Origin of the sequence: Nonomuraea corallina (genome assembly GCF_027620315.1) — a bacterium.
GTDB classification, from domain to species: Bacteria; Actinomycetota; Actinomycetes; order Streptosporangiales; family Streptosporangiaceae; genus Nonomuraea; species Nonomuraea corallina.
The window spans coordinates 1-55,962 of sequence record NZ_JAPNNL010000003.1 but is presented as its reverse complement, the minus strand read 5'-3'; the positions used below and the strand labels follow the sequence as shown (position 1 = coordinate 55,962).

Genomic DNA, 55,962 nt, shown 5'->3' with positions numbered 1-55,962 from the left:
GATCAGCTGCTCGCGCGTGAGCTGCTGGTAGTCGTTGAGCATCTGCTCGTAGCGGGGGTCCGGGGAGACCGTCAGCTCGTCCATGTCGACCAGGAGCGGGCTGCCGGCGGCGCTGATGCCCAGGCCCAGCTCGTCGGCCCGCGTGATCAGCCGCGTGCGCAGCTCGCCCAGGTCGCGCGCGAGGTCCTCCAGCCGTACGAAGGGTGCGCTGTTGGACTCGACCATGGAACGCTGCAGCTCGTGGGTGAAGCGATCGGGCGGCAGTCCTTCCAGCAACAGCTCGGCGCGCCCGGCCAGGCGGTGGGTGGAGAGGGAGACCACGTGGAACTCCTCCTCCACCCCCACGCGGATCGCTTCACCTTCGAGATTCACCAGTACCACCTCCGGCCCGTGGGGTTGCGACCCAACCTCTCCCCAGAAATGGGCTCTTCTCACGTGGAACAGGTCACCGGACCCGCCCGAACCCGGAGGTCAGGGCGTGGGCGGGCGCGGTGGGTTTGCCGGTGCGGGGGGCGGGCAGCGGCCGGGGAATGAAGGCGACATTTCGCAAGAGTCGTACAGGGTCGTTCTCCCGACGCCCGAGACGACGGGCCAAGAACCGCACCAGGCGCGCACCCCTCCTCCTCGCGGGGCTGGCCGCCGCCGGAGGCGCCGCGCTGGTGGCGCGGCTGGCCCGCGAGGCGAAGCCGGAGGAGACCACCTGGTACGCCGTCACGGTCCGGGCCGACCCCGCCGAGCTGACCGGCCCTGACCGGCCCGCCGCGCTGGCACTGCTGGCCGAACGGCACGAGCTCCGCATCACCCCCGCGCCGGGCGGGCGAGGCAGCGAGATCGCCGTCCGCGACGCCGGCGGCGACACCAGGGAAGAGGTACGCGCGATCAAGCAGGTGCTGGAGACCGGCGAGGCGCTCGTCGTGGAGGGGCAGCCGGAAGGACACCGGACGCTCCTCGGCCGGGCCGGCGGGCCGGCGTTCCGGCAGCTGACGAGAAGGGGACCGCGATGAAGGCGCTGTGCTGGACGGGCGTGAACGAGGTCTCGGTCGAGGAGGTCCCCGACCCGGCGATCCTCAACCGGCAGGACGCCGTCATCAAGGTCATCGCCAGCTCGGTGTGCGGCTCCGACCTGCACCTGCTGGACGGCTACGTGCCCACGATGGCGGCCGGGGACGTGCTCGGGCACGAGTTCGTCGGCGAGGTCGTCGAGGTCGGCCCCGACGTGCGCGAGCGCAGGGTGGGGGAGCGGGTCACGGTCTGCTCCATCATCGGCTGCGGCGGCTGCCACTACTGCAAGCAGGGCCTGTGGTCGCTGTGCGACAACACCAATCCCAACCCGGGGTTCCTGGAGAAGCTCAACGGGCACGCCACCGCCGGCATCTTCGGCTACTCGCACGCGATGGGCGGCTTCGCCGGCAGCCACGCCGAGTACGTCCGCGTCCCGTACGCCGACGTCAACGCGTTCCCGGTGCCCGACGGCGTGCCGGACGCCGGCGCCGTGTTCGCCTCGGACGCCGTGCCGACCGGCTGGATGGGAGCCGATCTGGGCGAGGTCGGCCCGGGTGACGTGGTGGCCGTCTGGGGCTGCGGCGGCGTCGGCCAGATGGCGGCCCTGGCGTCGCTGCGCATGGGCGCCGAGCGGGTGATCGCCATCGACCGGTTCCCCGAACGCCTGGCCATGGCCGCCGCCGTCGGCGCCGAGACGCTCGACTATGAGCGGGTGGACGTGCTGGACGCGCTCAAGGAGCTGACCGGCGGGCGCGGGCCCGACGTCTGCATCGAGGCGGTCGGCATGGAGAGCCACGGGACCGGCGCCCAGTACGCCTACGACCGCGCCAAGCAGGCCCTGCGGCTGGAGACCGACCGGGGGCTGTCGCTGCGCCAGGCGATCCACGCCTGCCGCAAGGGCGGCACCGTCTCGGTGCTGGGCGTCTTCCTCGGCCTGGTGGACAAGTTCCCGATGGGCGCGGTCATGAACAAGGGGCTGACGCTGCGCGGCGCGCAGCAGCACGGCCACCGCTACATCCCGATGATCCTCGACCTGATGAGCCGGGGCGAGATCGACGCCTCCCCGCTGCTCACCCACCCGCTGAGCCTGGAGGACGGCCCCAAGGGGTACGAGCTGTTCAAACGGAAGGAGGACGGCTGCGTCCGGGCGGTGTTCCACCCCGACGTCCGCCCCGGGACCGAAGCGCCCTGAGGGGGGCGGGCGGGCCGCGTCCCCTCCTTCGGCCGCCGTCCGAGGCGTACGCTCGGAGCCGTCGGGCGCCGGAAGGATGCGAGATGGCCATCGTCGACCTCTCCGATGTGGACGCGGGCATGATCGAGCTGGTCGGCGGCAAGGCCGCCGGGCTCGGCGAGCTGATCCGGGCGGGTGAGCGCGTGCCGGCCGGCTTCTGTCTCACCGTCGAGTCCTCCGTCTCGCGCGACCTCCCGGAGGACGACCTGGCCGCGGCCTACGCCCGGCTCGGCGGCGGGCGCGTGGCCGTCCGGTCCAGCGCCACCGCCGAGGACCTGCCCGACGCCAGCTTCGCCGGCCAGCAGGACACCTATCTCGACGTCGAGGGCGCCGGACCGCTGATGGACGCGGTCCGCGCGTGCTGGGACTCGCTGCACACCGACCGCGCCGTCGCCTACCGCGCCGCGGTGGGCGTCGCCGACGCCGCCATGGCCGTGGTGGTCCAGCGCATGATCGATCCCGTGGTCGCCGGCGTCCTGTTCACCGCCGACCCGGTCACCGGCTGCCGCGCCGAGATGGTCGTCGACGCCGCGCCCGGCCTGGGCACCGCCGTGGTCGAGGGCACCGTCGTCCCGGACCACTACGTCCTCACCCATGAAGGGCCCGTACGTCCCGGCGGCGGATGCCTCAGCCGGGAGCGGCTCACCGAACTGCGCGAGGCGGGGCGGCGGCTGCAGGAGCACTTCGGCGCTCCCCAGGACATCGAGTGGGCGTTCGACGACGGCGGCACGCTCTGGCTGCTGCAGTCCCGTCCGGTCACCACCCTGTTCCCGGCCCCGCCCGACACCGGCGACACGCGCCTCTACCTGGAGTTCGGCCACATCCAGGGCATGCTGCGGCCGATGACGCCGATGGGCGTGTCGCTGCTCAAGATGGCCGGCGGCCTGTGGTTCCGCTCCGTCGGCGCGAAGGTCGACCCGCGCGACCCGATGCCCCGGCTGGTCGCCATCGGCGGGCGGCTCTACTTCGACCTGACCGACTTCCTGCGCAGCAGGAGCCTGCGCACGCGGCTGGGGCCCTCGCTGGAGGTGTACGGGCCGCGCGTGCGGGGCGCGGTGGAGCGGATGCTGGACGATCCGAGGTTCGCGCCGCGGCCCGGCCTGCCGTTCCGCCTCGGCAGCGCCGTCGCGGTGACGCTGCGCCTGGCCCCGGCCGCGGTCGCGGGGATCACCGGTTGCCTGGCCAGGCCGGTCGCCGCCAGGGTCAGGGCCTACCGCGCCCTCGACGAGCTCAGCCGCCGGGCCACGCCGCCGGCCGGGCCGGCCACGTCCGCCCAGCGGCTCCGCTGGGTGATCCAGGACTCCCACCGGGCGGTCATGAGCCCGGACATGCTGGGCATGGTGTGGCCGCTGATCACCGGGGTGATCGTCGGCTCGGCCCCGGCCGGGCTGCTCGCCGGCGTCGCCACGAGGGAGGAGCTGGACGTCGTCCTCGGCGGGATGCCGTACAACGTCACCACCGAGATGGACCTGGCGCTCTGGGAAGTCGCCGGGCGGGCGCGGGCGCACCGGGAGCTGTTCCTGCGCACCCCGCCGGAGGAGCTCGCCGCGCGGTACCGCGTGGGCGACCTCCCGGACGTCGGGATGGCGGGCTTCCTCGACAGGTACGGCATGCGCGCGGCCGGGGAGATCGACGTCGGCGTGCCGCGCTGGGAGGAGGACCCGACCCCGCTGTTCGCCACGATCGCCAACTACCTCCGTGTCGACGACCCCGGGCAGGCGCCCGACCGGCGGTTCCGGCAGGCCGCGGAGAAGGCGGAGCGGATGATCGGCACGCTGTCGCGGCGGGTCCGGCGGGAGAGTCCGGTCCTCGGCCGGCTCGCGGTGTTCCTCATGCGTCGTTCACGGGAGCTGACCGGGCTCCGGGAGCTCGGAAAGTTCGCCTGGCTGCCGGCGCTGCGGTCGGCCCGGCGCGAGCTGCTGCTGATCGGGGCCGACCTGGCCACGCGCGGCCTGCTGGAGCGTCCCGGCGACATCATGTTCCTCGACCTGCGCGAGGCCCTGTCGGCGGTGCTCGACGGCGCGGACCATCGCGATCTGGCCGCGGCGCGCCGCGCCGGGCACGAACGCGAGCTGCGCCGGCACACCGTCCCCGGCGCCCTGCTGTCCGACGGGACCGACGTGGAGGCGCTCGCCCCGCGTGAGCCCGCGGGGCCCGGGGTGCTGACCGGCATGGCGGGGGCGGCCGGCCGGGCCACCGGCAGGGCGCGGGTGATCCGCGACCCGGCCGGCGCGCGCGTCGAGCCGGGCGAGATCCTCGTCGCCCCCACCACGGACCCCGGCTGGACCCCGCTGTTCCTGACGACGGCGGGCCTGGTGACCGAGACCGGGTCGCCCCTGGCCCACGGTCCGACCGTCGCCAGGGAGTACGGCATCCCCGCCGTGATCTGTGTCCGCGACGCCACCCGCGAGATCAGGACCGGCCAGCTGATCACCATCGACGGCGCCGCCGGCACCGTGCGGATCGAGCCCGAGAGCTGACGGGCCCCCTTCTCCCCGCCGGTCGTCGGCCGGGAGCCGCTCGGCTAAGTTGATCTCATGTCCATGCCGGCGATCCCGCTCCCGTCGTGACGGCCCTCGACGAGGCGGCCCTGCTACGGGCCTGCCGGGCGGGCCAGGCCGTCCGGCCGCCGGGCGGGGAGGAGCTCGTCGTCGAGGCCGCGCTCGTCCGCAAGCTGTGCCGGCGCGACCCGGCGGAGATCGACCCCCGCGGCCTGGTGATCGAGAGGGCCAGGATCACCGGGGGGCTCGACCTGACGGGCATGGCCGTCACCTTCCCGCTGCGGTTCGCCGGGTGCGTGTTCGACGAGCCGCTCGACCTGGACGGCGCCGACCTGCACCTGCTGGCGCTCGACGGCTGCACGATCCCCGGCCTCCTGGCCAACGGCCTGCGGGTGCGCCGTGACCTGGACCTGTCCAGGTCACGGATCAGCGGTGATCTGCGGACCCCCGCCAGCACCTCGTCCACCGCGGCCGTCTGGCTCTGCGAGTCCGAGATCGGCGGGCGCCTGCTCTGCCTGGACACGCTGATCGAGTCGGACGGCCGGGCGATCCAGGCCGACCGCGTCATCGTGGGCGGCACGATCCGGCTGCTGCACCGCTTCGAGGCCCGGGGGGCGTTACGGCTGATCGGCGCGCGGATCGCGGGGTCGCTGGACCTCACCGGGGCCTGCCTCACCCGCCCGCAGCAGGACCTGGCGCTGGACCTGGGGGACGCCGAGATCGGCGGAAGTGTGTTCCTCATCGACGACCAGGCCGGCAGACGGCCGCTGGTCCGCGGCCGCATCGACCTCGGCAACACCCGCATCTCCGGACATGTCCTGATCCGTAATGCCACCATCGACCCCACCGGCCCGGTCACCGGCGTCGCCTACAGCAGCGGCCGGAGCACCGGCACCGCCATCAGCGCCCCCGGCCTCACCGTCAGCGGACCCCTTGGGATCGAGGGCGAGTGCCGGATCAGCGGCGGCGTGGACCTGAGCATGGGATCGTTCAGCACCATCCAGATCAGCCGCGAGAGCGCCTTCACCGTCCCCGGCGGCCGCGCGCTCGACCTGAGCAACGCCGAGCTGCGGTCGGGGCTGCTCGTCGAGGCGGGCGCGACCGTCGAGGGCACGCTCCGCCTGGCCGGAGCGCACATCCGGGGCGACCTCACGCTGAGAGGCACCCGCTGGAGCCACCCGGAGGGCAACTCCGCCGTCTCCGCCCAGGGCGCCGTGATCGACGGCATGGTGAACGTGCGCGGGGTGAGGACGACGGGAGGCAGGCTCGGCTTCCGCGCCGCGACGATCGGCGGCGTGGTCAACGCGCGCGGCGCCCGGTTGCGCAACCCCGGAGGCGAGGCGCTCTCACTCGAACAGGCGCTCATCCGGGGCCCCATCCTGCTCGGCGCGGGTTTCGTCGCGGACGGCGAGGTCGTGCTCAACCGGTGCGCCGCGGAGGGCAGGCTCGACTGCGACGGCGGCACCTTCACCGCCGGCATCAGGGCCGTGTCGGCCACCACCCGCGAAGGCATGCGCCTGCGCTGGGCCGACGTGCCGCCGCGGGTCGACCTGACCGGCGCGTCCACCACGGTTCTCGCCGACGACGTGACCCGCTGGCCTTCCGACACGGCGATCTCCGGCTTCGTCTACGACCGCTTCGACGACGCCTGGGACTGGCGGCAGCGCCGCGACTGGCTGCGGTCCATGGACTCCTACGACGCGAGCCCGTACGAGCAGGCGGCCCGCGCGTTCCGCCAGCACGGCCGCCCGGTCGAGGCCGAGCACCTGCTCATGGAGCTGCGCCGGCGGGCTCCCCGGCGGGGCTGGCTCAAGATCCGCGACGCGGTCTATGACGTCACCGTCGGCTACGGCTACCGTCCCAGCCGGGTGCTGTGGATGCTCGGCGCCCTGCTCCTGCTCGTCTACGGCATGCTGCTCACCCCGTCGGTCCAGCAGACGATGCGCGCCACCGACCCGCGCGGCAACGTGTACGCGGCGGACGGCCGGCTGGTCACGGTCGAGGCCGCGACCCCGTCACCGGACGGCACCGTCACCGTGTCCGGAAGGGACCCCCGGCCGGGTCCGTGCGGCGACGGCCAGGTGCGCTGCTTCGACCCGCTCTTCTACACCGTCGACACCGTGGTCCCGCTCCTGTCCCTGGGGCAGCGGGCGACGTGGTACCCCGAGACCCGCACCGGCGGCGGGTCGCTGGTGTCGACGCTGCTCAATGTGGCCGGCCTGCTGGGCTGGCTGCTGTCCACGGTGGTCGTGCTCTCCTTCGCCCGCCTCGCGAGGCCGGCGTGAGCAGAACAGCTGTTCGTCCGTTATAGGTGATTTGCGGGCTTTTGGGAGAAGTCCGACTCGGGGATGAGAAGTGACCACGGACACTGGTCCTGAAGGGAACCCAGGGCCCGGAACCTCGGGCCGCTCCGCGCCGTGACGCGGCTCGACCGCGGACGGCTTCCAGCATTACAGGGGGACCATCGTGAAAAGAACGCTTCTCGCGGCGGGCTTGGCACTGACCGCGACCGTGGCGGGCACCACCGGCGCCTTCGCCGCCTCGCCCGCGCCCTCACCCTCGCCCAGCCAGAGCCTGGTCGGGACCGGGTGCTCCGCGATCGAGAACAAAGTCTCCGATCTCGCCGACCAGCCGGTGGGGACGGCGCTCGGCCAGGTGCCGGAACTCTCCGCGCTGGCGGAGGCGGTGAAGCAGGCAGGTCTGGCGGACAAGCTCAACTCCGCCGAGGGCATCACCGTCTTCGCGCCCACCAACGAGGCGTTCGAAGCGGTCCCGCAGGAGCAGCGGGACCAGCTCATGAGCGACAAGGAGCAGCTCACCAAGATCCTCCAGTATCACGTCGTCGAGGGGAAGAAGGCGCCCGACCAGCTGACCGAGGGCCCGCTCACCACCCTGCAGGGCGGCGATCTGACCGTGGAGAAGTCCGGAGAGTCCTACACGGTCAACGGCGCGACCGTGGCCTGCGGCAACGTGCAGACGCGCAACGCCACCGTCTACGTCATCGACCAGGTCCTGACACCTCAGTGACCCGCGGACCCAGGGGGCGCGACCGTCCGGGTCGCGCCCCCGTACGGGTCATTCGGCGATCTGGTCCTCAGGCGCGGAGCGGGCGAGCCCGGCGAGCGTGGACAGCGCGCGCGCCAGGACGTCCGCCGGCGGCGAGGCCAGGCCGAGGCGGACGGCGTTCGGGGCGCGGCGGCGGCCCACGGCGAACGCCGCCGCCGGGGTGACCGCGATGCCGTGACGCGCGGCGGCGGCCACGAAGGTGTCGGCCCGCCACGGCGGCGGCAGCTCCCACCAGCAGGAGAAGGAGTGGGGATCGCTGTCCAGGGCGAACTCCCCGAGATGCCGGGCCACGAGCTCCTGCCGCGCGGCGGCCTCCCGCCGTTTGGCGCCGGCCACCGCGTCGACGACGCCGTCGCTCAGCCACCGGCCGGCGGCGTCCAGCGCGAAGCGCATCGGCGTCCACCCGCCGGAACGCAGCGCGGTAGAGACGCCCGCGCCGAGCGACGCCGGCGCCACGGCGAACCCGAGCGTCAGGCCGGGGGCCAGCCGCTTGGAGAGGCTGTCGACCAGCACCGTCCGTCCCGGGGCCAGCGCGGCGAGAGGCGGCAGGTCGGGGCGGAGGAACGACCAGATCGCGTCCTCGATCGCGTACAGGTCGAGCCGGGCCAGCAGGTCCGCGAGCTCGGCCCGGCGGGCCACCGGCATGGTCCGCGACAGCGGGTTGTGCAGCGTCGGCTGGAGGTAGAGGGCGTCGAGCGGGGTCCTGCGGGCGGCGGCCTCCACGGCCTCGGGGACCAGCCCGGCCGCGTCCACGGCCAGGGGCACGAGGGTGACGCCGAGCCGGCCCGCGATCGCCTTGACGACGGGATAGGTGAGCTCCTCCACGCCGACCCTCGCGCCGGGTGCGGCCATCGCGGCCATCGCCGCCGCGATCGCCTGCCGGCCGTTGCCCGCGAACAGCACCCGCTCCGGATCCGGCCGCCAGTCGCCGTGGGCGAGCAGCTCGGCGACGGCACCGCGAGCCAGGGGCGTCCCGGCGGCGCCCACCGGCCCCAGGGACGACGCGAGCACGCCGGGGCGCAGCAGCGGGGCGAGGCTCTCCGCCAGCAGACCCGTCTGCTCGGGCACGGAGGCGAAGTTGAGCTCCAGGTCGACCCGGCTGCCGGCCGGTTCGGCGAGCGCCGGGTCGAGGGAGGGAGCGGCGGCCCTGACGAACGTGCCGCGCCCCACCTCGCCGACCGTCAGCCCTCGGCGGACCAGCTCCTTGTAGACGCGGGCGGCGGTGGAGGCGGCGATGGCGCGGCGGCGCGCGAACTCGCGCTGCGTCGGCAGGCGGTCGCCCGGCCGCAGCCTCCCGGCCGCGATCTCCGCCGCCACCTCGTCGGCGACCCGCCGGTAGTCGTCCATGCCGCGCCTCCCTCGTACTCGACGAAGTCAAGCACAGCATTGCTCCGAGTGCAATAGAAACTATTGCACCGATGCGGCGCGCGCGAATACCGTCACCCCATCGAAGGAGGGGCGGGGGTTTCGATGATCGAACAGAGTGCGGTCCTGGGCGTGGTCGCCATCGCGCTGGGCATGGTCCTGTCGCCGGGCCCGAACATGATGTACCTGGTGTCGCGGAGCATCAGCCAGGGCCGCCGGGCCGGGATCATCTCCCTGGCCGGAGTCGCGGCCGGCTTCCTCGTCTACCTGGTGGGCGCCAACCTGGGCCTGGCCGTGCTGTTCGCGGCCGTGCCCGAACTCCTCACCGCGATCCGGATCGCCGGCGCGCTCTACCTGCTCTGGCTCGCCTGGAAGACCGTCAAGCCCGGCGGCGCGTCGGTCTTCGCCGTCCAGGACGTGCCCGCCGACTCCCCGCGCCGCCTGTTCGCGATGGGGCTGATGACCAACCTGCTCAACCCCAAGATCGCCATCCTGTACGTCTCCGTCATCCCGCAGTTCGTCGACCTCGGCCGCGGCGACGTGCTGCTCCAGGGGATCCTCCTCGGCGGCTGCCAGATCGCGGTGGCGGTCTCGGTCAACCTGGCGATCGTGCTGGCCGCCGGGGCCGTCGCGGGCTTCCTCTCCCGCCGCCCCGCCTGGATGCGGACCCAGCGGATCACCATGGGCGGCCTGCTCGGAGCGCTGGCCGTCATGCTCGCCCTCGGCTCGACCGGGAGCGCCGCCGCCTGACCCCGCGTCAGCCGGCGCGCAGGACGCGCAGCCGCCCGGGATCCGCCGGGTCCCGGTCGACCACCTGGACGGGAGCCCACGCCCACTGCCACACGCCGATGCCCGGCTCGCGGGAGAACCGGATCGGCCCGCGCGTGCCCTCGACCTCGACGCGCGGCCAGCCCTCCGCCACGCGCGCCCGGTCCACGCCGCGGGAACGCAGCACCTCGGCGAGAACGGCGACCGTGTCGTACCCCTCGAAGGCGACGAAGGACGGCGCCGCGCTCAGCCGCTCACGCAGGGCAGTCTCGACCCGTGCCCCGAGCGGCCCGAGACGGCCGGGCAGGTAGCGCAGGAACGGGATCGCGGCGCCGTCCACGCCCAGCGAGGTCGCCCACGAGGCGAACTCCGGCTGCCCGGCCGGCGCGCCGATCATGATCCCGGAGAGGCGCGCGTCGCGGCGGACGGCCCTGACGAGCGGCACCGCCGGTTCCGGATGGCCGGCCAGCAGAAGGAGAGCCGTCGCGCGGCCGCCGGCCAGTTCGTCGCACACGGCGGCGGGGCTGAGTGCGCGCAGGTCCAGCTCGGTGACGGAGCCGCCGCGCGGAACGAGGTGGTCCCGCAGGACGCGGGTGCCGGACGCCCAGTAGACGCTCGGCTCGGCCGCCACGGCGATCCGGCCGTGGCCCGCGCCGAGGAGGAAGTCCGCGTAGATCCGCCAGCCGTGGGACTGCGCCGGCGCGATCCGCGCCACCCACCGCGCCGGCCGGTCCGTGAGCGTGTCGAGCACCGCCGACGAGCAGAGGAACGGCAGGCCGAGCGCGTCGGCCCTGGCGGCGACCGCGCGGGCCACGACACTGTGGTACTCCCCGGCCAGGGCCGCCACGCCCAGGCCCGCCAGTTCGTCGACGGCCGCCGCGGCCTTCACCGGATCGGCGGCGGTGTCCCGGACGACGAGGTCGAGCGGCCTTCCGCCGATCCCGCCGGCGTCGTTGACCTCCCGGGCGGCCAGGTCGAGCCCGGCGAGCAGGTGCCGGCCCGCCTCGGTCCAGCCAGGCCGGGTGAGTGGCACGAGGACGCCGATCCGGACGGCTCCTGACGGCGTGTGCATGCCCTGGCGTCTCCCGTACGATCCGATGGCGAATGGCCCGGATCGCAGAGTATCGCCGGCGCGCGGCCACGGCGGTCACGGCGGCGTGGCCGGGTCGCAGGAGAGTCCGGCGACCCGGCGTCACGCGGCAGGGTCGTCAGCAGAGGTCCGCGCCGTCGAAGGTGCGCGGTCCCCGTCCCACCTTCGAGGAGATGGTCCGGCCCCGGTCGACCGTGTGGCAGGAGCCGTCGGTGCCGCGCGCCCACTTGATCTTCAGCCGGAGCCTGCGGTTGCAGTCGTTGCGGGCGTAGCCGGTCTTGGTGACGGTGCCCTTGGTCTGCCAGACGGCCACGCACGAGGGCGCGTTGCCCGCCGGAACGGCGGCCGTGGCCCCCACGGCAGGGCCGGCGGCGGTGAGGATGCCGCCGGCGGCGGCGCAGGCCAGAAGAGTGCTCGTGAGACGGCGCACAGGGTCCCTTTCGGTCGAAGGACTGGAACCCTTCGATTTGTAGCCGAGCCATCACTGAGAGTCAACAAGACAGAACTTGGCGATCGGGTTCGCCAGGTCGCCGACCAGCTGGAGCGCGGCCGACGGGTCGGCCAGGTCGACCATCTGCCGGTTGTCGCGCAGTTGCAGCCGGTTGAGGCAGGACAGCGGGAACGTCTCGGCGAACAGGTCGTAGCGCTCGAACCGGCCGGCCAGGTGCGGGACGGACGCCTGGTAGTCGGCGGCGCACGCGGCCACCGTCCGCCAGAAGGTCTCCTCGCCGAGCACGCCGTCGGCCGCCAGGACGTCGCTCAGGAAGCGGAAGAAGCAGTCGAAGACGTCGGTGAAGATCGACAGGAGCTTCATGTGCTCCGGGATCTCCGCGCGGACGCGGTCCACGCCCGGCGGCAGCGGCGCGTCGGGGTCCATCACCACGATCTCCTCGGCGATGTCCTTGAAGATCACCCGTTCGACCGCGCCGCCGTCGAGGACCAGGATGACGTTCTCGCCGTGCGGCATGAACGCCAGGTCGTAGGCGTAGAAGCTGTGCAGCAGCGGGGTGAGGTAGGCGTCGAGGTAGCGCCGCAGCCACACCTCCGGCGCCAGGCCCGACCGCTCGACCAGCGCGCCCGCGAAGGACCGGCCCTCGTGGTCGACGTGCAGCAGTGAGGCCATGGTGGCCGTCCGCCGCCCCGGCTCCAGGCCGGGCACCGGGCTCTCCCGCCACAGCGCCGCGAGCATCTTGCGGTACGGCGAGTACCTGTCGGTGGCGGCCTCGTACTGCCGGTGCCGGTAGCCGACGGCGGCCCGCTCGCGCAGGATCGTCAGGCGGGTCGCGCGCAGGATCTCGTCCCCGGCGACGAGTCCGGCGAGCCAGTCGTTGATCGCCGGCGTGGCCTCCATGTACGCGGCCGACAGGCCCCGCATGAAGCCCATGTTCAGCACGGACAGCGCGGTCTTCACGTAGTGCCTGGAGGGGACGGTGGTGTTGAAGAAGGTGCGGACCGACTGCTGGGCGAGGTACTCGTCGTCGCCGGGGCCGAGGCAGACCAGGCGGCGCTCGGCGAGCTCGGCGGCGAAGGTGACCGACAGCTTGTTCCACCACTGCCAGGGATGGACCGGGATGAGCACGTGATCGGCCAGGTCGAGCCCCAGCTCGGCCAGGGTGCCGGCGAAGCGGCCGAGCAGTTCGTCGCCCAGCTCACCGCGCATGAGGCGGTCGTGGTCGAGGTCGGCCGAGCAGGTGAAGGTGGCGTGGTCGCGGTGCGCGGCCAGCCAGATGAGCCGCACCGGGCGCGCGGCCTCGGGCGCGTACGCGTGAAAGTCGTGCACCCCGTAGCCGATCCGGCCGTTGTTGGCCACGAAGCACGGGTGGCCCTCGGTCATGCCGGTCTCGATCTCCTGGTAGGAGGCCTTGGCCAGCTCGGCGGCGCCGATCCGCGGCTTGGTGAGCTTGTAGGCGGCGCTGGACAGGGTGGAGCCGATCTCCTCCAGGTAGACGGGGAGGACCTGGTCGCTCAGGCCGAGCGTGCGGCGCAGCTCGACGCAGAGCGCGATCGCGTCCAGCGGCAGCTCGGTCTCCCCTTCGGGGGAGATCCGGTGCCGGGTGATGCCGGCGGCGTCTATCCGCCAGTGGTCGAGCGGCAGCAGGGTGGCGGCGAAGCGGTACTCGACCGTGCCGTCGTCGCCGCGGACGGCGTACCGGCCGTCGCCGAGCGGCTCCGGCGTGAACAGCCGCTCATGGGCGAACTCGGACAGCGCCTTGCGGACCAGATGGCGGTTGGCGCGGGCCCAGTTCTCGGGCGTCAGGTGGGCGACGGCCTCACGGGGGTTCACGCGGTCACTCCTCGGTCTGCTCGGGCCGGTTCTGCACGGTCTGCTCGGGCCGTTCGGGCCGTCCGGGCCGTCCGGGCCGCTCGGGCCGTTCGGGTCGCGGAACGGAACCGGTCGCGGGTGCAGACGCTGAGCAGCGCCTCCTTCTCCGGTTTGGTGACGGGGCCGACGACCTCGAAGCCGACGGCCGCGTTGAGCGCGTGCACCGCCGTGTTGCGGACGTCGGGCTCGACCACGACGCGCCTCGTGGCCGGGTCGCTGAAGAGCAGCTCCATCACGGTGGTGATCACGGCCAGGGTGAAGCCGTGGACCGGGGTGTCCGTGGGCGCGCACAGGAAGTGCATGCCGACGTCCCCCTCCTCGGCGTCGTACAGGCCGGCCAGCTCGACGTGCGCGGGGTCGTACCGTTCGACCAGGAAGGCGGGCCGGCCGTCGACCAGCCCGAGGAACGCGTCGTGGTGCGGGTCCGCCTCGATCCGGCGGTACTCGGCGACGACCCGCGCCAGGTCGGCGTCCGCCATCATCCAGAACGCCGCCTTCGGGTGCGTCACCCAGCCGTGCAGCAGCCCGGCGTCGGTGTCCAGGTCGAGCGGGCGCACCGCCAGCTCCCCGATCCGCTCGTCCGTGCGGGTGAAGACGATCTCACTCATGCGATGACGCCCTCCGGCGCGCCGAACTCCTGGAAGGCGATGGCCTTCTCGATCGGGTAGTACTCGCGGCCGAGCAACTCGCGGACGATCCACGAGTTGCGGTACGGGCCCATGCCGAGGTCGGGCGAGGTGACGCTGTGGGCGTGGGTGGCGCCGTTCTGCAGGAAGACGCCGCGGCCGGTGACGTCGATGCTGTAGTTCCTGGCCACGTCGAAGCGGCCGTGGGCGTCCCAGCGGAGGCGGTCGCGCACGGGTTCCAGGAAGGCGGGCGCCCGGTACCTGTAGCCGGTGGCCAGGATCAGGCCGTGGGTGCGCAGCGCGAAGTCGCGCCCCTGCTCGGCGTGGCGCAGCCCGAGCGTGTACTCGCCCCGGCCCTCGTCGTAGGAGGCGCTGGTCAGCGTGGTGTTGGTGAGCAGCCGGGTGGGGATCGGGCCGGCGACGGTCTTCTGGTAGAGCAGGTCGAAGATGGCGTTGATCAGCTCGGCGTCGATGCCCTTGAACAGCCCTTTCTGCTCCTGCTCCAGCCGGTAGCGGGTGTCCTCGGGCAGCGCGTGGAAGTAGTCCACGTACTCGGGCGAGGTCATCTCCAGCGTCAGCTTGGTGTACTCCAGCGGGAAGAACCTCGGCGACCTGGTCACCCAGGTGAGCCGGTAGCCGCGGGCGTCGATGTCGCCCAGCAGGTCGTGGTAGATCTCGGCCGCGCTCTGGCCGCTGCCCACGAGGGTGATGCTCTCCTTGTCCTGCAGCGCGGCCTTGGCCCCGAGATAGTCGGCGTTGTGGATGAAGTCGCCGCCGAGCCCCTGGCAGGCGTCCGGGACGTACGGCGGGGTGCCGGTGCCGAGGACGAGGTGGCGGGCCCGGTGCTCGGCCGTCTCCCCGGTGCCCGTCCTGACCGCGCGGACCGTGTAGAGCCCGTCGGCCTCGTCGTACTCGACGGAGGTCACCTCATGGCCGAAGCGGACGCCGGGCAGCCGGGCGGCGGCCCAGCGGCAGTACGCGTCGTACTCGCTGCGCAGCTGGTAGAAGATCTCGCGGATGTAGAACGGGTAGAGCCGCCCCGACTCCTTCAGGTAGTTGAGGAAGGACCAGCGCGAGGTGGGGTCGGCCAGCGTGACGAGGTCGGCGATGAACGGCGTCTGCAGGGTGGCCGAGTCGAGCAGCATCCCCGGATGCCAGTCGAAGTCCGGCTTGCGCTCCAGGAACAGGCCGTCGAGCTCCTCGATCGGCTCGGTCAGGCAGGCCAGACCCAGGTTGTACGGTCCGAGCCCGATCGCGATGAAGTCGTGCGTGGACATCCGGTTCCTCCGGTTCCTCCGGTGAAGAGTCAGGCCCGGCCGCAGGTCTCGAGTGAGGCGTGGCCGGACACGTACCGGCTCGCGTGCCCCGCGATGAGCTCGACGACGTGCGCGATGTCGTCCAGCGTCGTCTCCGGGTTGAGCAGGGTGAACTTCAGGTAGTGCCGGCCGTCGACCTTGGTGCCGGCGACGACGGCCGCGCCCGAGGCGGCCAGCGCCTCCCGGGCGTACAGGTTGGCGTCGTCGGCCAGCTCGCGGCCGGGCCCCGCCGGAGGCAGGTAGCGGAAGACGACGGTGCTGAGCTGCGACTTGGCGACCACCTCGAAGCGCGCGTCGGCGGCCAGCAGGTCCCAGGCGCGGGACGTGCGCTCCACCACCTCGTCGAACAGCTCGCCGATCGCGTCCGGGCCCATGACGCGCAGCGTCAGCCACAGCTTGAGCGCGTCGAAGCGGCGGGTGGTCTGGATGCTCTTGTCGACCTGGTTGGGGAGGCCCCGCCCGGCCGTGCGGGCGGGGTTGAGGTAGTCGGCGTGGTAGGTCGCGTGCCGCAGCACGGCGCCGTCGCGTACCAGCAGGGCGCTCGAACTGACCGGCTGGAAGAAGGACTTGTGGAAGTCCACGGTCACCGAGTCGGCGCGCTCGATGCCGTCGAGCAGGTGCCGCCGGGTGCGCGAGACCAGCAGGCCGCACCCGTAGGCGGCGTCCACGTGCAGCCACGTCCCGGCCCGCGCGCACAGGTCGGCGATCTCGGGCAGCGGGTCGATGGTGCCGAAGTCGGTGGTGCCGGCCGTGGCGACGACGGCCATCACGAGCAGGCCCTCGTGGTGGCAGCGGGCCAGCTCGCGGGCCAGGGCCGCGGGCCGCATGCGGCGGTCGGCGCCGGTCTCCACGGTGATGACGGCGTCCGGGCCGAGGCCGAGGAGCTTGGCCGCTTTCTGGACGCTGAAGTGGCCGGCCTCGGAGGCGAGGACGCGCAGCCGGGGCAGCAGGTCGTGCCTGGCCGAGTAGCCGATGGCCTCCTCGCGGGCCAGCAGCAGGGCCTGGAGGTTGGACTGGGTGCCGCCGCTGGTGAAGACGCCGTCCGCCTGGGGGCCGAACCCCGCCCGTCCGGCCGTCCACTCGATCAGACGGCGCTCGATCAGCGTGCCGCCGGCGCTCTGGTCCCAGGTGTCGAGCGAGGAGTTGACGGCCGTCAGGACGGCCTCGCCGAGCAGGGCCGGGATGACGACGGGGCAGTTGAGGTGGGCCAGGTAGCGGGGGTGGTGGAAGTAGACCGCGTCGCGCAGGTAGACGTCCTCCAGCTCGTCGAGGGCGTCGGCGGGGTCGTGCAGGGGGTGTTCCAGGTCGATCGCGGAGATCTCCGGGGCGAGCAGCGAGGGCGAGATCCCGCTGAAGGGCCGGTCGGCGCGGGCGATCCGGGTGGCCACCCGGTCGATCCCGGCGGCCAGCGCCTGCCGGTAGCGGTCCATGGTCGCGTTGTTGAACAGGTGGCGCCTGGCGTCCGCCGGTCCGGCAGCCGGCGGGACCTCGATGGCGTGTCCCCGAAAGGTCATGGTCAGTCCTCAACAGATCGCTGGAGGTAGGTTAGGCTAACCTAACTTAGTGCTGATCATGGCTCCCCGGCGACCCTCACCGCAAGGCTCGGAGGAGGTTTTGCGTCCAAGGGGAACTTCTGCGCCACAGGGACTTAGGTTAACCTCACCTAAGTGGCTTGAGTGGATCGTTATTTAGGTTAGCTTTACCTTACTTGGCGAGGTGTCCGTGGGCATCGAGATCTTCCGGGACTCCTGGGGCATCCCGCACCTGCGCGCGGGCGACGCCCTGGAGCTCGCCCACGCCCAGGGCCTCAACGCCGCCCTGGACCGGGCCTGGCAGATCGAGGTCGAACGGCACCGCTCGACCGGCGCCACCGCCGCCTTCCTCGGTCCCGCCGCCGTCGGCTGGGACCGCTTCGCCCGGCAGGCCCGTCTCGACGACACCGCCCGCCGCTGCCACCACGCCCTCGACGACGACACCGCCGCCTGGGTGGGCGGCTACGTCGACGGGGTCAACGCCGGGCTCGGCGACGGGGCGCGCCGGGCGCCGGAGTTCGCCGCCACCGGACTGACTCCCGGCCGGTGGGAGCCGTGGACCCCGCTGGCCGTGTGGCTGGCGCACCACATCCTGTTCGCCGGGTTCCCCGCCAAGCTGTGGCGTGAGGCCGTCGCCCGGCGGCTCGGCGCCGGCGCGATCGGGCTCTTCGCGGCCGACGGCCCCGGCGCAAGCGGCAGCAACGGCTGGCTCGTGCCCGGCGACCGCACCGCCACCGGGGCCGCCCTGCTCGCCGGCGACCCGCACCGCTTCATCGAGGAACCGGGCCTCTACCAGCAGATCCACCTGTCCTGCCCGGAGTACGACGTCGCAGGGCTGGCCGTGCCCGGCGTCCCCGGCATCGCCCACTTCGGGCACACCGGCGCCGTCGCCTGGGCGATCACCAACGCCATGGCCGACTACCAGGACCTCTACGGCGAACGGCTCCGCCGCCGGGGCGAGACGGTCGAGGCGTACGGACCGGACGGCTGGGAGCCGGCCTCGGCCCACCTGGAGAGCGTCCAGGTGGCGGGCGCGGACCCGGTCGCGGTCGAGGTGATCGAGACCGCCCGCGGGCCCGTCATCCTCACCGGCGACCACGCCTGGGCCGCCTCCTCGGACGGCCTTCCGGACGGCTCGGCGGACGGGGAGGCGGCGGTCAGCCTGCGGTACCCGCCCCGCGTACGGGCCGCGCTGGGCTTCGAGGCGCTGCCCGCGCTGCTGCGGGCCAGGACCGTGGCCGACGTGGACCGGGCGTTCGACCACTGGGCCGAACCCGTCAACGTCGTGCTGGCCGCCGACACGGCCGGTGGGCTGCTGCACCGCGTGGCGGGCGCGGTCCCGATCCGCCACCCGGCGAACGGCACGCGCGTCGTCCCCGCCTGGGAGCGGGAGCACCGGTGGCGGGGGTGGCATGACCCGATGCCCCGTGCGCCGGTCGGCGGCCTCGCCGTGATGGCGAACGAGCGGGGCCTGTCGGAGCCCTTCGGCGTCGAGTTCGCCCCGCCGCACCGGGCCGACCGGATCCGCGAGCTGCTGGAGACCGCCTCCGCGTCCCGGGCCTGGTCGGCCGGGGACATGCGGGCCGTTCACACCGACACCTTCCTGGCCTCCGCCGCACCCCTGCTGACACTGCTGGCCAAGCTCGACGGCCTCACCCCCGAGGCCGCGCACCTGCGCGACCGGCTGCTCGGCTGGGACAGGCGCATGGACAACACCAGCACCGGCGCCGCGGCCTACGCGGCGGTGCGGTCGGCCGTGGCCCGGCGGCTGGCGGCCCACCCGGCGCTCGCCGTCCTGGCCGAGCCCGCGCCGTGCCCCGAGATCTTCAGGCCGTGGCTCGCCCTGCTCCCGAGAGTGGCGTACGCGATGGAGACCCTGCTGACCACCGACCGGCTGCCCGGACTCGACCAGGCCGAGCTGGCGCGGCAGGCCGTCGAGGAGGTGGCGGCGGCCGGAGGGGCGCCGGTGACGTGGGGCGAGACGCACCGGCTCGCGCCCTGGCGGGCCCTGCCGGTGGACGGCGAGGGGCCGGGGGCGGGCGGCGACCACGACTGCGTGCTGGCCACCTCCAGCGTCCCCGGCGTCACCGACCACTTCGCGCGCGGGCCGGCCGCGCGCTACGTGTGGGACCTGGCCAGGCGTGACGACAGCCTGTGGGTGGTCCCGTCCGGCGCCTGCGGCGTGCCGGGCGACGCCCACAGCCGCGACCAGCAGCCGCTGTGGCTGCGCGGAGAGCTCGTACCCGTGATCACCGACTGGAACCGACTCACCGAGGAGCGGCATGTCCACTGAGATCCCCACGCCCCCCGCGCGCCGGGAGGCCGTGCACGAGCAGGTGGTCGACGGCTTCGGCACCGTCCGGGTCGTCCCGCTGGACCCGGCTGCCGACCTCGACGTGATCTACCCCTGGGTCACCCAGGAGCGGGCCAGGTTCTGGGGCATGCTCGACGCCACCCGCGAGCGGGTGCTGGAGCTGTACGCGTTCGTGGACACCCTCGACAGCCACCACGCCTTCCTGCTGTACCGGCAGGACCGGCCGGTGGCGCTCTTCCAGAGCTACGACCCGGAATGCGACCCGGTCGGCGAGTGCTACCAGGTGCGGCCCGGCGACCACGGCCTCCACCTCCTGATCGGCCCGGTCGCCGGTGAGCCGGAGCCCGGCTTCACCGGCGCCCTGCTGACCGTGTTCCTCACGTACCTGCTCGCCGACCCGAGCCGTAAGCGGATCGTGGCCGAACCCGACGCGCGCAACGACAAGGCGATCGCCCGCCTGGTGCGCGCCGGCTTCGAGCCGGGCCCCGAGATCGACCTGCCCGGGAAGCGGGCCCGCCTGGTCTTCCTCAGCAGAGAGACGTTCGAACGACGCCTGCGGTGACCAGGCCGGCGTGACCACCGCCGTCGCGCCTTCCCGCCCCCCCGGCTCGCGAGCGGCCGCGGACCGATGGCCGACCGGGTACGGACCCGGCCGAACCGGTACGTTACCTCTCCAGGGTGGAGACGATCGATGATCGCTCGTGGACGCCCTGGTGGGGTAGAAGGTGCGGCAAGGAAGGAGTGCCGGTGATGCGGGTGCCAGAGGACGCCTTGGAGTCCTGGCCGGACGCAGGGGAGCGCTGGTGGGACCGGTGCGACGCGGGCGTCTACCTCGTGGACGCCCACGGGCGCATCGTCGTGGTCAACGCCCAGGCCGAGCGGATGCTCCGCCGGCCCGCCGACAGCCTGCTGGGCCGGGACGCCCACGACCTGCTGCACCGCGGGGAGCGCGGGGAGCCCCTGCCGCGCAGCCGGTGCGTGATGCGCCAGCCCCTCCTCACCGGCGGCACCGCGCAGGGCGAGCGGGAGTGGCTGGAGCGCGGCGACGGCTCGCTGCTGCGGGTGTCCTGGGTGGTCACCACCTGCCGGGTCGACGGGGACCCGAACGGCGCGCTGATCCTCTTCCACGAGGCCGGCTCCCCGGTGCTTGAGGAGGAAGGCGCGCGGATCGCGACGGGTTCGCTGCCGGAGCTCGATCGGCTGGCCCTGCTCGCGGAGACGACCACGACGCTCACCTCCAGCCTGGACGCCGGCGAGACGCTCCGTCAGCTCGTGCGCCTGGTGGTGCCCCTGCTGGGGGACTGGGCGGTGATCGACCTGCTCACCGAGGAGGGCGGGGTGTCGCGCGCCGCGGTGGTGTGCTACGAGAACGGCGACTGGACGCACCGGGAGGACCTGGAGGGCCCGATGCCGCCGGTGCCGCGGGGGTCCTCGATGCCGCTGTCGCGGGCGCTGCGCGGCGTCACGGCCACACTCGCCGGCCCCCAGAACTACCAGGGCCCCCCGGACGCGGACATCGCGCTGGTCCAGCGGGAGCTGTTCCGGGCGACGGGCATGCACTCGGCGTGCATCGCGCCGATCCGCGGGGTGCGCGAGGCGGTCGGGGCCATGACCCTGGGCCGCTCGGCGCGGCCGGAACCGTTCACCACCGCCGACCTGCTGCTCGTCGAGGACATCGCCCGCCGGGCCGGGCTGGCGCTGGACAACGCCCGCCTGTACGAGCGGCAGCGGCGGGTGGCGGAGACCATGCAGCGCCACCTGCTGCCGCAGCTGCCCCGCGTGCCGGGGGTGGAGATGGGCGCGTGCTACCTGCCCGCGCCGCGCGCCTCCCAGGTCGGCGGCGACTGGTACGACGCCTTCGTGCTGCCCGGCGACGTGATCGGCCTGGTCATCGGCGACGTGGTCGGCCACGACCTGGACGCGGCGTCGGGGATGGCGCAGGTCTGCAACATGCTGCGCGCGTACGCGGGAGAGGGCGAGGAGTCGCCCAGCGTGATCGTGGACCGGCTCGACCGGGCGGTGACCCGCATCGCCGAGGACACCATGGCCACCGTCGTCTACGCCCGTCTGGAACGTCTGGAGAGCGGGCGGTTCCGGCTGCGCTGGACGAACGCCGGCCATCCGCCGCCCCTGCTCGTGCGGAGCGACGGGCGGACCCGGTTCCTGGAGGCGGGCGGCGGGCCCCTGCTCGGCACCGGCCTGCGCCCCCGCCGGGTCGACGCCCGCGTCGACCTGCCGCCCGGGTCCACCGTCGTGATGTACACCGACGGGCTGATCGAGTCCCACCGCCATTCCCTGGACGAGGGGATGGAGCGGCTGAGCCGGCAGGCCCTGGCGCTGGCGCACCGGCCGTTCGGCTCCCTCTGCGAGGCGCTCCTCACGGCGGTCCGCCCCGAGGACAACGACGACGACGTGGCCATGCTCGTGGTGCGCATCCCCTGACATAACCCGGCTTTTCCGCACACTTAATCGTGAAACTCCACAAAGGGATCTTTACCTCTGCTGGTCCGACCAGTAGCCTCAGTGCACTCAGTAGCGCTCTCCATCCCTGGCCGAACCAGATCCATGACCCCCCGCACCCCGTCCCCCACGGGGTGAGCTTCGGGCACGGGCCGCGTCCCTGCCCTGCACCACACTGGAAGAGGGATCCATGAAGCCACGCCTCGTCGCACTGCTGGCCGGAGCACTGGTGCTCACCGTCCCCAACCTCGGAGCCACCGCGCAGGCCGACGCGCAGGCCGACACGCAGACCGCCGCACAGATCGCCAGGGCGGACACCCCCGGGCTTCCCGGCCGCAACAACGCGATCACCGACGTACCGGGCGTCAAGGTGGGTCAGGTCCAGTCGGCCAAGGCCCCCTACCTCACCGGCACCACCGTGATCTACCCCGCGCAGATGGCCGTCACCGGCGTCGACCAGCGCGGCGGCGCGCCCGCCACCAAGGAGACCGACCTGCTCGACCCGCTCAACTCCAACCCCGGAGTGAACGCGGTGATGCTCGGCGGCAGCAGCATGTACGGCCTGGCCGCCACCGACGGCGTCATCCGCTGGCTGGAGGAGCGCGGCGAAGGCGTCAGGGTCGGCTCGGGAGTCGCGCCGATCGTCCCCGCCGCCGACATCTTCGACCTCGGCAGAGGCGGCGACTTCAAGGCCCGCACCGCCCCCGAATGGGGCTACCTGGCCGCCCAGGCGCTCAAGGACGGACCGGTACGGCAGGGCGTCGTCGGCGGAGGCACCGGTGCCCGCGCCGGCGGGCTGAAGGGCGGCGTCGGCACCGCCAGCGTCATCCTCAGCGACGGCACCGTGGTCGGCGCCATCGTCGTGGTGAACTCGGTCGGCTCGGCGGTGGACCCGCGCGACTGCTCGCTGTTCGCCGCCCGCTTCGAGCTGGCCGGCGAGTACCGCGGGCTGCAGACGCCCAAGGCGAAGGAGTGCCCGCGCCCGGCCACGGCGAACGGCCCGTCGATGAACACCACGATCGCGGTGGTGGCCACGAACGCGCCGCTGGAGAAGGCCGCCGCCGCCCGGATGGCCGGCAACGCCCAGGACGGCCTGTCGCGCGCGATCAACCCGATGCACACGCTCGGCGACGGCGACACGATCTTCGCCATGTCGACCGGCGGCGGCACCCCGCTGCGCGTCAACAACCCGGCCGACACCCGCCGGCTCAACGAGATCTTCAACGCCGGCGCCGACACCCTCACCAGGGCCGTCGGGCACGCGATGCTGAACGCCACGACCGTCGGCACCGCCAGCAGCTACTGCGACCGCTACCCGTCGGCGTGCAAGAAGGTGTCCCCGCTGCCCGCCGACAAGCGGGGTGAGGCGCCGGACGTGACCCGGGCCTCGCTGGCCGCCGTGGCGGAGAAGTTCCGCGACGCGCCCGCCCTGGCCGAGTAGCAGCACCTCGCGGGACAGGCCGGTCACGGCCTGTCCCGCGAGGCGCGAGATCGCCGCCGCGCGGGAACGCCACCGGGAACGCGCCCCGCGCCGGTGTCGTCCAGGCCGGTTCCGCCAGTGCCGGTGCCGTCCGTGCCGGTGTCGGCCGGGTCGAGTATTCGCCCGGCTGGAACGCGGCTAGAACCCGTACAGGCCGAACGCCTCCCCGCCCCGGATGCCGCGCAGCGCCTCGGCCGGGTAGCCCACCATGTCCTCCGGCAGCCGGTCCAGCGGGAACCAGCCGATCTCGGAGCACTTGTCCGGCTCGGCGTTGTACGGCTCGCCCGCCCACGTCCCGGCCACGAAGAACAGCCCCACCCGCTCCGGCGCCCGGTGCACCACGTGCGCGAAGGCCAGATCGGCGGGGTCGACGCGGACGCCCACCTCCTCGCGGGCCTCCCGCACCGCCGCCGCCCTGACCGACTCGCCCGCCTCCAGGTGACCGCTCGGCAGATGCCACAGCCCGTCGGCGTACCCGGTGCCGGAGCGTCGCGCCAGCAGCACCTCACCGTCGCGGACCAGCAGCACGTGCACGTCCACGATCGCCCGGAACCGGTCGCGTCCCGCCCGCCGGTCGAGGTCCTGGAGCCACTTGACCGCCACCGCCGCCACCTGCGTCAGCTCCGCCCGCAGCCGGTCGGGGTCCTCCTCGGCGAACGCCTCCAGCACCTCCTCCTCGAGGATGTGCCGCCAGGTCAGCCGGCCCTCCCGCGACGCCCGCTCCGTCTCCCGCCTCGCCCGCACGGCCTCCTCGCCGCCTCGCGGGCCCGTCCCGTCGGCGAGCCCCTCCTGGACGCCCCACCGCCGGTCCTGCGCCACCCGCTCGTCCGCCACCGCCCGCAGCACCCTGTCCAGCGAACCTGGCACCCCGTAGTCACCGTCGACCGCCATGGGTCGCCAGCATAGGGCGACCCCGCCGGGGGACAGGCGGCGCTAGCGGAAGTACGAGGCGCCGTTGAGGTCGATGACGGTGCCGCTGGCCCACTCCGCCTCCGGCGCGGCCAGGTAGAGGACGGCGGCGGCGATCTCGGCCGGGCGGGCCACCCGGCCGAACGGGCTCTGGGCGCGGATCTCGTCGCCCCTGGGCGGTCTCAGGTGCTCGGTCGTCATGTCGGTCTCGACGAAGCCGGGCGCGACCGCCGTCACCGCGATGCCTCGCGGCGCCAGGGCCGCCGCGAGCGACTGGGTGAGCGCGTTCAGGCCCGCCTTGCTCGCGCCGTACGCGGGACTGTCCGGCTCGCCGCGGAAGGCGCCGCGCGAGGAGACGTTGACGACGCGCCCGCCTTCGCGCATGTGGGGCAGCGCGCACCAGATCGTGTTCGCCGCCCCCATCAGGTTGAGGTCCAGCGTCTTGCGCCAGGCCGCCTGCCACTCCTCGTAGGTGACGTCGGTGACCGGGTGGTGGAGGAACACGCCGGCGTTGTTCACCAGCACGTCGATGCCGCCCAGCGCGCCGGCCGCCTCGTCCACGGCGCGGCGCACGGCCTCGGGGTCGGCGAGGTCGGCCTGGACCGCGGCGTGTCCCTCGCCCGACAGCTCGTCCAGCAGGCCCGAGGCGAGGGCGGGCGAGCCGCGGTGATGGATCGCCACCCGGTCGCCCCGTTCCGCGAACGCCGTCGCGACGGCCCGCCCGATGCCCCGTGACGCACCGGTGACCAGGACGCCGCGCCCGCTCATCGACCGGCTCCAGGGGCCCGCGCCCCGTCATCGGCACGGGGGAACCCGCGCCCGCTCCCGCGACGCCCCGGCACGGTCGCCCCCTACCAGCGGTCGTGGATCTGCGGACGGATGAGCTCGTCGTACACGTCCCGCACGGCCCGCAGCGTCTCCTCCGGAAGGGGCGCGAGCGCGGCCGCGGCGGCGTTGGCGGCGGCCTGCGCGGGGTTGCGCGCGCCCGGGATGACGACCGACACGCCGGGCTGGTCGAGGATCCAGCGCAGCGCGAACTGCGCCATCGTCGCCCCCTCGGGCACCAGCGGGGCCAGCCGCCGCACCGCCTCCAGGCCGGTGCGGAAGTCGACGCCGGAGAACGTCTCGCCCACGTCGAAGGACTCGCCGTGGCGGTTGAACGTGCGGTGGTCGTCGGGCGCGAACGTGGTGTTCTCGTCGTAGCGGCCCGACAGCAGGCCGCTGGCCAGCGGCACCCGGGCGATGATGCCGACGCCGGCCTCACGGGCGGCGGGCAGCACCCGCTCCAGCGGCTTGAGCCGGAACGCGTTCAGGATGATCTGCACTGTCGCCACGCCGGGCCGGGCGATCGCGGTCAGCGCCTCCTCGCACGTCTCCACGCTCACCCCGTACGCGGCGATCCGCTGCTCGGAGACCAGCGTGTCGAGCGCGTCGAACACCGCGTCCGACGAGTAGACCGGCGTGGGCGGGCAGTGCAGCTGCACCAGGTCGATGGTGTCGACGCCGAGGTTGCGGCGTGAGCGGTCGTTCCAGGCGCGGAAGTTGTCCATCACGTAGTTGCCGGGCACCTGGTCCATGCGGCGGCCCATCTTGGTCGCCACCGTCAGGCCGGGACGTTCGCGGGCGAACCGGCCGACGATCTGCTCGCTGCGGCCGTCGCCGTAGACGTCGGCGGTGTCGATGAACGTCACCCCTTCGTCCGCCGCCGCCGAGAGCGTCGCGAACGCGTCGTCCTCGCTCACCTGCCCCCAGTCGGCCCCGAGCTGCCAGGCCCCCAGGCCCACCACGCCGACCTGCCGTCCGGTACGTCCCAACACCCGCTGTTCCATGGACAGCAACTCTTCCACATCCGCCTGGCAGGACACGTCGGCAGGGCCGGACGCCCCGGCGTGGCCGCGGGATCGTAAGCGATGGCGGGGGCGGCGATATCCGTATTCGGGACGATGAAGAATCCTACTTGGAGGAGATATATCAGACTTTGTTGCCCGTCCGTAAGGGAGAAGTCTCTACTGTGTTCACAAAAGGTCCCACTATTGCTATGGTGGGGCAAATGCGCCTTCGTGCGTGAGAGGCTCGAAAGGCCGTTTTCGCGAGGGAGCGTGGAGTAATCGTGGATCGAGAGCCACGCGGAGACCACGTATGCTTGATTATCCATGCGCATCGCCCCTACTGCTTCGACCTCAACGAAATACTCGCGCTGCCCAGCGGGTTCCGTTATCGCAGCAGATTCGACTCTCGATGGATCGATCCGAGTCTTCGTGACGACATCGAGGACGCGAAGGGCGACCGGGTCCTGCTCATACTGCGGGATCCTGAGAACAGTCAGTTGATCCCGGTCCGGTGGGGGATCTTCGAGACGGTGCAGCGCATCGGACGCGTTGTCTACTTCGAATATCTGCTGGGCCGGCTCGTCCAGTACTCCGTGGCGCCGAATGTTCGCCAGCAGGAGATAGTTGCGCGGACGGCCGCCTTCGCCGATCAGCACCCTTGGCTGCCCGGTCCGCTGGGCGCGCCTCTGGAAAGCCCTTCCGTCTTCCGCAGCAGCGCGGGCACGGTAATCCCTACGGCGGACGCCGACGACCTCACGGCATGGGGCAATGTGGTTGCCGGCGTGGCGACAGCACCAGCTTACAAGTCTATCGAATTCCTTAAGATCGTGGGTCTTTTCGACCAGAGCGGTTCGCCCGCGCCGGTCGTGGAGGAGTCTCTGGTCGTGCGACCGAACACGGTGTACTCGTTAAAGGTCTTCCAGCAGATTCCGGAGCCGCCGGACGCTCCGGTTTCCTCGCACAGTATCGAAATCAACACCTTCGCCAGCCACGTCGTCGCGCTGCGGTCGGTTCAGCAGTCCGTCGGAAAGTACGACATGCTGACGTTCGTCCTCCGCGTCCTCTCTCTGGAGCCCGGGGAACGAACTGCCATAGAGATCCCGCACGTTCCCGACGCCGCCACCGAGCGGAGTGCGAGAACCTCGATCTATCTACCGCTCAAGGTTCGCTCGTCCAGCCCGCTGCGGCTCGTCGCGACTCTAGCGACACTCGTGGTCAGTCTGGTGTCGATGTTCGTCCCGCAGCTTTATCCGCTGCCCTCGGAGCTGGTCCGCAATATCGCAGTGGTGATTTTCGTCCTCACGCTCACAGGGCCATCCAAAACGCTGGCAACCATTTGGCCCTCCTGGCCGTGGGGTGTTGGGAAATGAAGATCATCGGTGTCAACAAAGGCAGCACACTGTCGGGTAAGGCGCTCCGGTTGGGTGGTACGGCGGTTTTCGACGACGGCTCGCTGGTGGCCCTGGGAGAGGAGCGCGCGTCCGGGAAGAAGTACGCGGGAGGCTACAGCGCCTCCCTGACGGCTCTCGTCGAGCAGGGCTGCGTGGATCTCGACGCCGTCGACCACATCGCCGTGAGTACGTGCTGTGAGTCCAGATCCGCCGCGCTGACGGGCCATCCCCTCGAAGGCGATGAACGGGTGCGAGCGGTGGGACATCACTACTCCCACGCCTGCCTGGCCTATTTCGGGTCCGGGCTGGACAGCGCATTGGTCGTCGTGGCCGACGGCGGCGGCAACACTCTGAGCGAAGGGGAGGCGCCGACCGGACGCTGGTGGGAGCAGCCTCGGGAACAGATCTCCTACTATGTCGGGTCCGGCGGACGCCTCGAACTGCTGGGCCGGGACTTCGAGGCGCCTTTTGCCGTCGGCCCGGGGGAGATGTACCGCGCGTTCACCTATTTCCTGGGGTGGCACTCCTCCGCATACGCGTCGCGGACCATGGCGCTCGCCGGGCACGGCCGTCGCGGGGCGCTCAAGGGTGGGTTGTTCGAGTTGGACGGTGCGGGCGGCCTTGTCTCGCCGCTGGTCAACGATCCGGCCGAGCCGATCGGGATGATCGACCGACTGGGGCGGGCTCTTGGCCTGGATTTCGGTGAACCACGCGTGCCCGGCCAGGCGATCCTCCGCATTCATCGTGATGTCGCCGCGTTCGTACAAAATGCCATAGAGGATGCATTTGTACGTAAGCTCGCCTGGCTTCGCAAAAGGGTGAATATCGATCGTCTCTGCCTGGCCGGCGGGATCGCGCACAATGTGGTGCTGAACGGCAGGCTTATCGACCTCTTCCCGAGTGGAGTTCACGTCCCAAGCGCGCCGGGAGACGAAGGTCAATGTCTCGGAAACGTCTATGCAACGCTCGCCGATATTGGTCTAAGCTCTTCCCTGCCTCTCCTGGCGAAAAGTTCCACCGTGTGCATAGGACCGCCTGTGAAGATTGATTCGACGTCGGTGGCCGGCAGTCTCAAAGATGCAGGCCTTTCCTCATACGTGGTCTTCGAGACATCCGACTTCTCCCGGCTGATGGGCGGATTTCTCGCCTCGGGTGGAGTTGTCTGTGTGTACCAGGCGAGATCCGAATTCGGCCCGCGCGCGCTCGGGTCACGAAGTATTCTCGCCGATCCACGACGGGCTGATGTGACTTCCGAGTTGAATGCCTTGAAACGACGTGATTGGTTCATGCCCTTCGCCCCCACCGTTCTCCGAGGCAGGATGGATCAGTGGTTCGCACCCGCGCATGACAGCCCTTTCATGTCCTTCGCGCTTCGTGCAACCCCGGAGGCCGTGAGGGAGCTGCCTGCCGTGGTGAACGCCGATGGCACCTCCCGCGTCCAGACGGTCGACGAGGACGACGGCGAGGCCATCACTCGCATCCTCAGCAGCTTCGCCGAGCAGACCGGCATCCCTGTGCTGCTCAACACCAGCTTCAACGCGGGTGGCGAGCCGATCGTCGAAACCCTCCCTCAGGCGCTGGAGGCTTTCCGGGACATGCCGATCAACGTTCTTGGGATCGGTCGGTTCATCGTGGTCAAGTCGTTGTCGCCTATGCTTGCCGACCTCCCGCTGGAAGGCTCCCTGCGCGCTCTTGACCTGCGGGTGTCGGCGGCGGGTGAGGAAATGGTCTTCGAGGCGGATCATTTGCCCGTGTCCTCGGTGATCAGACGTCTGCAGCTCATGACGGACTCCGTTGTCTTCGTCAGAACTGAGCTCCCGCTCTACGGCCCCTATCTCACGTGGCTGCGGGAGGGCAGGAAGGTCACGACGATCCGTTTCAGGAAGGGTGCCGTCGAGATCCCCATCAGCGATGTCCTGCCGTTGTTCGAAACTTACGACTACAGTCCAGGCGATCGCACCACGCCGGCGGAGCACGTCCGGGTGAGCGGCATCCGCTACCAGCGTTTCGGCGACCTCACGCGCGTCGACGCTGAGCGCGACGGCTTCAAGAGCCTTGATCACATGCGCCATGACTTGGGCGAGATCTATCCGGCGCTCACGGACGATTCATGGGTCTCCATCTACGACATCTCGCTGGCCGACCCACGGGAGAAGGGGTAGTGTCCGGACCCGCTCGCGCGGTCAGGCTGACTCCCGGATGACCAGCTCCGTCGGCAGCACCACCGGGGCGGGCTTCTCGGCGCCGTCGAGCAGGGCGAGCAGCAGGTCGATGGTCGCTTCGGCCATCTCCGCCAGCGGCTGCCTGATCGTGGTCAGCGGCGGGAGGGTGGAGGTGGCCACCGACGAGTCGTCGAAGCCGCCCACCGCCACGTCGTCCGGCACCCGCCGCCCCGCCGCGCGCAGGGCCGTCAGGGCGCCCGCGGCCATCAGGTCGGAGGCGACGAACACCGCGTCCAGGTCGGGGGCGCGCTCCAGCAGCTCGGTCATCGACCGCTCGCCGCTGGCCTGGGTCCAGTCGCCGTGCGCGATGAGCTTCCTGGACGCCTTGCGGCCCAGGACGTCGGCGAAGCCCTCCAGGCGCTGGATGCCGCCCGGCGTGTCCATCGGGCCGGTGATCATGGCGATCCGCTTGCGGCCCCGGCTCACCAGGTATTCGGTCATCTGCCGGGCGCCCAGGCGGTCGTCCGCGGCCGCGTACGGGATGACGTTCTCGCGCCCGATGACCGCGCCGCACGAGACGGCGGGGGCTGCGGCGGCGACGGCGTCGGCCAGCGGGTCGCCGGCGTGGGTGGTCACCAGGAGCACGCCGTCGGCGTGTCCGCCGCGCAGGTAGCGGATCACCCGGTCGCGGTCGCCCTCGTTGCCGGCCAGCATCATCACCAGCGAGATGTCGCGCTCGGCCAGGCGGCGGATCGCCACCCGGATGAGCGTGCTGTAGTTGGGGTCCTCGAAGAGCATCTGGTCGGGCTCCGACAGCACCATCGCCACCGAGCCGGTGCGCTGGGTGACGAGGCTGCGGGCCGCGCGGTTGACGACGTAGCCGGTCTCGGCGATGGCCCGCTCGATCGCCGCCCGCGCGGCCGGGCTGACGTAGCGGTCGCCGTTGAGCAGCCGGGACACCGTGCCGCGGGACACGCCCGCGGCGGCGGCGACGTCGTGGATGGTAGGGCGCTTCATTTCACCGCTCCGGAGGACAGGTCTGTCCTCCAGTATCGCTGCATGGTGAGGAAGAGCGCGATCAGGGGGATGATCGACAGCAGCGCCCCGGTGAGGATCAGGTTGTACAGCGACGGCTGGTTGGACCCGGCCATCAGCAGCGTGTAGAGCCCGACCGTGAGCGGGAACTTGCCGTCGTCGCCCAGCATGATGAACGGCAGCAGGAAGTTGTTCCAGATGGCGACGAACTGGAACAGGAAGATGGTGACCAGGCCGGGCGCCATCAGCGGCACCGCCACTCGCGACATCAGCCGCCACTCGCTCGCGCCGTCGATCCGGCCCGCCTCCAGCAGCGAGTCCGGGATGGCGGCTCCGGCGTAGACGCGGGCGAGGTAGATGCCGTACGGGTGCAGGATCTGCGGCAGCAGCACCGCCCAGTACGTGTCCGCCAGCCCGATCTTCGAGAACAGCAGGTACTGGGGGATGGCCAGCACCACGGCCGGCACCAGGACGCCGCCGATCAGCGCATTGAAGATCACCGTCCGGCCCGGGAAGCGGAACTTGGCCAGGGCGTACCCCGACACGGCCGACACGGCGGTCGACAGCAGGGCGCCGCCTCCCGCGTACAGCAGGGTGTTGAGCAGCCACAGCCAGAACACGCCGTCGCGGTAGGCGAACAGCTCGGCCACGTTGCCGAAGAAGCCGGTGCCCGGCGCCAGGGTCGGCGTGGTGAACAGCTCGCCGGGCGACTTGGTGGCCGCGATCACCACCCAGCTCACGGGGAACAGGCAGTACACCGCGCCGAGCAGCAGCAGCGCGGTCGGCGCCAGGCCCAGGGACCGGCGGGTCGCGGTCGCCGCCATCAGCCCTCCCCGAAGGCGCGGTCGCGGACCACGCGCAGGAATCCGAACGACAGGACGAGTGAGATCGCCGCGATGACGATCGAGGTGGCCGCCGCCGAGTACAGGTCTCCGGTGACGAACGCGTCCCGGTAGACCTTCATCAGCGGGCTCCACGTGGAGCTGATCGTGTTCGTGAACGGCCGTAGCGTGGTCGGCTCGGTGAACACCTGGATCGTCGCGATGATCGAGAAGACGGTGGTCAGGATGAGCGCCGGCAGCAGCAGCGGGATCTTGATCAGCAGCGCGATCCGCGTCTCGGAGGCGCCGTCGAGCCGCGCCGCCTCGTAGTAGTCGCGCGGCACCGCGCGCAGCGCCGTGTAGAGCACCAGCATGTTGAAGCCGGTCCCGCCCCACACCGCCACGTTCGCCATCGAGTACGTGATCGTGGTGGCGCCGAGCAGGTCCACGTCCAGCACCGCCCGGATGGGGCTCAGCGACGGCAGGTAGAGGAAGCCCCACAGCAGGGAGGCGGCCACGCCCGGCACCGCGTACGGCAGGAAGATCGCGATCCGGGTGAAGCGGGCCAGCCGCACCCGGGCCGAGTCCAGGGCCAGCGCGAACAGCAGCGCCAGCCCCAGCATCACGACCAGCACGAGCGTCCCGTACCCGAGCACCCGCAGCCACCCGGCCCACAGCTCGCCGTCGGTGACGGCGGCGGCGAGGTTGCCGAACCCGGCGGACACCTCGCGCCGCGACCCGCTGCCGAGCCCTAACCCGGACACCTGGGTCCGGCGCGTGGCCAGGTAGCCGGTGTAGCCGATCGGCACGGCCAGGAACAGCGTGAACAGCACGACGGCCGGGGTGAGGAACAGGTACGGGGCGAGCGAGGGGCGGCGCGCGGCGCGCCGCCTCTTCACGGGGCGCGTCATGACGCGAGCGAGAACCCGGACTTGCGCATGTCGGCGACCGTGGCCTCGTGCATGCCCCGGACGGCGTCGGCGAACGGGCTGCCGTCCTGCAGCGCCTTGTCGAAGCCGTCCCTGAAGGCGTTGTACGTGACGCCGACGTTCGGCCCGAAGGTGAAGCCGCGCGCTCCGGCGGCGTACTGCGCGGCCTGCTGCCAGAAGTCCGGCTGGTTGCCGAAGTAGGCGGGCGCCTCGCCGAGCGCCGACTGGGCCTTGGTGGCCGCCGGGTAGATCGCGGCCTGCTTCACCAGCGCGTCGAGCGCCTCGGGGTCGGTGTTGAGCCAGGTGACGAACCGGGCGGCGGCGGCCCGGTGCGGCGACTTGGCGGCGACGGCCACGGACGAGCCGCCCCAGAACCCGGTGGCGTTCTCGCCGGCGGTCCACTGCGGCAGCGGGGCGATCGCCCACTTGCCCTTCGCCTTGGGCGCGTTGCTCTCCAGCGTGCCCGGCGCCCACACCGCCGACGGCCAGGTGAGCAGTTTGCCGTCGTTGAGCGCCTTGTTCCACTCGGGGGTGAAGTAGGGCATGTCGTCGATGGCGCCCTCCTTGACCAGGCCGCCCCAGTAGTCGGCGACCTTGACCGTGGCGGCGTCGGCGACGTCCACCTTCCAGGCGTCGCCGCTGATCGACCACCACCGGGCGCCCGCCTGCTGGGCCAGGCCGGCGAACGCGCCCGGGTCCTTGCTGGAGAACGTGCCCAGGTGGACGCCGGAGTCCCGCTCGCGCACGGCGCGGGCCGCCTCGGCGTACTCGTCCCAGGTCTTCGGCACCTCGATGCCGTACTTGTCGAACAGGTCCTGGCGGTAGAAGAGCATCATCGGGCCGCTGTCCTGCGGGACCGCGTACACGCCCTCGGTGCCGAGCGTGACCAGCCCCCACACGCCGTCGCCGAACTCGCCCTTGACGGCCCCGGTCTCGGCCTTGAGGTCGGCCACCGCGTCGGCCGCCACGAACGACGGCAGGTGCTGGTACTCGGCCTGCACCAGGTCCGGCGGGTTGCCGGCCTTGGCCGCGGTGAGGAACTTGGCGGCCGCGTCGTCGCCGCCCGCCTGCTTGCTGACCGTCACCTGGATGTCGGGATTGGCCTTGTTCCAGATATCGACGATCTTGTCCATGTTGGGGGCCCATGTCCAGTACGTGAGCTTGACCGGGCCCTGCGGGGCCTGCGACTCCGCCGCCTCCGGAGCGCCGGCGGGCTCGCCGCCGCCGCCGCATCCTGCGAGGGTCAGGGTGGTCGCGAGCGCTGCGGCCAGGGCGGCTCCGAGGCGTGTGGCACGCATGCATACCTCCAGCTTTCTCTGTGAACGTGCACAGACTGGAACAGCGAGCAGGGCTGGGTCAAGGGCCTGTTACGGTCTCGTTAATCTCCTGCTCGGCTTCCAACCGCGGAGCGGGCGCGCTACTGTGCACGTTCACAGAAGTATGCACAAGGGGGATGGATGTATCCGGAGCGTCCAGCCGGCATCGCCTACGGCGGGGACTACAACCCCGAACAGTGGCCGCGCGAGGTGCACGAGGAGGACGTGGCCCTGATGCGCGAGGCCGGGGTCAACCTGGTGAGCCTCGGCATGTTCTCGTGGGCGCTGATGGAGCCGGACGAGGGCCGGTACGAGTTCGGCTGGCTGGACGAGATCATCGACCGCCTGCACGCCGCCGGCATCGCGGTCGACCTGGCCACCCCCACCGCCGCGCCGCCCGCCTGGTTCACCGCCCGCCACCCGGACACGCTGCCCGTCGGCCGCGACGGCGTGCGCATCGGCTTCGGCGGCAGGCAGAGCGCCTGCTCCAGCGCGCCCGCCTTCCGCGAGGCCACCGCCCGCCTGGTGCGCGCGCTCGCCACCCACTACCGCGGCCACCCCGCCGTGGTCCTGTGGCACGTGCACAACGAGTACGGGGCGCCGCTGGGGGAGTGCTACTGCGAGCACAGCGTCGCCGCCTGGCGCGACTGGCTCCGCCACCACTACCGCGACCTGGCCGCGCTCAACGACGCCTGGGGCACCACGTTCTGGGGACAGCGCTACACCGACTGGTCCCAGATCGACGCCCCCCGCCACAACCACACCGCGGTCAACCCGGCGCAGCGGCTCGACTTCGCCCGCTTCAGCGACGCCCAGCACCGCGAGCACTACACGCTGCAGCGCGACCTGCTGCGCGAGATCACCCCCGGCGTGCCCGTGACGACGAACTTCGCCGGCACGGTCAACTGCAAGTCCACCGACCTGTGGCGGTGGGGGCGCGAGCTGGACGTCGTCGCCAACGACCACTACCTGAAGGCCGAGCGGCCCGACAACCACATCGACCTGGCCATGTCCGCCGACCTGGCGCGCTCGGTGGCCGGGGGAGAACCGTGGATGCTCATGGAGCACTCGGCCGGCGCGGTCAACTGGCAGCCCAGGAACCTCGCCAAGCGGCCCGGCGAGATGCGCCGCAACAGCCTCGCGCACGTCGCCCGCGGCTCCGACAGCGTGCTGTTCTTCCAGTTCCGCGCCTCCCGGTTCGGCGCCGAGAAGTTCCACTCGGCGATGGTGCCGCACGCGGGGCCCGGGTCCGCGCAGTGGCGCGAGATCGTCGCACTCGGCGCCGACCTGCGCGCGCTCGCCGGCGTGCGGGGCGGCCGGGTGCGCGCCGAGGTGGCCGTGGTGTGGGACTGGGAGTCGTACTGGGCGCTGGAGCTGGACTGGCGGCCGTCGGTGGACCTGCGGTTCCGGGAGCGGATCGACGCCTTCTACGAGGCGTTGTGGCGCGAGCACGTCACCGTCGACTTCGTCCACCCGTCCGCCGACCTGACCCGCTACCGCCTGGTGGTCGCGCCGAGCGCCTATCTGCTGACCGAGGCGTCGGCCAAGAACCTGCACCGGTACGTGGAAGCAGGCGGAAACCTGCTCGTCTCGTACTTCTCCGGCATTGTGGACGAGCACGACACCATCCACCCCGGCCCCCACCCCGGCGCGCTGCGCGAGGTCCTCGGTCTGTCCGTCGAGGAGTTCCACCCGCTGCGCGAGCACGAGACCGTCGCCGTCACCGGCGGCCTCGACGGCCGGATCTGGTCCGAGCGGGTCCGGCCCGCCACGGCCGTCGCCGAGCGGGACTTCGCCTCAGGGCCGGACGCCGGGCATCCCGCGCTCACTCGCCACGACCTCGGCGCCGGCGCCGCCTGGTACCTGGCCACCGCCCCCGTCACCGGCCTGCGCGAGCTGCTGGCCGAGCTGCTCGACCGGGCCGCCGTGACCCGGCCCCGCGGCCTGCCCGACACGCTGGAGCTGGTGCGGCGTGGCCGCCACCTGTTCCTCATCAACCACGGCGACGAGCCGGTGACGGTCGAGGGGGTGACCGGCACGGACGTGTTCGACGGGGCGCGCCACAACGGACCGGTGACCGTCGCGGCCGGCGCCGTCACGGTCGTCGAGGAGCAACCCCCCACCCCCAAGGAGAGCACCCCATGAGACGGTTACTGATCGCTCTGCTCTGCCTCGCCACCCTGGCCGCCGCGGCTCCGGCCGCCCAGGCCGAGCGGCGGCTGCCCGTCCGCGGCGCCGACGTCTCCAGCCTCGCCAAGTCCGAGGCGCTCGGCGGCGTCTACCGCCACGCCGACGGCCGCCGCGGCGACCCGCTGGCCATCCTGGCCGGGGCGGGCCTCACCCACATCAGGCTCAAGGTCTGGGTGGACCCGGCCGATGGCTACAACACCAAGGCCCAGGTCCTCGCCGTCGCCCAGCGGGCCAAGAAGGCCGGGCTCAAGCTGCTCGTCGACTTCCACTACTCCGACACCTGGGCCGACCCCGGCAAGCAGTTCAAGCCCGCCGCCTGGGCCGCGCTGCCGTTCGACGAGCTGGTGCGGGCCGTGTACGGGCACACCTTCGACGTGCTCGACGCGCTGCGCCGCCAGGGCACCCCCGCCGACCTGGTCCAGATCGGCAACGAGATCAACGGCGGCCTGCTCTGGCCCGACGGGAGCAACCAGAACTGGGCGAACACCGCCCGGCTGCTCAACGCCGGCCACGACGCGGCCAAGGCCGTCTCCCGCCACACCCGGGTGGTGCTCCACCTGGCCAACGGGGGAGACAACGGCCTGTACCGGTGGTGGTTCGACAACGCCGCCGCGCACGGCATCCGCCACGACGTGATCGGCCTGTCGTACTACCCGTACTGGCACGGCACCCTGGAGGCGTTCCAGGCCAACCTCGACGACGTCGCCACCCGCTACCGCAAGCCCGTGGCCGTCGTGGAGACCGGCTACCCGTTCACCACCGCCGACGACGACGGCTGGGAGAACCTCATCCTGTCGCCCGAGCCGTACCCCGGCTACCAGGCCACCCCCGCGGGCCAGGCCGCCCTGCTGACCAAGGTCGCCGACATCGTACGGAACGTCCCCGACCGGCTGGGCCTGGGCGTCTTCGCCTGGGAGGCCACCTGGACCGGCGTGCCCGGCAACGGCTGGGACCCGGCCGACCCGGCCACCGGCAACGCCTGGGAGAACCAGGCCCTGTTCGACTTCGGCGACCGCGCCCTGCCCGCCATGCGGGCGCTCGGCCGAGGCTAGACCTCGGCCTCGGGGCCGTACAGTTCGCGCAGGCACTCGCGGGCCAGCTGGAGCTCCTCGTGCGGCTCGACGAGGAGCACCGGCACCGCGGTGCCCGCCGGGCTGATCACGCCGTCGTCGTGCCGGTTGCCGCGCACCGGCGGCTCGACGCCGAGCAGGCGCAGGCGGCGGCAGATCGCCTCCCGCACCTCCGGCTGGTCCCAGCCGATCTCGCCGGTGAACACCACCGCGTCCACCCGGCCCAGCGACGTCGCCGCGGCCGCCATCTCCCGGCTCACCCGGTGGCAGAACACCCGCAGGGCCAGGGCCGCGTCCTCGTCGCCGTCGCGTTCGGCGGCGACCAGGACGCGGGTGTCGCCGGACAGGCCGCCGGACAGGCCGAGCAGCCCGGACTCCCGCTCCAGCCCGTCGCGCACCTCGTCCACGGTCAGCCGGCCGTCCAGCAGCCACAGCAGCAGCCCAGGGTCGAGGCTGCCGGAACGTTTGCTCATCGGCACCCCGCCGAGCGGGGTGAACCCCATCGAGGTGTCCAGGCTCCGCCCGCCCGACACCGCGCACACCGACGCGCCTCCGCCCAGGTGGGCGAGCACCAGGTCCAGTTCCGCGACGGGACGGCCGAGCAGCTCCGCCGCCCGGTCCACCGCCCACGCGTACGACAGGCCGTGGAACCCGTAGCGGCGCAGCCCGTACCTCTCCCGCCACGGCCCGGGCAGGGGGAGGACCGCGGCCGACTCGGGCAGCCCGGCGTGGAAGGCGGTGTCGGGGCAGAGCACGTGCGGCACCGCGGGCAGCAGCTCGCGGGCCGCGTCCAGCAGGGCCAGCGCCGGCGGCAGGTGGAGCGGGGCCAGGCCGGTGATCCCGCGCAGCGCCGCCACCAGCTCGTCGTCGGCGACCACGGGGGCGGTCACCAGGTCGCCGCCGTGCACCAGCCGGTGCGCGACCGCGCCCACGTCCCGGTCCAGGTGGCGGCCCAGGAACTCCGAGATCTCGGCCCGCGCCGACTCCGGGTCCGCCGCCCGCCCGCCGTGCGCGCCGTCGACCACCACCCCCGCGTCGACGAGGTCCAGGCGCAGGCTCGACGAGCCGGCGTTGACCGTCAGCACCGCGAGCTCCTGGCCTTGATCCAGCATGACTGACGCCCTACCCGAAGCCGGTTCGGTGACACCCTTTACATCCGCCACCACAGGCGGACCATGGTGCGCATGATCGGATTCGGATACGTCCGTACCCCTTTGGGGCAGATCCACTACGCCGAGTGCGGCACCGGCGAGCCGGTGCTCCTGCTTCACCAGACCCCCCGCTCCTGGGACGAGTACCGCGAGGTGCTCCCGCTGCTCGGCGGTACGGGCCACCGGGCGATCGCGATGGACACGCTCGGTTTCGGCTCCTCCGCGCCCCCGCCCGAGCACACCATCGAGGCGTACGCGGACGGGACGCTCGCCCTCATGGACGCCCTCGGACTCGACACGGCCGCGGTCGCCGGCCACCACACGGGCGGCGTGATCGCCGTGGAGGTCGCGGCCCGGGCCCCCGGCCGGGTGAGCCGGCTGGTGCTGTCGTCCACGCCGCTGATCGACGCCGAGGCCCGGCGGCGGCGGGCCGGCCGTCAGACGGTGGACCACGTGACGGAGCGGGAGGACGGCTCCCATCTGGTGGAGCTGTGGCAGGGCCGGGCCGGCTTCTACCCGCCGGGCCGCCCCGAACTGCTGGTCCGCTTCGTCCGCGACGCGCTCGCGGCCTGGCCCGACCTGGCCGGCGGGCACCGGGCGGTCGGCGCCTACCGGATGGAGGACCGCCTCGGGCTGATCCGCTGTCCCGTGCTGTGCGTGGGCGCCGCCGGGGACCCCTTCGCCTTCCCCGAACTGCGTCCCCTGGCCGGACGGCTGCCGGGGGCGTCGGTCGCGGTCATCGAGCACGGCATGGTGCCGCTGGAGTTCCAGGCCGCCGCGTTCGCGCGCGTGGTCGCGGCATTCCTGGCGGGCGAGGAGTTTGCCGCCGCTTTACCTTGGCAGTAACAGCTTCTAATTTCACGACATATCGAGACATACCCGGGAGGCGGTACGCGTGGAACAGGTGCCTGAGCAGGAGAAGGAGACCCGGAAGGAACGGGCCGACCGCAACTTCGTCGAGCTGCTGCAGGGCGCCCGGGTGGCGGTGACGGGCGTCCAGGTGCTGTTCGCCTTCCTGCTCACCGTGCCCTTCTCGGAGGGCTTCGCCCGGCTGGGCGCGTTCGACCGGTGGCTCTTCTACGTGGCGCTGGTCTCGGCGGCGGTCGCGTCCATCTGCTACATCGCCCCGGCCAACCAGCACCGGGTGCTGTTCCGCCAGGGGATGAAGGAGAGGCTGGTCCACCGCTCGAACCTCTACGGCATCGCCGGCGCGCTGGCGCTGGTGCTGTCGATGTCGTCCGCGACCATGCTGGTGGTCGACTTCCTGTTCGACTCCACCCTGGCCTGGATCACCGGAGGCGTGGTGGCCGCGCTGGCCGCCTGGGCGTGGTTCGTCCAGCCGGCGCTCGACCGCGCGAGCGACCGCACAGCCGACACGCCCGAGGAGGAGAGTGAGGGCCGCCGCTCAGGAGGAGCCGGAGCCGGTGTCTGACCGGCGGTGGTCGGCCCGCGCCACCACGTAGGCCGCCACCGACACGGTGATGATCTGGGCCACGGCCACGATGACCAGAGGTCCGGCCATGGCCCAGGTCGGCTCCCGCAGCCACATCGCCAGCAGCACCAGCAGCACGCTCAGCACCTGCGGCTTGGTGGCCACGTGCATGAGGTCCAGGGTGGCGCGGAAGCGGACCATCCCGAGCCCCGCCGACAGCGCGAGCAGCGCCCCCAGCAGCAGGCAGACCGCCGCCGCCACGTCCAGCGCGTTCACTGCCCGCCCTCCGGGAAGTACCGGGCCAGCGACACGGTCCCGACGAACCCGAGCAGCGACAGCACCAGCAGGACGGGCACGTCGGAGTAGTCACCGTAGACGGCCGCGTAGGCGCCCGCCCCGCACATCGCCAGCGACGTGATCACGTCCACCGACACCGCCCGGTCCAGCGTGGTCGGCCCCCGCCCCAGCCGGTAGAGCGCCGCCACCGCGCCGAGGCCGAGCAGCGCCAGCGTCACCGCGTACACCGTGGTCATTTCAGCTCCTTCCGATCGTCACCGGTGCCGAACGCGCTCACGATCCGCCTCTCCAGCGCGGCCACCTCCAGCCGGGTCACCTCGGCCACCTCCGCGTCGGTGCCGCTGCGGCCGAGCACGTGGATCGTCAGGCGTCCCCGCTCCCGGTCCGCCGCCAGGACGACGCTGCCCGGCACCGTCGTCACCGCCACCATGATCATCACAGTCATCGCCTCGGACGAGGTGCGCAGCGGCGCCGAGACGATCGCCGTCGGCGGCGACCCCGACCGCAGCACCCAGAACACCACCCGCGCCGTCGACATCACCAGGTCCAGCAGGAACCAGGCCAGGAACCGCACGAACGGCAGCGGCCGGAACCGGATGCCGGGATCGAGGGCCGGCAGCGGCAGCAGGAACGTGACCACCGCCCCCGTGGCCAGCCCGCCCAGCACGGTGCCGAACGACAGCTCGCCCCAGAGCATCACCCAGATCAGCGCCAGCCAGCCGACCAGCGCCAGCGGCACCGGGCGGCCGAACGGCCGCGGCACCAGCCAGTCGCGCTCCGCCTCCCGCCGCGCCTCCCGCTCCGTCTCCCGTTTCGCCGTCATCGCGGCCCCAGCACGGCCGTGATGTACGGCTGGCGCGCCAGCAGCTCGCCCGCCGCCCGCTCGGTCAGCGACGACAGCGGCCCGGCCAGCACCGTGTAGGCCAGCCCCAGCACCACCAGCGCCGCCGTGGGCCCGTACAGCCCCGGGATCGTCACCGCGCTGCGCTCCACCTGCTCCTCCCCGGCGTCCTGCCGGCCCTCGCTGTCGGCCCGGGTCTCCCGCCAGAACGCCTTCCCCCACACCTTCGCCACCGCGTACAGCGTGAGCAGGCTCGTCACCAGCGCGGCCGTGACCAGCGCGACCGGGAGCACCCCGCCCACCTCCAGCCCCGCCTGGACCAGCGCCAGCTTGCCCAGGAACCCCGACATCGGCGGGATGCCCGACAGGTTCATCGCGGGCACGAAGAACAGCAGCGACAGCAGCGGCGCGCCGCGCATCATCCCGCCCAGCCGGTTGATCGACGTGGTGCCCGTGCGCCGCTCGATCAGCCCGGCCACCAGGAACAGGCTGGTCTGCACGGTCATGTGGTGCACCGCGTAGAAGACGGCGCCCGCCAGCCCCGCCACGGTCGCCAGCCCGACGCCCATCACCATGTAGCCGACATGGCTGACCAGCGTGAACGACAGCATCCGCTTGATGTCGGCCTGCGCCACCGCGCCCAGCACGCCCAGCACCAGCGTGGCCAGCGCCGCCCACAGCAGCAGCGTCCCCACCGGCCCGCCGGGGAACAGCAGCGCCTCCAGCCGGAAGATCGCGTACACGCCGACCTTCGTGAGCAGCCCGGCGAACACCGCCGTCGCCGGCGCGGGCGCCGTCGGATACGAGTCCGGCAGCCAGCCCGACACCGGGAAGATCGCCGCCTTGATCGCGAACGCGAGCAGCAGCAACAGCTCCACCAGCAGCTTCACCTGCGGCGTCAGGTCCGCGAACCGTTCGGCGAGCTGGGCCATCGAGAGCGTCCCCGTGGCCGCGTACACGACCGCCAGCGCGATCAGGAACAGCATCGAGGACATCAGCGCCATGACCGTGTACGTCGCCCCGGCCCGGATCCTGGACGGGGTGCCGCCGAACGTGAGCAGCACGTACGAGCCGCTCAGCAGCATCTCGAACGCCACGAACAGGTTGAACAGGTCACCGGTCAGGAACGCGTTTGCCACCCCGGCCAGCATCACCAGGAACGCCGGGTGGAAGATCGCCATCGGGGCGACGTCCTCCTGCCGGTCGTAGGCGCTGACCACCGAGTACACCATCACGCACAGCGTCACCGCCGACGAGGTCACCAGCATGAGCGCGGACAGCCGGTCGGCGACCAGCGTGATCCCGATCGGCGCCTCCCAGCCGCCGATCCGCGCGACCATCGGGCCGTGCGTGTCCACCTGGACGAGCAGCACCGCCGACACCACCAGGTTCACGGCCAGCGTGGTGATGCTGATCGCCCCCTGCACCCGCCGCAGCCGCGCGCCGATGGCCAGCTTGACGCCCGCGGCCAGCAGCGGGAGCAGCACCGGGAGCGGGATCAACGCCTCCACTAGTCGTCGCCCTCCAACTCGGGGTCGAGCGCGAGAGCCTGACGCTCCCGCTCGGCCCTGATGGCCCGGCGCATCTGCCTGCGCGCCTCACGCTGGCGGTGCTTGAGCTTCCTGCGATCGGTCCGCCGATGGGCCAGCCGCTCGCCCTTGGTCGGCTCCACGTGCAGCTCGGCCCGCTGCTCGGCGACCAGCAGGTCGTACTCCGCCTGCCGGGCCCGCACCCGCTCGCCGAGCTGGCCGCGCCGGGCGCGCAGCCGCACCCAGCGGTCCTCGGTGTCGTCGCTCACCTCGTCGGAGTCGCGCAGCTGCCAGGCCCGGTGCACCATGGCCAGCAGGAACGCCGTGACGGCGAGCGTGATGACGATCGCGGTCAGCACCATGGCCTGGGGGAGCGGGTCGGCCATCCGGTCCGGGTCGGACCGGCCGAGCAGCGGCGGGGCGCCGGCGTCGCCGCCGACGGTGACGATCAGCAGGTTGACCCCGTTGCCGAGCAGGATCACGCCCGCCAGCACCCGGACCAGGCTCCGTTCCAGCAGCAGCGTCACCCCGGCGGCGACGAGCAGGCCGCACACGAGCAGCGGCACCAGGGAGATCGTCATGACGCCTCGATCTGCTCGTCCAACTCCGCCCCCAGCGCCCGCAACACGTCCTGCACCATTCCCACCACCGTCAGATAGATCCCCAGATCGAACAGGAGCACCGTGGACAGGTGCACGGTGCCGACCAGCGGCACCGTCACGTCGGCGGCCAGCATGCTCAGCGCCTCCCCGCCGAACGCCAGCCCGACCAGCGCCGTCCCGATCGACAGGGTGAGCCCCACCCCGAGCAGCACGCCGGGGTGCATCGGCACCGCCCGGGCCAGCTCGTCCCGCCCGCCCGCCAGATAACGGACCGTGATGGCCAGCCCCGCCACGATCCCGCCCGAGAACCCGCCGCCGACCTGGCTGTGCCCGACGAACAGCAGGAACACCGAGAGCACCAGCACCGTGTGGAAGGTCAGCCGGGCGGCCACCTCGAAGGCCAGCGCCCGATCCCCTTCCGGCAGCGCCGACGCCAGCCACGGCCGGCCGGGACGCGGCCGCGAGGGCCTCCTGCCGATCGCGTACGAGGTGCGGCGCAGGTAGATCAGGCTGGTGACGCCGAGCGTGAGCACCACGATCACGGTGCTCTCGCCCATCGTGTCCCAGGCCCGGATGTCCAGCAGCAGGGCGCTGACGATGTTGCCCGCCCCGGCCCGCTCCGCCGCCCCGGCCATGAGGTCCCCGACCGGCTGCGTCTGCCGGGCGTCCATCGCCAGGACGCCCGCGACGACCACCACCGCGCCGATGACCAGGCCGATGCCGAGCCGGAGCGCCAGCGGCAGCCGGGCCTCCACCGGCGGGTTCGACACCCGCCGCAGCACCAGCACGAACATGACCAGGCTGAGCGTCTCGGCGAGGAACTGGGTCAGCGCCAGGTCGGGGGAGCCGTGGGCGAGGAACAGCAGCGCGACCCCGTACCCGGTCATGCCGACGGACAGGGCCAGCAGCAGGTAGCTGCGGGCGCGCAGGGCGAGCACGACCGCCACCGCGATCAGGACGGCGAGCAGCGGCTGCTCGCCCCGCTGCCACCACGTCACCGGCGTGTCCAGTGAGAGCGGCGGCCCGTACGACAGCGCGAGCGTCCCGACGCCGGCCAGCGACACGAGCGTGAGCAGCACGTAGTCGGGCACCGAGCCGCGCTGGATGACCCCGGTGACCTGCAGCGCGCCCAGGTCCGTGCGGCGCAGCGCGTGCCAGAAGGCCACGCCCGTGTCGGTGACGTGCAGCGCCGCCCCCAGCCGCGCCACCGGCTCGCGCGCCAGGAACAGCACCCCGCCGACGGCCAGCGACAGCAGCGACAGCAGCAGCGGCGGCCCGACCCCGCTCCAGATCGCCAGGTGCGTGGCGTGCCCCTGGTCGGGGAAGGCGTCCGAGTAGACAGCCATCGCCGTCTCGTACCAGCCGGCCAGCGGCGCCAGCACCAGCCCCAGCCCGGCCAGCAGCGCGGCGGGCGCCACCATGAGCGCCGCCGGCCGCTTCACCCGCGTCGCCCTGCGGCCCGGCTTCGCGGCGAACGCCCCCCACAGGAACCGCAGCGTGTACGCGACGGTCAGCGCGGACCCGGCCACCACCGCCCCCAGCACCAGCGGGTCGTCCAGCAGCGCCCCCAGCGCCGCCTCCTTGGCCACGAACCCCGCCAGCGGCGGCAGCCCCGCCATCGACGCCCCGGCCAGCACCGCCGCCCCGCACGTCCACCGCATCGAGCGGCCCAGCCCGCTCAGCCCGCGCAGGTCCCGCCTGCCCGCCGCCCGGTCCACCACCCCCACGACCAGGAAGAGCGACGCCTTGAACAGCGCGTGCGCGAGCAGCATCGCCACCCCGGCGAGCGCGGTCGCGCCGGTGCCCGCCCCGAACAGCACGATCAGGAAGCCGAGCTGGCCGACCGTGCCGTACGCCAGCAGCTTCTTCAGGTCCGTCTCCCGCAGCGCCCGCCAGCCGCCCAGCAGCATCGTCAGCGCGCCCAGCGGCACCGCGACCGCCCGCCACGCCGTCACGTCCCCGAACGCGGGCCCCAGCAGCGCCAGCAGGTAGACGCCCGCCTTGACCATCGCGGCCGCGTGCAGGTACGCCGACACCGGCGTGGGCGCGGCCATCGCCGCCGGCAGCCACGCGCTGAACGGGAAGATCGCCGACTTGGCCAGCGCCCCCACCAGCACCAGCACCAGCGCCACCGGCGCGACCTGCGGCGGGTCGGCGAGGATCGCCGAGATGCGGTACGTGCCCGCCGCCAGCCCGATCATCACGAACCCGGCCAGCATCGCCAGCCCGCCCAGCGTGGTGACGACCAGCGCCTGCATGCCGGCCCGCCTGCTCGCCCGGTTCTCCGGGTGATGGCCGATCAGCAGGTACGAGAAGACCGTCGTCAGCTCCCAGAACACGTACAGCAGCAGCAGGTCGTCGGCCGTGACCAGGCCCAGCATGGACCCGGCGAACGCCATCATGATCGCGCCGTACCGTCCCAGCCCGGGCTCGCCGGAGCTGAAGTAGCGCGCGCTGTAGACCATGACCAGGGCGCCGATGCCGGTCACCAGCGCCATCATCAGCAGACTGACCTCGTCGGCGCGGAACGCCAGCGTCAGCCCGAGCGCGGGAGCCCACGGGCGGGCCGACGGCTCAGGGCCCACCAGGGCGTAACAGAACCCGGCCGCGGGAGCCGCCGCGAGCAGCAGCATCGCACCCCGCCCGTACCGGCGGACCAGCCAGGGGGCGAGGAGCGCGGCCGCCGCGTGCAGGATGAGCAGCGGCTCCATCCATCAGCCCGAGTTCGTCAGGCGGTCGCCCACCTCGTCCCGCAGCCGCGACAGCGACTCGTCGAGCATGCCGCGCACCTGGGCGGCGCGCTCGGGCGACGACTCCTCCTCGGGCTCGTCCAGGAGAGAGATGTGCACCGTCACCTCGCTCGTGCCGCTGGCGGAGTCGGCCACCTGCAGCCAGCCCGCGTACTCGGGATGGTCACGACCGCCCCACTCCACTCTCAGCTGGTCGTCCTGGACCCGGAACAGACCCTCGTGCACGCCGTCCCCCGGCACCACCTCGCCGCCGGCCTCCACCCTGTCAGGCCCGCTTCCGCGCACCCACAGGCCGTGCGGCAACCACCTGTTCACCAGCGTCAGATCGGACGCGACCCCGAACACCACCACACTGTCGGCAGGCATGCCGCACGTCGCCTCGTACTCGGCCATCGCAACCCCCATCCTTCGCTTGCCCACCGCATGCCCGACCTGCCCCACGGCAAACCGGCTCTCACCGCCCGGGCGTTCACAACGGGCGATGTGACACAGTGAGGTCATGTCCGAGACGCTTCCCCGGTCGGTTCCCGAGGCCGTCGCCGCCGAACTGGCCGGGCGGCCGCTGCGCTACCTCTTCTTCTGGGGTCACCGGCCCGCCCGCGACGGCAGCCCGGGCCAGGGCTGCCTCAGCCAGTGGTGGCCGGCCGAGTTCACCGAGGACGGGCGTCACTACCGCTCGGCCGAGCACTACATGATGGCGCACAAGGCGCTGCTGTTCGGCGACGAGGCGGCGGCCGAGAAGATCCTGGCCGCGGCCCACCCGGGCGAGGCGAAGAAGCTCGGCCGCTCCGTCGGCGGCTTCGACGAGGAGACCTGGGCCGCCCACCGCTACGACATCGTGGTCCGGGGCAACGTCGCCAAGTTCGGGCAGCACGCCGACCTGAAGGAGTTCCTGCTGGGCACCGGCGGACGGGTGCTGGTCGAGGCCAGCCCGCTGGACCCGGTCTGGGGCATCGGCCTGGCCGCCGACGACCCCGACGCGGCCTCACCCGCCACCTGGCGCGGCCTCAACCTGCTCGGCTTCGCCCTCATGGACGTCCGAGACACCCTGACGCGCTCCCGCTGACCCGCTCGCGTCTCATGAGGCGTGAGGTCTCACCCGTCCGGCGGCAGGTTCAGCCCGGCGGGCAGGTCCGCGCCCCGCACGGTGCAGGCCAGCGCCGCCACCTGCGCCGCGAACGCCGCGCCCTGCCGCGCCGCCGCGAGATCCAGCCCCGCTAACCGGCCGCCGAGCAGCCCGCGCCCGTCCAGCCAGTGCAGCAGCCCGGCGGTGAACGCGTCGCCCGCGCCCACCGTGTCGACCACGTCCACGGCGGGCGCGGGCACCTCGGCGCGCGCTCCGCCCAGCGACACCAGCGCCCCGGAACGCCCCCTCGTCACCACCACCAGCCGGGCGCCCGCGGCGTGCCACTCGTCGCAGACCCGCTCCACCGGCTCGCCGGGCCGCAGGAAGTCCAGGTCCTCGTCACTGAGCCGCAGCACGTCGGCGAAGGCGCACCACCGCTCGACCGCGTACGCCTCCCGCGCCGCCAGGCTCGGCCGCACGTTGGGATCGACCGAGACCGTCACCCGCCGCGCGGCCGCCGCCGCGAACGCCTCCACCACGTCCCGTCCCGGCGGCCTGACCAGCGCCAGCGACCCTGTGTGCAGGCACCGCACCCCGTCGAGCGCCCGCTCGGGCAACTCCGCCGCGGTCCACTGCCAGTCGGCCGTGCCCTCGGCGTGGAAGCTGTAGCGCGCGTCGCCGCCGTCGTCCAGCCCGGCCACCGCGAGCGTGCTCGGCTCGCGAGCCTCGACCGCGTACGCCAGATCCACCCCGGCCAGCCGCTCCCGGAACAACTGCCCGAACACGTCACCCGAGACCCGCCCCAGGAACCTCGCCCGCGTGCCGAGCCTGGCCAGCGCCGCCGCCGTGTTCGCCGGCCCGCCGCCCGGCAGCACGCGCAGCGTCAGCTCACCCGCCCGCCGATCCGCGAACGCGTCGGCCACGCACTCACCCAGCACCGCGATCACCCGCCCACCTTCTCACGACCCCGAACGAGTCCCGAACGGGAGAAGGGGTCCGAGTGACACGCCACATGCACGCATACCCGGGCCAGACGGATGTCACCGTGGAAGTGATGTCACGTTCCGTACGTGATATTTAGAGTTCGATACATGGCTGGCAGCCCTCGGATGACCTTGTCCACGATGCTCGTCCTGCACGTGCTGCTGTCCGATCCGGCCAAGCGCCGTTACGGCCTGGAACTGTGCGAGAAGACCCGGCAGCACCCCGGTACGGTCTACCCGATCCTGGCGCGACTGGAGCGTGAGTTCGGTTGGCTTGAGCGCCACGAGGAGTCTCCGGCCGAGCACCTGGCCGAAGGCCGCCGTGCCCGCCACTACTACCTGCTGACCGACGAAGGCGCGGTGAGGGCGCGCGCCGCGCTCGATCGGGCCGAACGGTCGCGCGCGGTCGTGGACTTCCGGACAGCGACGTCCTGACTCCCCGGAAATCCCGCCGCCGGGCGAGCCGCGCGCCGCGTTCGGCGACGAGATCATCGGCCTGGTCCAGGGACCCCGCGCGGGTCGCCGCGTGTTGCGGAGCCGGCGGACCGCTGGCGCGGCGGCACCTGCGTTTCCTGGACGGGGATCACGGATCTGTGCCGTCTCCATTGGTTTCACACCGCACGCCGGGTCCACTTCGACCTTGTTAGATTGGCGTGGGAGTGCATCTGTGGAGCTGGCCGTAGCGTTCACGGGCAATGGTGAGCAACTCTATCAAGTCGCTCACAGGGTCGCGCCCTTCCCTCACTTCCGACAAATCAACGCTGATCCACGGCCGCTTTTTCCCGCATCGAAACAACATCATCGTGTAGTACGGCCTGCTGCGTGGCAACCGAGCAGTATAAGCGATGAGCCCGGTACCGAGATTTTCCGGAAGTGTCGCCAGTTGACGATCGCCGAAATTCTCCCGCGCGGTGTCCAAGACGCCGTCGCCATCTCTTACCGACCACACGAGCGAAAGTCGGTCGTAATCATTGCGAAGCGCGCATTGCCCATGGGTGGTGGGCACACCGGTCTTGCGCTCCTCAATCGTTATAGAAAGACCGGTGATCGTCCGGACTGCCTGCTGAGGGAGGAAGTCACACCAGTAGGGTGAGGAGTCGACGACAGGACTGCTCGAAGTCTTGGCCTCTGGTCCGGGGGATGACGTTGAAGTGTCATCGGTGCAGCCGGCGGCCAGGACAAATAGCAGTGTCAGGCCGACGACGGCGCTGCGGGACTGTCGGGTAACTCGGAACGGCATGTCAGTATCCGGTGATGTTGAGGTTGTCGTGCGTATTGTCACGAGCCGTGTGCACGGTGTTCGCCAACTCGTTGGAGGTGCTTTCGATGGTGGAATGCCGGCGTGCCCATTCCATGAAGTCGTCGAAGGTCTCGGGATTCGCAATTATTTCATGCATGGGCTTCAACTCGGGTGGAGCGTCGTTGGTGACGTAACTTGAGCCTTTGGCGTCCTCCATAGCCTCTGCCGGCCAGTCTCCTGCGGCGATTTTGGCACTGATGACAGCGCTATGCATCAGCCAGTTGACCACCTCATTCTGATTCGACGCAGTGCTCAGCGCCTCGCCGGAGGTGACACTCGTCTGAATGAGGTGATTGGCGATGTACGACGAGAGTCGGTCGAATGTGTACTCTGCACCCTTTCCGCCTGCCAATTCGCCGAGTTCGCCTGCCGCCTTCGTGCCCAGGCTCCCGACAGGCGAGGTAAGCAGGGCAAGCGCAGCGTTCAGCGTATCTTTCACGTCCTTCTTCGCTTGCTCTTCGCTCCATGCGTTGGCGAGCAAAGCCAGCCTGCGTGCCTCCACCAGGTGGCCGAAGACTTTCGCTTCGGGGATGAGCTGTTCCTTGATGCCCTTTTCTCCGCTCGTCGGATAATGGGTGTTGACTCGCTCAACCACGCGTGCCGCTTCGGCCGCCTGGAGCTCGACGGCGGCATCCCGATCGCTGCTGACCAGCACCAGCAGCCGGTCCATGTCAGCCTTGCCCAACCCGTCGAATCCACCGGATCTGGTTATGTACGTGCCGTACACCTGGTCGATATGCGCGGCCAGGGCGCTGCCCACGGGGCGCCTGAGGAAACTCAGCTGGTCGTACAGTTTACGGTCGGCGATAGAGAGTCGGTCGTCGTCACCGGGCAGGAACACCTTTTCAGCGTGCACCTTAAGCGTGTTCAGTGCCTCTGTGGTCAAGGCTAGGGAGACCGGGTCCTTATCGGCCATGGCCTTCCGCAGTGCCTCAGCGAACGGGTCGGTGTTGCCGTGAAACTGAAACGCGGGGAGGCGGTCGGTCAGCATGTATGACAGCACTGACTGCTTCCACTCTGCCGGCGTGTGATTCAGCAGGGCCTGGGCGGCCTTCGCGTCGCTGGACGCCGCGTGGAACAGATCATCAATGACCGCCGAGCCGGTCCGGTGCGGTGACTGGTTGACGGGCTGCTTAGCGGGGCCGATCGACGGCGTTCCGGGGATCATCCATTCGGCGACGCCGAGCACGGTGGCCAGGTCCGCCATGGGCACCTGTCGGCTCCCCAGAGCGCTGCCGATGGCGTCCTTGGACGCTTTCCAACGGTCCTCGAACTGCTCCTTCTCGAAGACGACAGCGTCTCGTCCGACCACCTGCATGAACTTCCCCGAGAACGGCGGCTTCCCCTCGCTCGCTCGCCAGATCAGCGCTTGGGCCTGATAGCCGAAGTAGGAGGTGCCGTTAACCTTGAACTCGCTGCGTCCGCGCTTGACCAGGTCGTCGAGGAAGGCGTTGCCCATGTAGGCGGGATCGTTGGGATCGGTGCCCTTGGCCAGCGCCGTGGCGAGTAATCGCATCGCCTCCCGAGCTTCCTTGGACGTCGCGCCCGCGTTCCCCGCCGCGGCATCGGCACGCAGCTGGGCGGCGATCGCGGCCGGCAGCCCTGTGAGGCCCTTGGCGCCGATCTGACTGAGGAACGCTTTCACGAATGCCGGGTCTCGCGCCCTCGACGCGTATGCCCTTAGTTGTTTCAACGCGTTCTTGTCTCCGGCGGCTGCGGCCTTGGCCGCCTTGGCCGCTAGCGTGCCGTCGAGCAGCCCCTGGGCCTCGGTGAGTGAGTCCGGCACGGTGATGATGGATCCTGTCGCCACGGACGCTCCGAAGGCGATCTTGTGACGCTCCATCTCGCGGATGATGCGCTGGCGTCTGCGAAGGTCTTCGGCTTCCTGTCCGACCTGTGCCGCGAGTTTCCTGATCCGTTGCGCGGGAGTGATGTCGAGGCCTGCGCCGGTGAGCTCTTGATATAAACGGGAAGCCAACTCTTCCATTTGTGTGGCGGCCGCCGTGTGGCGCGTGACGAGTGTGTCGAACTCCGGCAGCTTGACTCCGCTGAAGCTCATTTCGCCCTCGACAGTTCGTCCCTGGCCAGGGCGACGGCCTGGGTGAGCATCGCGTGAAGTTCTCGCTGGTAGCCGTGCACCGCCTGGTCGAAGCGGTTGCCGGCCGGGCCCACCCACGCGCCGGCTTCCATGAGCCGGCAGGAGGCATGCAGGGCCCACCAGTTGTCGTCGGACAGCTTCTGGATACGCGCTACCGCTGCCTGTATTGCCTCGCGATCAGGACCAGGCATGCCGATCTCCTCGTACAGCTGTCAAGGGCCCCTAATTGACGATAACCCCATACGTGCTCATTGCCCCGTGAACCAACTTTCTTGGGATTCCTCCCAACTCGTTGATCCAAGAAGCGAATGCCGTGCGTACAACCAAGGGCTTCGGACGCGTCCGTTCCAACGCGACGGCTCGCATTCGTCCGGCGGTCACTTCCGCCGATCGGTCGGACCACGAGGCACCCCCTGTCCGGCGATGCTGCTCGGCGACTCCACGGCCCAGCACGGCGACGAAGATCCAGGTAATCTTTCTGGACGTATCGGTGATGCGGCCCGACGGGCTTCCGCCTCGGTATCTGAGTCGGTGCCCGAGCGCGTCCTCAGTGAGGTGATCGCTGAGGACCTGCGAGCGACCCAGGGCATCAATCCGGGCAAGGGGGAGCGCAGGTCCTGGGACCGGAGTCTCCCGATCCTGGCCCGTGATCTGGTCGAAGCCGGGCTGGGCGGCGTCGAGATGCTCATCGAGCACCAACTGCCGTTAACCAGCAAGCGGGCGGACGTCATCCTCGCCGGACGCGACCGGCGCACGGGAGCCGACTCCTACCGAGCTCAAGCAGTGGAGCCAGGCCGAGCTGTACGAGGACGACGCAGAGCTCGTCCTGGTGTGTCGGGCATGGGCAACCGGCCCAAGCTTCACCCGGTCGTCCAGGTGCGAGGCTACTGCGAATACCTGGCCGACCTCGTCGGAGCCCTGGACCAGCACCGGAACGCGGTGCGCGGGGTGGTCTACCTGCACAACGCCAACGACCTGGACATCCACGATCTCTACGACCACGTCGAGGACGAGCGCACCCGGCTCTTCAACAAGACGGGCCGCGGTCAGTTCGTCCTGCTGGCCGAGCAGCGACTGGCCTTCGAGATGGTCATGCACGCGGTGGAGAAGGCCCGCGCGAGCAATTCCAAGCAAGTCGTGATCATCACCGGCGGGCCCGGCTCCGGCAAGAGCGTCATCGCGCTGTCTGCTCGGCGAGATCTCCGAGTGTGGATACTCGGTTCTGCACCGGTTCACGCTCCTTCACCGAGACGATGAGGCGAGTCGTCGCCAAGGGGCCGACCCGGATGAAGGCCATGTTCAAGTACTTCAACAACTTCATGGCCGCCAAGCCCAAGGGGCGCGTCGCCGACATCACCACCCACGCTCATTCCCTCGGCCTTGCCGTGCACCAGGTCGATCTAAACGCGTAGTTCCGGTGCGGCGGGAGCCGCAGGTACGAGGAGTGGGTGCTACGCCTGCTGGGCCTGGACGGCGAGGCTCCGGAGGTGTGGAAGGGAGACGACCACTTCGCCGTCTCCCTCAGCGAGTCCCCGCACGAGCTGGAGGCCCTGCTGCGGGCCCGGCTGAAGGCCGGCTACTCGGCACGGATCACGGCGGGGTTCTGCTGGCCCTGGAACAACCCGAACGATGATGACAGCCTGGTCGCCGACGTCCGCATCGGCGCTTGGGCGCGACCGTGGAACGTCAAGGGCGACAGAGCTGTGGGGGACGCACCGGCCGGCGCCTTGTGGGCCTCCGCACCTGGCGGCTTCCAGCAGGTGGGGTGCGTCTACACCGCGCAGCGCTTCGAGTACGACTGGAACGGCGTGATCTTCGGCCCGGATCTCCTCTCAGGAATGCTGGAGGCGGGTACGTAAGCGGCCCGCCTCAGGGCGCGGGGTCCCGGGCTCTGGCGTGCGGAAGGCCGGTGACCGATCTTCGGTCACCGGCCTTTCCCGCGCGCCCGGTCAGTCGGTCGTGAGGGCGTCGAGCAGGTCGCCCACGGTCGCGTCGGGCACCGATCTGGCGACCTCGGCGAGTGCGACGATCCCGACGAGCTTGTGCCCGTCGATCACGGGCAGCCTGCGCACCTTGTGCGAGGCCATGGTGCGCAGGATCTCCCGCGCGTCGTCGTCGGCGCCGATGGTGACGGCTTCGCCCTGGGCGAGCTCACCGGCCAGGCAGTTGCCCGGGTCCTTGCCCTTGGCGAGTACCTTGACCACGATGTCGCGGTCCGTGAGCATCCCCTTGAGCCGGTCGTCGGTTCCGCAGATGGGCAGCGAGCCGACGTCCAGGCGTGCCATCTTCTCGGCCGCCTTCATCACGGATTCGTCGGCGTTGACGCACTCGGCTCCGGGCGTCATGATCTCTCGTGCGGTCGGCATAGGGCCTACCTCCGTCGTTCGGGGGACCTTCGTCGCCTGCCCTCCGTCGAGGAAGCGAAACCGTCGTCGCGGAGGCGACGCCGTCGTCAGGGCCGCGCCCGCGAGTAAGCGGAACCGTCGTCACGCACGCGTGGCGGTGACCGCGACGGTGGTGTACGCCATGGTGAAGCCGCCTCCGGCGGCGTCGATCGCGGCTCCGACGCCCGCCAGGAGCGCGTCCAGTTCGGCCGGCCGGAATCGGCTGTGGCCGCCGATCGTGGGCACCTGGTCCAGCCACTCGTCGCGGGTGTACGCCTGCTCCCAGGTGAAGCGCCACTGTTCGGGCTCGGTGAGGGCGCCCGTGGCGCGCATCCCGTCGGTCGCCTTGGCGAACAGCGGCGCGTAGGCGTCCTGGGCGGACATCGCCGCGCCGAGGCCCGGCAGGTGCGGCAGCACCCGGGCGTAGACCTCGGCGAAGGCGTCGCTCAGGGCGGGCGGAGGCTGGGCCACGTTCCAGAACACCGCCAGCAGGCCGCCGGGCCGCAGCGCCCCGGCGGCTTTGGCGGCGCCGGCGGCGGGGTCGATCCAGTGCCAGGTTTGCGCGGAGACGACCGCGTCGAAGGTCCGGCCGGCGGGGTCCCAGGTCTCGAAGGCGGACACCTCGACGTCGAATCCGCCGCGCCGCGCGAACGCGGCCATGCGGGGGTCGACCTCGACGCCGAGCACCCGGCATCCGGCGGCCCTGAGCCGGCGGGCGGCGATGCCGGTGCCGATGCCGACGTCCAGCACGTCCGGCCCGGGGGCGGCGGCGACGATCCGGTCCACCAGCGGGGCGGGGTAGCGGGGACGGGTCCGGTCGTAGCGCTCGGGGTCCGCGCCGAAGGACTCGGCGGCCTGTCGTTCCCGGTGCGGCTCCGGTCCTGGCGCAGGTAAAGTGGGCATGCGCCCACCGTAGTGGGCGAGCGCCCACTCGTCCAGCGAAGGGAAGCACGCATGCCGACAGGGGTGGCGCTGCGCGATCCGCGCGAGCAGTTGTTCGAGGCCGCCGAGCGCGTCCTGCTCAGGGACGGGCCGCACGCGCTGACCAGCCGGGCGGTCACGACGGAGGCCGGCTGCGCCAAAGGCGTGCTGCACCGGCACTTCACCGACTTCGACGCCTTCCTCGCCGAGCTGGTGCGCGACCGCGTCAGCAGGGTGCGGGCCCAGGCCGACACCCTGCTCGCCGCCGCCGGCAGCGGCACGGTGATCGGCAACCTCACGGGCGTGCTGACGGAGTTGTTCGGGTCGGTCGCGGGGGCGATCGTCGGCCTGCTCATCTTCCGCGACGACCTGCGCGCCCGGCTGCGCGAGACCACGCCGGTCGGCATCCCGATCCTCAGCGAGGCCGCGGCCATGCTGACCGCCTACCTCGCCCGCGAGCGCGAGCTGGGCCGCCTCGACGCCGCCGCCGACGTGGAGGTGCTCGCGCCCACGCTGATCGGCTCCGCGCACCTGATCCACGCCGACCGCACCGGCGCCCCGCCGGAGGCCGCCGCGGTCCGCAAGGCCGTCACCGCGATCGTCGGTGGCGTCGTACGGGAGACCGAGGGCGAGGCCGGCTGAAAGAGGCCAGATCAAAGAGGCCAGATCAAAGAGGCCGGCTGAAAAAGGCAGGCTGAAAGAGGTCGGCGGGGGCGTCAGCGGAGGCCGGCGAAGAGGTCGTCCTCGTGGGCCGGGGTCTTGACGCGGCTCCGGACCCGGGTGAACGCCTCGTGGGAGAACACCTGCTGCTGGGCCTGCGGCGGCATGCGCAGCAGGAAGATGTTCTCGCCCTGGCTGGCGTGCGCCTGCAGGGCCTTGAGCTTGCGGTCGACGTGGGGCGAGACGTCGACGACGGTGGTGACCAGCTCGTCGGGGGTGCCGAAGTCGTCACCCGGCTCGAAGTCCATCTCGATGCCCGACTCGCGCAGGGTGGCGGCCATGTTCTTGATCGCGGAGCGGGGGATGGCGGTGTAGTAGAGCTTGTCGGGGATGTCGCTGAGGTCGGTGGCGGCCAGGGCGACGCGGTGGGCCTGGACGTGGTCGGGATGGCCGTAGCCGCTGCCGCCCGTCTCGTCGTAGGTCACCACGACCTGGGGACGGTAGCGGGCCATCAGCTCTGACAGCCGGGCGGCGGCCGACTCCAGCGGCACGTTGGCGAAGGCGTCGGGATGGTCGTTGGTCGACCAGCCCGCCATGCCGGAGTCGCGGTAGCCGAGCAGCTCGACGTGCTCGATGCCCAGATGGTCGGCCGAGGCGCGCAGCTCCGCCAGCCGTAGCCGGGCCACCTCGGCGGCGTCGTGGCCGGGCTCGCCCGGCTTGACCCCGCCGGGGCCGTCGCCCTGCTCGCCGTTGGTGCAGGTGACCAGCACGGTGCGGACGCCCTCGGCGGCATAGCGGGCGAGCACCCCGCCCGTGCTCAGGCATTCGTCGTCGGGGTGGGCGTGCACGGCCATCAAGGTCAGTCTGCGGTCCATGGCCGAAACCCTACTGGCCGCCGCCGACAGTTCCTCCCGTCAGCCGGGCCGCCTCGCCGCGCGCGGCGGCCGCGGCGGCGCGGTGTCAGCGGGAGTGTCGCGCGACGACGGCCCGGCCCATCGCCGGGTCGTCGCAGAACGCGCCGTCGACGCCCAGCTCCAGCAGCCGGTCCAGGAAGCCCGCCACGTCGCCGGTCGCGCGCGGGTAGGCGGGGCTGGCCGGGTCGCCCAGCCGGTGGTCGGCGGGGAGCTGGGAGTTCTCGTTGCGCACCGTCCACACGTGCACGTCCAGCCGCGCCCGGTGCGCGTCGCGGACCAGGGTCGTCGGCTCCCCGGTGCGGCCGTCG

Annotated in this window: 52 protein-coding genes and 1 pseudogene (1 of these 53 only partly in view); 22 read left to right on the top strand and 31 right to left on the bottom strand. The window is 71.8% G+C overall.

The features are described from left to right. Positions 1-372 carry the 5' end (the start) of a carboxylate-amine ligase gene (locus tag OUY22_RS01405; RefSeq protein ID WP_270152834.1) on the bottom strand. 777 nt of this gene lie to the left of the window's left edge, so 372 of the gene's 1,149 nt are visible here — the first part of the coding sequence; the start codon lies at positions 370-372; its stop codon lies off the left edge, out of view. 158 nt (positions 373-530) lie between these two features. Here OUY22_RS01405 and OUY22_RS01400 point away from each other — a divergent pair, with 158 nt between their 5' ends. The 5 genes from OUY22_RS01400 to OUY22_RS01380 all read left to right on the top strand — a co-directional run bounded on the left by OUY22_RS01400 (position 531) and on the right by OUY22_RS01380 (position 7,761). Further along, complete coding sequence (locus OUY22_RS01400; protein ID WP_270152833.1) at positions 531-1,004, top strand: hypothetical protein; 474 nt, start codon at positions 531-533, stop codon at positions 1,002-1,004. Beyond that, positions 1,001-2,194 carry a zinc-dependent alcohol dehydrogenase gene (locus tag OUY22_RS01395; RefSeq protein ID WP_270152832.1) on the top strand — a complete coding sequence of 398 codons (1,194 nt, stop codon included), beginning with the start codon at positions 1,001-1,003 and terminating at the stop codon, positions 2,192-2,194. Before OUY22_RS01400 ends, OUY22_RS01395 begins: the two co-directional genes overlap by 4 nt. A gap of 83 nt (positions 2,195-2,277) precedes the next feature. Continuing rightward, positions 2,278-4,713 carry a PEP/pyruvate-binding domain-containing protein gene (locus OUY22_RS01390; RefSeq protein WP_270152831.1) on the top strand — a complete coding sequence of 812 codons (2,436 nt, stop codon included), beginning with the start codon at positions 2,278-2,280 and terminating at the stop codon, positions 4,711-4,713. A gap of 86 nt (positions 4,714-4,799) precedes the next feature. Beyond that, on the top strand, positions 4,800-7,019 hold the full coding sequence (locus OUY22_RS01385; protein WP_270152830.1) for a hypothetical protein: 2,220 nt from the start codon (positions 4,800-4,802) through the stop codon (positions 7,017-7,019). 181 nt (positions 7,020-7,200) lie between these two features. Beyond that, positions 7,201-7,761, top strand: coding sequence for a fasciclin domain-containing protein (locus tag OUY22_RS01380; protein ID WP_333486581.1), 561 nt, complete (start codon positions 7,201-7,203; stop codon positions 7,759-7,761). 48 nt (positions 7,762-7,809) lie between these two features. On the opposite strand, the gene OUY22_RS01375 is transcribed toward OUY22_RS01380, so the two are convergent. Next, complete coding sequence (locus OUY22_RS01375; RefSeq protein ID WP_270152829.1) at positions 7,810-9,147, bottom strand: aminotransferase-like domain-containing protein; 1,338 nt, start codon at positions 9,145-9,147, stop codon at positions 7,810-7,812. A gap of 123 nt (positions 9,148-9,270) precedes the next feature. Between OUY22_RS01375 and OUY22_RS01370 the strand changes: the two genes are divergently transcribed. After that, positions 9,271-9,915 (top strand): LysE family translocator, encoded by a 645-nt coding sequence (locus OUY22_RS01370; protein WP_270152828.1) that lies wholly within the window; start codon positions 9,271-9,273, stop codon positions 9,913-9,915. 7 nt (positions 9,916-9,922) lie between these two features. On the opposite strand, the gene OUY22_RS01365 is transcribed toward OUY22_RS01370, so the two are convergent. The 6 genes from OUY22_RS01365 to OUY22_RS01340 form a co-directional block, all read right to left on the bottom strand. Continuing rightward, positions 9,923-11,005, bottom strand: coding sequence for an ABC transporter substrate-binding protein (locus OUY22_RS01365; RefSeq protein WP_270152827.1), 1,083 nt, complete (start codon positions 11,003-11,005; stop codon positions 9,923-9,925). Between the two features lie 136 nt (positions 11,006-11,141). Further along, complete coding sequence (locus OUY22_RS01360) at positions 11,142-11,453, bottom strand: hypothetical protein (protein WP_270152826.1); 312 nt, start codon at positions 11,451-11,453, stop codon at positions 11,142-11,144. A 51-nt stretch (positions 11,454-11,504) separates the two neighbouring features. After that, positions 11,505-13,307, bottom strand: coding sequence for an IucA/IucC family protein (locus OUY22_RS01355; RefSeq protein WP_270152824.1), 1,803 nt, complete (start codon positions 13,305-13,307; stop codon positions 11,505-11,507). Then, entirely contained in the window at positions 13,304-13,954 is a 651-nt protein-coding gene (locus OUY22_RS01350; protein WP_270152822.1) for a GNAT family N-acetyltransferase, read from the bottom strand. Before OUY22_RS01350 ends, OUY22_RS01355 begins: the two co-directional genes overlap by 4 nt. Continuing rightward, positions 13,951-15,249: a lysine N(6)-hydroxylase/L-ornithine N(5)-oxygenase family protein gene (locus OUY22_RS01345; protein WP_270152821.1), complete on the bottom strand. Its 1,299-nt coding sequence runs from the start codon at positions 15,247-15,249 to the stop codon at positions 13,951-13,953. Before OUY22_RS01345 ends, OUY22_RS01350 begins: the two co-directional genes overlap by 4 nt. Positions 15,250-15,278: 29 nt before the next feature. Then, the gene (locus OUY22_RS01340; RefSeq protein ID WP_270152820.1) at positions 15,279-16,802 is read right to left on the bottom strand and encodes a pyridoxal phosphate-dependent decarboxylase family protein; all 1,524 of its coding nucleotides are present in this window, start codon (positions 16,800-16,802) and stop codon (positions 15,279-15,281) included. Positions 16,803-17,004: 202 nt separating this feature from the next. Between OUY22_RS01340 and OUY22_RS01335 the strand changes: the two genes are divergently transcribed. From OUY22_RS01335 to OUY22_RS01320, 4 genes are all read left to right on the top strand, one after another. After that, positions 17,005-19,113, top strand: a complete 2,109-nt coding sequence (locus OUY22_RS01335; RefSeq protein WP_270152819.1) for a penicillin acylase family protein — start codon at positions 17,005-17,007, stop codon at positions 19,111-19,113. Beyond that, entirely contained in the window at positions 19,103-19,696 is a 594-nt protein-coding gene (locus tag OUY22_RS01330; RefSeq protein WP_270152818.1) for a GNAT family N-acetyltransferase, read from the top strand. Before OUY22_RS01335 ends, OUY22_RS01330 begins: the two co-directional genes overlap by 11 nt. Positions 19,697-19,884: 188 nt before the next feature. After that, positions 19,885-21,576 (top strand): SpoIIE family protein phosphatase, encoded by a 1,692-nt coding sequence (locus tag OUY22_RS01325; RefSeq protein WP_270152817.1) that lies wholly within the window; start codon positions 19,885-19,887, stop codon positions 21,574-21,576. 208 nt (positions 21,577-21,784) lie between these two features. After that, entirely contained in the window at positions 21,785-23,035 is a 1,251-nt protein-coding gene (locus OUY22_RS01320) for a P1 family peptidase (protein ID WP_270152816.1), read from the top strand. 177 nt (positions 23,036-23,212) lie between these two features. Here the strand turns inward: OUY22_RS01320 and OUY22_RS36740 are convergent, their stop codons facing one another. The 3 genes from OUY22_RS36740 to OUY22_RS01305 all read right to left on the bottom strand — a co-directional run bounded on the left by OUY22_RS36740 (position 23,213) and on the right by OUY22_RS01305 (position 25,812). Continuing rightward, complete coding sequence (locus tag OUY22_RS36740) at positions 23,213-23,965, bottom strand: NUDIX hydrolase (protein WP_333486580.1); 753 nt, start codon at positions 23,963-23,965, stop codon at positions 23,213-23,215. 42 nt (positions 23,966-24,007) lie between these two features. Beyond that, complete coding sequence (locus tag OUY22_RS01310; RefSeq protein WP_270152815.1) at positions 24,008-24,751, bottom strand: SDR family NAD(P)-dependent oxidoreductase; 744 nt, start codon at positions 24,749-24,751, stop codon at positions 24,008-24,010. 83 nt (positions 24,752-24,834) lie between these two features. Beyond that, positions 24,835-25,812, bottom strand: a complete 978-nt coding sequence (locus OUY22_RS01305) for an aldo/keto reductase (protein ID WP_270152814.1) — start codon at positions 25,810-25,812, stop codon at positions 24,835-24,837. Between the two features lie 314 nt (positions 25,813-26,126). Between OUY22_RS01305 and OUY22_RS01300 the strand changes: the two genes are divergently transcribed. Further along, a complete protein-coding gene (locus OUY22_RS01300) occupies positions 26,127-27,182 on the top strand; it encodes a hypothetical protein (protein ID WP_270152813.1) in 1,056 nt (351 codons plus the stop codon). Further along, positions 27,179-29,365, top strand: a complete 2,187-nt coding sequence (locus OUY22_RS01295; protein WP_270152812.1) for a carbamoyltransferase C-terminal domain-containing protein — start codon at positions 27,179-27,181, stop codon at positions 29,363-29,365. The genes OUY22_RS01300 and OUY22_RS01295 overlap by 4 nt, the downstream gene beginning before the upstream one ends. 21 nt (positions 29,366-29,386) lie before the next feature. Here OUY22_RS01295 and OUY22_RS01290 read toward each other — a convergent pair whose 3' ends face one another. From OUY22_RS01290 to OUY22_RS01275, 4 genes are read right to left on the bottom strand one after another with little or no spacing between them, the layout of a single operon-like run. Next, positions 29,387-30,382 (bottom strand): LacI family DNA-binding transcriptional regulator, encoded by a 996-nt coding sequence (locus OUY22_RS01290; RefSeq protein ID WP_270152811.1) that lies wholly within the window; start codon positions 30,380-30,382, stop codon positions 29,387-29,389. Beyond that, the gene (locus OUY22_RS01285; RefSeq protein ID WP_270152810.1) at positions 30,379-31,224 is read right to left on the bottom strand and encodes a carbohydrate ABC transporter permease; all 846 of its coding nucleotides are present in this window, start codon (positions 31,222-31,224) and stop codon (positions 30,379-30,381) included. The genes OUY22_RS01290 and OUY22_RS01285 overlap by 4 nt, the downstream gene beginning before the upstream one ends. Beyond that, positions 31,224-32,132 carry a carbohydrate ABC transporter permease gene (locus OUY22_RS01280; RefSeq protein ID WP_270152809.1) on the bottom strand — a complete coding sequence of 303 codons (909 nt, stop codon included), beginning with the start codon at positions 32,130-32,132 and terminating at the stop codon, positions 31,224-31,226. Before OUY22_RS01280 ends, OUY22_RS01285 begins: the two co-directional genes overlap by 1 nt. Continuing rightward, positions 32,129-33,448 (bottom strand): ABC transporter substrate-binding protein, encoded by a 1,320-nt coding sequence (locus tag OUY22_RS01275; protein WP_270152808.1) that lies wholly within the window; start codon positions 33,446-33,448, stop codon positions 32,129-32,131. The genes OUY22_RS01280 and OUY22_RS01275 overlap by 4 nt, the downstream gene beginning before the upstream one ends. 159 nt (positions 33,449-33,607) lie before the next feature. On the opposite strand from OUY22_RS01275, the gene OUY22_RS01270 reads away from it, so the two are divergent. Both OUY22_RS01270 and OUY22_RS01265 read left to right on the top strand, forming a co-directional pair. Further along, positions 33,608-35,611 carry a beta-galactosidase gene (locus OUY22_RS01270; protein ID WP_270152807.1) on the top strand — a complete coding sequence of 668 codons (2,004 nt, stop codon included), beginning with the start codon at positions 33,608-33,610 and terminating at the stop codon, positions 35,609-35,611. After that, positions 35,608-36,708 carry a glycoside hydrolase family 53 protein gene (locus tag OUY22_RS01265; protein ID WP_270152806.1) on the top strand — a complete coding sequence of 367 codons (1,101 nt, stop codon included), beginning with the start codon at positions 35,608-35,610 and terminating at the stop codon, positions 36,706-36,708. The genes OUY22_RS01270 and OUY22_RS01265 overlap by 4 nt, the downstream gene beginning before the upstream one ends. On the opposite strand, the gene OUY22_RS01260 is transcribed toward OUY22_RS01265, so the two are convergent. Next, complete coding sequence (locus OUY22_RS01260; RefSeq protein ID WP_270152805.1) at positions 36,705-37,838, bottom strand: acetate kinase; 1,134 nt, start codon at positions 37,836-37,838, stop codon at positions 36,705-36,707. The two genes, OUY22_RS01265 and OUY22_RS01260, sit on opposite strands and share 4 nt — an antisense overlap. A 72-nt stretch (positions 37,839-37,910) precedes the next feature. On the opposite strand from OUY22_RS01260, the gene OUY22_RS01255 reads away from it, so the two are divergent. Both OUY22_RS01255 and OUY22_RS01250 read left to right on the top strand, forming a co-directional pair. Then, the gene (locus OUY22_RS01255) at positions 37,911-38,723 is read left to right on the top strand and encodes an alpha/beta fold hydrolase (protein ID WP_270152804.1); all 813 of its coding nucleotides are present in this window, start codon (positions 37,911-37,913) and stop codon (positions 38,721-38,723) included. A 49-nt stretch (positions 38,724-38,772) separates the two neighbouring features. Next, positions 38,773-39,309: a DUF6328 family protein gene (locus OUY22_RS01250; protein ID WP_270152803.1), complete on the top strand. Its 537-nt coding sequence runs from the start codon at positions 38,773-38,775 to the stop codon at positions 39,307-39,309. On the opposite strand, the gene OUY22_RS01245 is transcribed toward OUY22_RS01250, so the two are convergent. From OUY22_RS01245 to OUY22_RS01215, 7 genes are read right to left on the bottom strand one after another with little or no spacing between them, the layout of a single operon-like run. Then, the gene (locus OUY22_RS01245; RefSeq protein ID WP_270152802.1) at positions 39,283-39,585 is read right to left on the bottom strand and encodes a monovalent cation/H(+) antiporter subunit G; all 303 of its coding nucleotides are present in this window, start codon (positions 39,583-39,585) and stop codon (positions 39,283-39,285) included. The genes OUY22_RS01250 and OUY22_RS01245 overlap by 27 nt on opposite strands. Next, positions 39,582-39,842, bottom strand: coding sequence for a monovalent cation/H+ antiporter complex subunit F (locus OUY22_RS01240; protein ID WP_270152801.1), 261 nt, complete (start codon positions 39,840-39,842; stop codon positions 39,582-39,584). The genes OUY22_RS01245 and OUY22_RS01240 overlap by 4 nt, the downstream gene beginning before the upstream one ends. Further along, positions 39,839-40,429 carry a Na+/H+ antiporter subunit E gene (locus OUY22_RS01235; RefSeq protein ID WP_270152800.1) on the bottom strand — a complete coding sequence of 197 codons (591 nt, stop codon included), beginning with the start codon at positions 40,427-40,429 and terminating at the stop codon, positions 39,839-39,841. Before OUY22_RS01235 ends, OUY22_RS01240 begins: the two co-directional genes overlap by 4 nt. Next, a complete protein-coding gene (locus OUY22_RS01230) occupies positions 40,426-41,958 on the bottom strand; it encodes a Na+/H+ antiporter subunit D (protein ID WP_270152799.1) in 1,533 nt (510 codons plus the stop codon). Before OUY22_RS01230 ends, OUY22_RS01235 begins: the two co-directional genes overlap by 4 nt. Then, the gene (locus tag OUY22_RS01225; protein WP_270152798.1) at positions 41,958-42,557 is read right to left on the bottom strand and encodes a Na(+)/H(+) antiporter subunit C; all 600 of its coding nucleotides are present in this window, start codon (positions 42,555-42,557) and stop codon (positions 41,958-41,960) included. Before OUY22_RS01225 ends, OUY22_RS01230 begins: the two co-directional genes overlap by 1 nt. Then, positions 42,554-45,289 carry a Na+/H+ antiporter subunit A gene (locus OUY22_RS01220; RefSeq protein ID WP_270152797.1) on the bottom strand — a complete coding sequence of 912 codons (2,736 nt, stop codon included), beginning with the start codon at positions 45,287-45,289 and terminating at the stop codon, positions 42,554-42,556. Before OUY22_RS01220 ends, OUY22_RS01225 begins: the two co-directional genes overlap by 4 nt. Positions 45,290-45,292: 3 nt before the next feature. Further along, positions 45,293-45,721, bottom strand: a complete 429-nt coding sequence (locus OUY22_RS01215; RefSeq protein WP_270152796.1) for an SRPBCC family protein — start codon at positions 45,719-45,721, stop codon at positions 45,293-45,295. 106 nt (positions 45,722-45,827) lie between these two features. On the opposite strand from OUY22_RS01215, the gene OUY22_RS01210 reads away from it, so the two are divergent. After that, complete coding sequence (locus tag OUY22_RS01210) at positions 45,828-46,394, top strand: NADAR family protein (protein WP_270152795.1); 567 nt, start codon at positions 45,828-45,830, stop codon at positions 46,392-46,394. Between the two features lie 29 nt (positions 46,395-46,423). On the opposite strand, the gene OUY22_RS01205 is transcribed toward OUY22_RS01210, so the two are convergent. Next, positions 46,424-47,341: a carbohydrate kinase family protein gene (locus tag OUY22_RS01205; RefSeq protein ID WP_270152794.1), complete on the bottom strand. Its 918-nt coding sequence runs from the start codon at positions 47,339-47,341 to the stop codon at positions 46,424-46,426. Positions 47,342-47,485: 144 nt separating this feature from the next. On the opposite strand from OUY22_RS01205, the gene OUY22_RS01200 reads away from it, so the two are divergent. Next, complete coding sequence (locus OUY22_RS01200; protein WP_270152793.1) at positions 47,486-47,812, top strand: PadR family transcriptional regulator; 327 nt, start codon at positions 47,486-47,488, stop codon at positions 47,810-47,812. Between the two features lie 208 nt (positions 47,813-48,020). Here OUY22_RS01200 and OUY22_RS01195 read toward each other — a convergent pair whose 3' ends face one another. Genes OUY22_RS01195 through OUY22_RS01185 form a run of 3 tightly spaced genes read right to left on the bottom strand, consistent with a single transcriptional unit; the run spans position 48,021 to position 50,867 of the window. Next, complete coding sequence (locus OUY22_RS01195; protein ID WP_270152792.1) at positions 48,021-48,617, bottom strand: hypothetical protein; 597 nt, start codon at positions 48,615-48,617, stop codon at positions 48,021-48,023. 1 nt (position 48,618) lies between these two features. Continuing rightward, entirely contained in the window at positions 48,619-50,736 is a 2,118-nt protein-coding gene (locus OUY22_RS01190; protein ID WP_270152791.1) for a hypothetical protein, read from the bottom strand. Next, positions 50,733-50,867, bottom strand: a complete 135-nt coding sequence (locus OUY22_RS01185) for a hypothetical protein (RefSeq protein WP_270152790.1) — start codon at positions 50,865-50,867, stop codon at positions 50,733-50,735. Before OUY22_RS01185 ends, OUY22_RS01190 begins: the two co-directional genes overlap by 4 nt. A 463-nt stretch (positions 50,868-51,330) precedes the next feature. Between OUY22_RS01185 and OUY22_RS01180 the strand changes: the two genes are divergently transcribed. The 3 genes and pseudogenes from OUY22_RS01180 to OUY22_RS01170 form a co-directional block, all read left to right on the top strand. Further along, the gene (locus OUY22_RS01180; protein WP_270152789.1) at positions 51,331-52,032 is read left to right on the top strand and encodes a DNA/RNA helicase domain-containing protein; all 702 of its coding nucleotides are present in this window, start codon (positions 51,331-51,333) and stop codon (positions 52,030-52,032) included. Further along, the gene (locus OUY22_RS01175; protein WP_270152788.1) at positions 52,029-52,187 is read left to right on the top strand and encodes a hypothetical protein; all 159 of its coding nucleotides are present in this window, start codon (positions 52,029-52,031) and stop codon (positions 52,185-52,187) included. Before OUY22_RS01180 ends, OUY22_RS01175 begins: the two co-directional genes overlap by 4 nt. Before the next feature lie 12 nt (positions 52,188-52,199). Further along, positions 52,200-52,634 (top strand): annotated as a pseudogene (locus OUY22_RS01170) (DNA/RNA helicase domain-containing protein); the annotation flags it as partial. Between the two features lie 90 nt (positions 52,635-52,724). On the opposite strand, the gene OUY22_RS01165 reads toward OUY22_RS01170, so the two are convergent. Both OUY22_RS01165 and OUY22_RS01160 read right to left on the bottom strand, forming a co-directional pair. After that, the gene (locus tag OUY22_RS01165) at positions 52,725-53,141 is read right to left on the bottom strand and encodes a CBS domain-containing protein (RefSeq protein WP_270152787.1); all 417 of its coding nucleotides are present in this window, start codon (positions 53,139-53,141) and stop codon (positions 52,725-52,727) included. 120 nt (positions 53,142-53,261) lie between these two features. Next, on the bottom strand, positions 53,262-54,062 hold the full coding sequence (locus OUY22_RS01160) for a class I SAM-dependent methyltransferase (protein WP_270152786.1): 801 nt from the start codon (positions 54,060-54,062) through the stop codon (positions 53,262-53,264). Positions 54,063-54,113: 51 nt separating this feature from the next. Between OUY22_RS01160 and OUY22_RS01155 the strand changes: the two genes are divergently transcribed. Continuing rightward, positions 54,114-54,722: a TetR/AcrR family transcriptional regulator gene (locus OUY22_RS01155; RefSeq protein WP_270152785.1), complete on the top strand. Its 609-nt coding sequence runs from the start codon at positions 54,114-54,116 to the stop codon at positions 54,720-54,722. 74 nt (positions 54,723-54,796) lie between these two features. Here the strand turns inward: OUY22_RS01155 and OUY22_RS01150 are convergent, their stop codons facing one another. Next, positions 54,797-55,615, bottom strand: a complete 819-nt coding sequence (locus tag OUY22_RS01150) for a PIG-L family deacetylase (RefSeq protein WP_270152784.1) — start codon at positions 55,613-55,615, stop codon at positions 54,797-54,799. Positions 55,616-55,700: 85 nt separating this feature from the next. Next, positions 55,701-55,962 (bottom strand): glycerophosphodiester phosphodiesterase family protein (locus tag OUY22_RS01145; RefSeq protein WP_270152783.1); only part of this gene is annotated, 262 nt, incomplete at its 5' end.

Bases quoted from the DNA above. Each gene is read 5' to 3' on its own strand.
- OUY22_RS01215 (WP_270152796.1), bottom strand. From the start codon at position 45,721: ATGGCCGAGTACGAGGCGACGTGCGGCATGCCTGCCGACAGTGTGGTG.
- OUY22_RS01265 (WP_270152806.1), top strand. From the start codon at position 35,608: ATGAGACGGTTACTGATCGCTCTGCTCTGCCTCGCCACCCTGGCCGCC.
- OUY22_RS01235 (WP_270152800.1), bottom strand. From the start codon at position 40,429: ATGACGGCGAAACGGGAGACGGAGCGGGAGGCGCGGCGGGAGGCGGAG.
- OUY22_RS01185 (WP_270152790.1), bottom strand. From the start codon at position 50,867: ATGGAAGCCGGCGCGTGGGTGGGCCCGGCCGGCAACCGCTTCGACCAG.
- OUY22_RS01210 (WP_270152795.1), top strand. From the start codon at position 45,828: ATGTCCGAGACGCTTCCCCGGTCGGTTCCCGAGGCCGTCGCCGCCGAA.
- OUY22_RS01305 (WP_270152814.1), bottom strand. From the start codon at position 25,812: ATGGAACAGCGGGTGTTGGGACGTACCGGACGGCAGGTCGGCGTGGTG.
- OUY22_RS01220 (WP_270152797.1), bottom strand. From the start codon at position 45,289: ATGGAGCCGCTGCTCATCCTGCACGCGGCGGCCGCGCTCCTCGCCCCC.
- OUY22_RS01340 (WP_270152820.1), bottom strand. From the start codon at position 16,802: ATGACCTTTCGGGGACACGCCATCGAGGTCCCGCCGGCTGCCGGACCG.
- OUY22_RS01350 (WP_270152822.1), bottom strand. From the start codon at position 13,954: ATGAGTGAGATCGTCTTCACCCGCACGGACGAGCGGATCGGGGAGCTG.
- OUY22_RS01290 (WP_270152811.1), bottom strand. From the start codon at position 30,382: ATGAAGCGCCCTACCATCCACGACGTCGCCGCCGCCGCGGGCGTGTCC.
- OUY22_RS01200 (WP_270152793.1), top strand. From the start codon at position 47,486: ATGGCTGGCAGCCCTCGGATGACCTTGTCCACGATGCTCGTCCTGCAC.
- OUY22_RS01320 (WP_270152816.1), top strand. From the start codon at position 21,785: ATGAAGCCACGCCTCGTCGCACTGCTGGCCGGAGCACTGGTGCTCACC.
- OUY22_RS01375 (WP_270152829.1), bottom strand. From the start codon at position 9,147: ATGGACGACTACCGGCGGGTCGCCGACGAGGTGGCGGCGGAGATCGCG.
- OUY22_RS01260 (WP_270152805.1), bottom strand. From the start codon at position 37,838: ATGCTGGATCAAGGCCAGGAGCTCGCGGTGCTGACGGTCAACGCCGGC.
- OUY22_RS01155 (WP_270152785.1), top strand. From the start codon at position 54,114: ATGCCGACAGGGGTGGCGCTGCGCGATCCGCGCGAGCAGTTGTTCGAG.
- OUY22_RS01330 (WP_270152818.1), top strand. From the start codon at position 19,103: ATGTCCACTGAGATCCCCACGCCCCCCGCGCGCCGGGAGGCCGTGCAC.
- OUY22_RS01225 (WP_270152798.1), bottom strand. From the start codon at position 42,557: ATGACGATCTCCCTGGTGCCGCTGCTCGTGTGCGGCCTGCTCGTCGCC.
- OUY22_RS01365 (WP_270152827.1), bottom strand. From the start codon at position 11,005: ATGCACACGCCGTCAGGAGCCGTCCGGATCGGCGTCCTCGTGCCACTC.
- OUY22_RS01345 (WP_270152821.1), bottom strand. From the start codon at position 15,249: ATGTCCACGCACGACTTCATCGCGATCGGGCTCGGACCGTACAACCTG.
- OUY22_RS01190 (WP_270152791.1), bottom strand. From the start codon at position 50,736: ATGAGCTTCAGCGGAGTCAAGCTGCCGGAGTTCGACACACTCGTCACG.
- OUY22_RS01395 (WP_270152832.1), top strand. From the start codon at position 1,001: ATGAAGGCGCTGTGCTGGACGGGCGTGAACGAGGTCTCGGTCGAGGAG.
- OUY22_RS01150 (WP_270152784.1), bottom strand. From the start codon at position 55,615: ATGGACCGCAGACTGACCTTGATGGCCGTGCACGCCCACCCCGACGAC.
- OUY22_RS01255 (WP_270152804.1), top strand. From the start codon at position 37,911: ATGATCGGATTCGGATACGTCCGTACCCCTTTGGGGCAGATCCACTAC.
- OUY22_RS01325 (WP_270152817.1), top strand. From the start codon at position 19,885: ATGCGGGTGCCAGAGGACGCCTTGGAGTCCTGGCCGGACGCAGGGGAG.
- OUY22_RS01285 (WP_270152810.1), bottom strand. From the start codon at position 31,224: ATGGCGGCGACCGCGACCCGCCGGTCCCTGGGCCTGGCGCCGACCGCG.
- OUY22_RS36740 (WP_333486580.1), bottom strand. From the start codon at position 23,965: ATGGCGGTCGACGGTGACTACGGGGTGCCAGGTTCGCTGGACAGGGTG.
- OUY22_RS01310 (WP_270152815.1), bottom strand. From the start codon at position 24,751: ATGAGCGGGCGCGGCGTCCTGGTCACCGGTGCGTCACGGGGCATCGGG.
- OUY22_RS01165 (WP_270152787.1), bottom strand. From the start codon at position 53,141: ATGCCGACCGCACGAGAGATCATGACGCCCGGAGCCGAGTGCGTCAAC.
- OUY22_RS01400 (WP_270152833.1), top strand. From the start codon at position 531: ATGAAGGCGACATTTCGCAAGAGTCGTACAGGGTCGTTCTCCCGACGC.
- OUY22_RS01270 (WP_270152807.1), top strand. From the start codon at position 33,608: ATGTATCCGGAGCGTCCAGCCGGCATCGCCTACGGCGGGGACTACAAC.
- OUY22_RS01390 (WP_270152831.1), top strand. From the start codon at position 2,278: ATGGCCATCGTCGACCTCTCCGATGTGGACGCGGGCATGATCGAGCTG.
- OUY22_RS01280 (WP_270152809.1), bottom strand. From the start codon at position 32,132: ATGACGCGCCCCGTGAAGAGGCGGCGCGCCGCGCGCCGCCCCTCGCTC.
- OUY22_RS01195 (WP_270152792.1), bottom strand. From the start codon at position 48,617: ATGCCGTTCCGAGTTACCCGACAGTCCCGCAGCGCCGTCGTCGGCCTG.
- OUY22_RS01240 (WP_270152801.1), bottom strand. From the start codon at position 39,842: ATGACCACGGTGTACGCGGTGACGCTGGCGCTGCTCGGCCTCGGCGCG.
- OUY22_RS01295 (WP_270152812.1), top strand. From the start codon at position 27,179: ATGAAGATCATCGGTGTCAACAAAGGCAGCACACTGTCGGGTAAGGCG.
- OUY22_RS01275 (WP_270152808.1), bottom strand. From the start codon at position 33,448: ATGCGTGCCACACGCCTCGGAGCCGCCCTGGCCGCAGCGCTCGCGACC.
- OUY22_RS01175 (WP_270152788.1), top strand. From the start codon at position 52,029: ATGAGGCGAGTCGTCGCCAAGGGGCCGACCCGGATGAAGGCCATGTTC.
- OUY22_RS01370 (WP_270152828.1), top strand. From the start codon at position 9,271: ATGATCGAACAGAGTGCGGTCCTGGGCGTGGTCGCCATCGCGCTGGGC.
- OUY22_RS01160 (WP_270152786.1), bottom strand. From the start codon at position 54,062: ATGCCCACTTTACCTGCGCCAGGACCGGAGCCGCACCGGGAACGACAG.